Origin of the sequence: Acinetobacter sp. YH12063 (genome assembly GCF_013419715.1) — a bacterium.
In the GTDB taxonomy this organism is placed as follows: domain Bacteria; phylum Pseudomonadota; class Gammaproteobacteria; order Pseudomonadales; family Moraxellaceae; genus Acinetobacter; species Acinetobacter amyesii.
Map to the genome: position 1 here is coordinate 57672 of NZ_VOZO01000003.1, position 57671 is coordinate 115342.

49 protein-coding genes, 3 tRNA genes and 1 pseudogene (1 of these 53 only partly in view) are annotated in these 57671 nt (G+C 40.4%); 35 read left to right on the top strand and 18 right to left on the bottom strand.

Going from position 1 to position 57671, the window contains the following annotated elements:
- Window positions 1-523, bottom strand: partial view of a tryptophan--tRNA ligase gene (trpS, locus tag FTU12_RS04950; RefSeq protein WP_168379231.1) — the 5' portion only. 491 nt of this gene lie to the left of the window's left edge; the window shows 523 of its 1014 coding nt (coding positions 1-523); its start codon is at window positions 521-523; its stop codon lies off the left edge, out of view.
- A gap of 202 nt (window positions 524-725) precedes the next feature.
- Between trpS and FTU12_RS04955 the strand changes: the two genes are divergently transcribed.
- Both FTU12_RS04955 and FTU12_RS04960 read left to right on the top strand, forming a co-directional pair.
- Entirely contained in the window at window positions 726-1652 is a 927-nt protein-coding gene (locus FTU12_RS04955; protein ID WP_180111526.1) for a DUF808 domain-containing protein, read from the top strand.
- A gap of 46 nt (window positions 1653-1698) precedes the next feature.
- Window positions 1699-2604 carry a neutral zinc metallopeptidase gene (locus tag FTU12_RS04960; RefSeq protein ID WP_078193008.1) on the top strand — a complete coding sequence of 302 codons (906 nt, stop codon included), beginning with the start codon at window positions 1699-1701 and terminating at the stop codon, window positions 2602-2604.
- A 57-nt stretch (window positions 2605-2661) separates the two neighbouring features.
- Here FTU12_RS04960 and FTU12_RS04965 read toward each other — a convergent pair whose 3' ends face one another.
- On the bottom strand, window positions 2662-3219 hold the full coding sequence (locus FTU12_RS04965) for a hypothetical protein (protein WP_180113887.1): 558 nt from the start codon (window positions 3217-3219) through the stop codon (window positions 2662-2664).
- 219 nt (window positions 3220-3438) lie between these two features.
- Between FTU12_RS04965 and FTU12_RS04970 the strand changes: the two genes are divergently transcribed.
- From FTU12_RS04970 to FTU12_RS04980, 3 genes and pseudogenes are all read left to right on the top strand, one after another.
- Window positions 3439-4938 (top strand): sodium:proton antiporter, encoded by a 1500-nt coding sequence (locus FTU12_RS04970; RefSeq protein WP_078189922.1) that lies wholly within the window; start codon window positions 3439-3441, stop codon window positions 4936-4938.
- A gap of 122 nt (window positions 4939-5060) precedes the next feature.
- A pseudogene (locus FTU12_RS16420) lies at window positions 5061-5493 on the top strand (transposase); the annotation flags it as partial.
- 312 nt (window positions 5494-5805) lie between these two features.
- On the top strand, window positions 5806-6144 hold the full coding sequence (locus FTU12_RS04980; protein WP_180113888.1) for an MGMT family protein: 339 nt from the start codon (window positions 5806-5808) through the stop codon (window positions 6142-6144).
- A gap of 92 nt (window positions 6145-6236) precedes the next feature.
- On the opposite strand, the gene FTU12_RS04985 is transcribed toward FTU12_RS04980, so the two are convergent.
- Both FTU12_RS04985 and FTU12_RS04990 read right to left on the bottom strand, forming a co-directional pair.
- A complete protein-coding gene (locus FTU12_RS04985) occupies window positions 6237-6677 on the bottom strand; it encodes a universal stress protein (RefSeq protein WP_180111213.1) in 441 nt (146 codons plus the stop codon).
- A gap of 293 nt (window positions 6678-6970) precedes the next feature.
- Window positions 6971-7387: a hypothetical protein gene (locus tag FTU12_RS04990; RefSeq protein WP_180113889.1), complete on the bottom strand. Its 417-nt coding sequence runs from the start codon at window positions 7385-7387 to the stop codon at window positions 6971-6973.
- A 167-nt stretch (window positions 7388-7554) separates the two neighbouring features.
- Between FTU12_RS04990 and FTU12_RS04995 the strand changes: the two genes are divergently transcribed.
- Window positions 7555-7631 (top strand) — tRNA-Met (locus FTU12_RS04995).
- Window positions 7632-7898: 267 nt separating this feature from the next.
- On the opposite strand, the gene FTU12_RS05000 is transcribed toward FTU12_RS04995, so the two are convergent.
- Window positions 7899-9524 (bottom strand): NAD+ synthase, encoded by a 1626-nt coding sequence (locus FTU12_RS05000; protein WP_180113890.1) that lies wholly within the window; start codon window positions 9522-9524, stop codon window positions 7899-7901.
- A 376-nt stretch (window positions 9525-9900) separates the two neighbouring features.
- Complete coding sequence (locus FTU12_RS05005; RefSeq protein WP_180113913.1) at window positions 9901-10416, bottom strand: hypothetical protein; 516 nt, start codon at window positions 10414-10416, stop codon at window positions 9901-9903.
- Between the two features lie 162 nt (window positions 10417-10578).
- On the opposite strand from FTU12_RS05005, the gene FTU12_RS05010 reads away from it, so the two are divergent.
- The 5 genes from FTU12_RS05010 to FTU12_RS05030 all read left to right on the top strand — a co-directional run bounded on the left by FTU12_RS05010 (window position 10579) and on the right by FTU12_RS05030 (window position 17218).
- Window positions 10579-12081, top strand: coding sequence for an AAA family ATPase (locus FTU12_RS05010; RefSeq protein WP_180113891.1), 1503 nt, complete (start codon window positions 10579-10581; stop codon window positions 12079-12081).
- Window positions 12069-13505, top strand: a complete 1437-nt coding sequence (locus tag FTU12_RS05015) for a VWA domain-containing protein (RefSeq protein WP_180113892.1) — start codon at window positions 12069-12071, stop codon at window positions 13503-13505. Before FTU12_RS05010 ends, FTU12_RS05015 begins: the two co-directional genes overlap by 13 nt.
- A gap of 240 nt (window positions 13506-13745) precedes the next feature.
- Entirely contained in the window at window positions 13746-14702 is a 957-nt protein-coding gene (locus tag FTU12_RS05020) for a metal-dependent hydrolase (protein WP_180113893.1), read from the top strand.
- A 12-nt stretch (window positions 14703-14714) separates the two neighbouring features.
- Entirely contained in the window at window positions 14715-15581 is an 867-nt protein-coding gene (locus FTU12_RS05025; RefSeq protein ID WP_180065232.1) for an SDR family NAD(P)-dependent oxidoreductase, read from the top strand.
- 2 nt (window positions 15582-15583) lie between these two features.
- Window positions 15584-17218, top strand: a complete 1635-nt coding sequence (locus tag FTU12_RS05030) for an NAD(P)/FAD-dependent oxidoreductase (RefSeq protein WP_180113914.1) — start codon at window positions 15584-15586, stop codon at window positions 17216-17218.
- Window positions 17219-17550: 332 nt separating this feature from the next.
- Here the strand turns inward: FTU12_RS05030 and gltA are convergent, their stop codons facing one another.
- Window positions 17551-18828, bottom strand: coding sequence for a citrate synthase (gene gltA / locus FTU12_RS05035; RefSeq protein ID WP_078189909.1), 1278 nt, complete (start codon window positions 18826-18828; stop codon window positions 17551-17553).
- A gap of 1027 nt (window positions 18829-19855) precedes the next feature.
- Here gltA and sdhC point away from each other — a divergent pair.
- From sdhC to sucD, 9 genes are all read left to right on the top strand, one after another.
- Window positions 19856-20254, top strand: a complete 399-nt coding sequence (gene sdhC, locus FTU12_RS05040) for a succinate dehydrogenase, cytochrome b556 subunit (protein WP_078192993.1) — start codon at window positions 19856-19858, stop codon at window positions 20252-20254.
- Window positions 20254-20619, top strand: a complete 366-nt coding sequence (gene sdhD, locus FTU12_RS05045) for a succinate dehydrogenase, hydrophobic membrane anchor protein (protein WP_078189907.1) — start codon at window positions 20254-20256, stop codon at window positions 20617-20619. The genes sdhC and sdhD overlap by 1 nt, the downstream gene beginning before the upstream one ends.
- Before the next feature lie 12 nt (window positions 20620-20631).
- Window positions 20632-22530 carry a succinate dehydrogenase flavoprotein subunit gene (gene sdhA, locus FTU12_RS05050; protein ID WP_180011021.1) on the top strand — a complete coding sequence of 633 codons (1899 nt, stop codon included), beginning with the start codon at window positions 20632-20634 and terminating at the stop codon, window positions 22528-22530.
- A gap of 14 nt (window positions 22531-22544) precedes the next feature.
- A complete protein-coding gene (locus tag FTU12_RS05055; protein WP_078189905.1) occupies window positions 22545-23252 on the top strand; it encodes a succinate dehydrogenase iron-sulfur subunit in 708 nt (235 codons plus the stop codon).
- A 796-nt stretch (window positions 23253-24048) separates the two neighbouring features.
- A complete protein-coding gene (locus tag FTU12_RS05060) occupies window positions 24049-26871 on the top strand; it encodes a 2-oxoglutarate dehydrogenase E1 component (protein ID WP_111884450.1) in 2823 nt (940 codons plus the stop codon).
- Window positions 26872-26887: 16 nt separating this feature from the next.
- Window positions 26888-28105 (top strand): 2-oxoglutarate dehydrogenase complex dihydrolipoyllysine-residue succinyltransferase, encoded by a 1218-nt coding sequence (gene odhB / locus FTU12_RS05065; RefSeq protein WP_078192990.1) that lies wholly within the window; start codon window positions 26888-26890, stop codon window positions 28103-28105.
- A 60-nt stretch (window positions 28106-28165) separates the two neighbouring features.
- Window positions 28166-29596: a dihydrolipoyl dehydrogenase gene (gene lpdA / locus FTU12_RS05070; protein WP_180113894.1), complete on the top strand. Its 1431-nt coding sequence runs from the start codon at window positions 28166-28168 to the stop codon at window positions 29594-29596.
- Between the two features lie 180 nt (window positions 29597-29776).
- Window positions 29777-30943, top strand: coding sequence for an ADP-forming succinate--CoA ligase subunit beta (gene sucC, locus FTU12_RS05075; protein WP_168379216.1), 1167 nt, complete (start codon window positions 29777-29779; stop codon window positions 30941-30943).
- Between the two features lie 13 nt (window positions 30944-30956).
- Window positions 30957-31847 carry a succinate--CoA ligase subunit alpha gene (gene sucD, locus FTU12_RS05080; protein WP_168379215.1) on the top strand — a complete coding sequence of 297 codons (891 nt, stop codon included), beginning with the start codon at window positions 30957-30959 and terminating at the stop codon, window positions 31845-31847.
- A 1014-nt stretch (window positions 31848-32861) separates the two neighbouring features.
- Here sucD and FTU12_RS05085 read toward each other — a convergent pair.
- The 3 genes from FTU12_RS05085 to FTU12_RS05095 all read right to left on the bottom strand — a co-directional run bounded on the left by FTU12_RS05085 (window position 32862) and on the right by FTU12_RS05095 (window position 36396).
- Window positions 32862-34574 carry a flotillin family protein gene (locus FTU12_RS05085; RefSeq protein ID WP_168379214.1) on the bottom strand — a complete coding sequence of 571 codons (1713 nt, stop codon included), beginning with the start codon at window positions 34572-34574 and terminating at the stop codon, window positions 32862-32864.
- Between the two features lie 176 nt (window positions 34575-34750).
- Window positions 34751-35389, bottom strand: a complete 639-nt coding sequence (locus tag FTU12_RS05090; protein WP_180007473.1) for a YqiJ family protein — start codon at window positions 35387-35389, stop codon at window positions 34751-34753.
- 464 nt (window positions 35390-35853) lie between these two features.
- A complete protein-coding gene (locus tag FTU12_RS05095; RefSeq protein WP_180085130.1) occupies window positions 35854-36396 on the bottom strand; it encodes a hypothetical protein in 543 nt (180 codons plus the stop codon).
- Between the two features lie 321 nt (window positions 36397-36717).
- On the opposite strand from FTU12_RS05095, the gene cysD reads away from it, so the two are divergent.
- The 7 genes from cysD (at window position 36718) to FTU12_RS05130 (ending at window position 42436) form a co-directional block, all read left to right on the top strand.
- Complete coding sequence (cysD, locus tag FTU12_RS05100) at window positions 36718-37632, top strand: sulfate adenylyltransferase subunit CysD (protein ID WP_034170514.1); 915 nt, start codon at window positions 36718-36720, stop codon at window positions 37630-37632.
- 169 nt (window positions 37633-37801) lie between these two features.
- Complete coding sequence (cysN, locus tag FTU12_RS05105; RefSeq protein WP_180113895.1) at window positions 37802-39415, top strand: sulfate adenylyltransferase subunit CysN; 1614 nt, start codon at window positions 37802-37804, stop codon at window positions 39413-39415.
- A 137-nt stretch (window positions 39416-39552) separates the two neighbouring features.
- The gene (locus FTU12_RS05110) at window positions 39553-40188 is read left to right on the top strand and encodes a DUF4433 domain-containing protein (protein WP_180113896.1); all 636 of its coding nucleotides are present in this window, start codon (window positions 39553-39555) and stop codon (window positions 40186-40188) included.
- Window positions 40189-40197: 9 nt separating this feature from the next.
- The gene (locus FTU12_RS05115) at window positions 40198-41235 is read left to right on the top strand and encodes a macro domain-containing protein (protein ID WP_180113897.1); all 1038 of its coding nucleotides are present in this window, start codon (window positions 40198-40200) and stop codon (window positions 41233-41235) included.
- An 85-nt stretch (window positions 41236-41320) separates the two neighbouring features.
- Window positions 41321-41836 (top strand): PadR family transcriptional regulator, encoded by a 516-nt coding sequence (locus FTU12_RS05120; RefSeq protein ID WP_179992107.1) that lies wholly within the window; start codon window positions 41321-41323, stop codon window positions 41834-41836.
- Between the two features lie 9 nt (window positions 41837-41845).
- Window positions 41846-42157, top strand: a complete 312-nt coding sequence (locus FTU12_RS05125; RefSeq protein WP_180113898.1) for a DUF3861 domain-containing protein — start codon at window positions 41846-41848, stop codon at window positions 42155-42157.
- Window positions 42158-42175: 18 nt separating this feature from the next.
- Window positions 42176-42436, top strand: a complete 261-nt coding sequence (locus FTU12_RS05130; RefSeq protein ID WP_180113899.1) for a DUF2798 domain-containing protein — start codon at window positions 42176-42178, stop codon at window positions 42434-42436.
- A gap of 18 nt (window positions 42437-42454) precedes the next feature.
- Here FTU12_RS05130 and FTU12_RS05135 read toward each other — a convergent pair whose 3' ends face one another.
- Window positions 42455-42805: a co-chaperone YbbN gene (locus FTU12_RS05135; RefSeq protein WP_180113900.1), complete on the bottom strand. Its 351-nt coding sequence runs from the start codon at window positions 42803-42805 to the stop codon at window positions 42455-42457.
- Between the two features lie 36 nt (window positions 42806-42841).
- Window positions 42842-43270: an N-acetyltransferase gene (locus FTU12_RS05140; RefSeq protein ID WP_180113901.1), complete on the bottom strand. Its 429-nt coding sequence runs from the start codon at window positions 43268-43270 to the stop codon at window positions 42842-42844.
- A gap of 129 nt (window positions 43271-43399) precedes the next feature.
- Here FTU12_RS05140 and FTU12_RS05145 point away from each other — a divergent pair, with 129 nt between their 5' ends.
- From FTU12_RS05145 to FTU12_RS05155, 3 genes are all read left to right on the top strand, one after another.
- Window positions 43400-44392 carry an NAD(P)H-quinone oxidoreductase gene (locus FTU12_RS05145; RefSeq protein ID WP_180113902.1) on the top strand — a complete coding sequence of 331 codons (993 nt, stop codon included), beginning with the start codon at window positions 43400-43402 and terminating at the stop codon, window positions 44390-44392.
- Between the two features lie 237 nt (window positions 44393-44629).
- Window positions 44630-44830: a hypothetical protein gene (locus tag FTU12_RS05150; RefSeq protein WP_180113903.1), complete on the top strand. Its 201-nt coding sequence runs from the start codon at window positions 44630-44632 to the stop codon at window positions 44828-44830.
- Window positions 44831-44969: 139 nt separating this feature from the next.
- Complete coding sequence (locus tag FTU12_RS05155; protein ID WP_179992100.1) at window positions 44970-45875, top strand: YafY family protein; 906 nt, start codon at window positions 44970-44972, stop codon at window positions 45873-45875.
- Window positions 45876-46006: 131 nt separating this feature from the next.
- Here FTU12_RS05155 and FTU12_RS05160 read toward each other — a convergent pair.
- Window positions 46007-46092: transfer RNA gene (locus tag FTU12_RS05160), tRNA-Leu, on the bottom strand.
- 11 nt (window positions 46093-46103) lie between these two features.
- Window positions 46104-46177: transfer RNA gene (locus FTU12_RS05165), tRNA-Cys, on the bottom strand.
- Between the two features lie 153 nt (window positions 46178-46330).
- Between FTU12_RS05165 and folD the strand changes: the two genes are divergently transcribed.
- Window positions 46331-47179 carry a bifunctional methylenetetrahydrofolate dehydrogenase/methenyltetrahydrofolate cyclohydrolase FolD gene (folD, locus tag FTU12_RS05170; RefSeq protein ID WP_034704935.1) on the top strand — a complete coding sequence of 283 codons (849 nt, stop codon included), beginning with the start codon at window positions 46331-46333 and terminating at the stop codon, window positions 47177-47179.
- Window positions 47180-47442: 263 nt separating this feature from the next.
- The gene (locus tag FTU12_RS05175; RefSeq protein WP_180113904.1) at window positions 47443-48111 is read left to right on the top strand and encodes a methyltransferase; all 669 of its coding nucleotides are present in this window, start codon (window positions 47443-47445) and stop codon (window positions 48109-48111) included.
- A 67-nt stretch (window positions 48112-48178) separates the two neighbouring features.
- Here FTU12_RS05175 and FTU12_RS05180 read toward each other — a convergent pair whose 3' ends face one another.
- From FTU12_RS05180 to FTU12_RS05190, 3 genes are all read right to left on the bottom strand, one after another.
- A complete protein-coding gene (locus FTU12_RS05180; RefSeq protein ID WP_078193296.1) occupies window positions 48179-48607 on the bottom strand; it encodes a hypothetical protein in 429 nt (142 codons plus the stop codon).
- A gap of 198 nt (window positions 48608-48805) precedes the next feature.
- On the bottom strand, window positions 48806-50125 hold the full coding sequence (locus FTU12_RS05185) for an MFS transporter (RefSeq protein ID WP_078190125.1): 1320 nt from the start codon (window positions 50123-50125) through the stop codon (window positions 48806-48808).
- Between the two features lie 287 nt (window positions 50126-50412).
- Window positions 50413-51732 (bottom strand): MFS transporter, encoded by a 1320-nt coding sequence (locus FTU12_RS05190; protein WP_078192971.1) that lies wholly within the window; start codon window positions 51730-51732, stop codon window positions 50413-50415.
- A 342-nt stretch (window positions 51733-52074) separates the two neighbouring features.
- On the opposite strand from FTU12_RS05190, the gene glpD reads away from it, so the two are divergent.
- Complete coding sequence (gene glpD / locus FTU12_RS05195; protein WP_180113905.1) at window positions 52075-53592, top strand: glycerol-3-phosphate dehydrogenase; 1518 nt, start codon at window positions 52075-52077, stop codon at window positions 53590-53592.
- 80 nt (window positions 53593-53672) lie between these two features.
- On the opposite strand, the gene FTU12_RS05200 is transcribed toward glpD, so the two are convergent.
- Complete coding sequence (locus FTU12_RS05200; RefSeq protein WP_180007483.1) at window positions 53673-55505, bottom strand: phosphoenolpyruvate carboxykinase (GTP); 1833 nt, start codon at window positions 55503-55505, stop codon at window positions 53673-53675.
- A 413-nt stretch (window positions 55506-55918) separates the two neighbouring features.
- Here FTU12_RS05200 and FTU12_RS05205 point away from each other — a divergent pair, with 413 nt between their 5' ends.
- Both FTU12_RS05205 and FTU12_RS05210 read left to right on the top strand, forming a co-directional pair.
- Window positions 55919-56857: a diacylglycerol kinase family protein gene (locus tag FTU12_RS05205; protein WP_180113906.1), complete on the top strand. Its 939-nt coding sequence runs from the start codon at window positions 55919-55921 to the stop codon at window positions 56855-56857.
- On the top strand, window positions 56838-57623 hold the full coding sequence (locus FTU12_RS05210; protein WP_180113907.1) for a metallophosphoesterase: 786 nt from the start codon (window positions 56838-56840) through the stop codon (window positions 57621-57623). Before FTU12_RS05205 ends, FTU12_RS05210 begins: the two co-directional genes overlap by 20 nt.
- The last annotated feature ends 48 nt before the right edge of the window (window positions 57624-57671 follow it).

Consider the following 57671-nt stretch of genomic DNA (forward strand, 5'->3'; position numbering starts at 1 on the left):
TTTGACGGTTTAAACGACGAACAATTTCGTTGGTTTGTTCAATCATTGGAATTTGGTCTTCGCCCACTGGAACGACAGATGCTTTAAACGCTGTAATATCGGCAGCTTGAGCTACTGGATAGCATAAGAAACCTGCAGGAATATCACGCTCAAATCCACGCATTTGAATCTCAGATTTGATGGTTGGATTACGCTCTAAGCGAGAAACCGTCACAAAGTTCAAATACAACATGGTCAATTCATTCAATGCTGGTAAGCATGATTGAACGCAAATCGTGGTTTTGGTTGGGTCAATTCCTACAGCAAGATAATCGGTTGCGACTTCAATAATATTGCGACGAACTTTTTCGAAGTTATCGGCATTATCAGTTAAGGCTTGAGCATCAGCTAAAAGAAGATGTTGATGATGCGAATCTTGTAAACCTACACGTGAACGTAAAGAACCTACAAAATGACCTAAATGTAATTGTCCAGTCGGACGGTCGCCAGTCAAAATCACTGGACGATTATCTTGAGTACTCATTATCTGTTCCAAAGTGGTAGTCAAAGCTACGGCTGATTTTCAAAGAATGTCCCCATTGTACGGCATTCTATTTTTGATTGTTACTGACACAGCACAATTGACTGAAAAATGGGTGAATATTTTGTTAATTATTAAAAAACTAAATACAATTTTAGCGTTAAATAGAATTAGAATATTAAAAAATGCCTAAAGGATAAAAATAATGGCGAGTAGCTTATTAATCTTACTTGATGATATTGCAACTGTGTTGGATGACGTTGCTGTGATGAGTAAGATGGCAGCCAAAAAAACAGCGGGTGTCCTTGGAGATGATTTAGCACTGAATGCACAACAAGTCAGTGGTGTCCGTTCCGATCGTGAACTTCCTGTCGTTTGGTCTGTCGCCAAAGGATCTTTTGTTAATAAATTAATTTTGGTTCCGGCTGCTTTATTGATCAGTGTGGTTGCACCTTGGCTGATTACACCGCTTTTGATGATTGGTGGTTTGTTTTTGTGCTATGAGGGTGTGGAAAAAGTCCTGCATAGTTTGCATCATAAAAAAGCCAAAACAGAAGAAGTTGCTCGCGATGAGATGGCGCAAATTGAAACGGATTTGGTGACTTTTGAGAAAGAAAAAGTCAAAGGTGCAATCCGCACAGATTTTATTTTATCTGCTGAAATTGTCGTAATTTCATTGGGTACGGTGGCAACCGCGGCATTTGGGACTAAGGTCATGGTGCTTTCGGTGATTGCGATCTTAATGACTGTTGGTGTTTATGGTTTTGTCGCGATGATTGTCAAAATTGATGACTTAGGGCTTTATCTCACTCAACAAGCATCACAATTTAAAAAGACCGTTGGACAAGGTTTGTTAGCATTTGCACCTAAGTTGATGAAGACATTGACCATTGTCGGTACCATTGCCATGTTTTTAGTGGGTGGTGGCATCATTACCCATGGTGTGCCTTTACTACACCATTTTATTGAAGGCTCTGTAGATTATGCAGAACATATTCCTACAGTTGGCAGTATTGTGGGTGCATTAACACCGACTTTAATCAATTTAGTGACAGGTTTTATTGCAGGTTTAATCGTGCTGTGCGTCGTATCTTTAGTTCAAAAAGTATGGCCAAAGTCGCAAAAGGATTAATCTGTAAACGCACGGATATCAACTATTTTATATAAGGAAGATCACTATGCGCTGGAAAGGTCGAAGAGTTAGTTCAAACGTAGAAGACCGTCGCGGTGGTGGCGGTGCAAAAGCGGGTGGGATCAGTATTCTCGGTTTGGTTGTGGCATTTGTTGCGTGGAAATTTTTTGGTGTAGATCCGCAGCAAGCTTATCAGGCGACCAAACAAGTGACTTCACAGGGTCAAACGGCTGAAGTCAAAGGTTTGGATAATCCAACACCTGAACAACAAGAAGCGATGGATTTTGTTGGCACTGTTTTGGCCGATACGGAAGATACGTGGAATAAAGTCTTTCAAGAACAGTTAAATGCTCAGTATAAAGCGCCTAAATTGGTTATGTTTAATGGTGTGGTCAATTCAGGTTGTGGTACAGCACAAGCGGCAATGGGGCCGTTTTATTGCCCAGCAGATCAGAAGGTTTATATTGATACTGCATTCTTTAAAGATATGCGTACGCAAATGGGCATTACGGGTGAACAAAATCAAACTGAATTGAGTCGTCAAGATCAGGCGGGTGATTTTGCGCAAGCCTATGTGGTTGCCCATGAAGTTGGACACCATATCCAAACGATTTTAGGCATTTCTGAGCAAGTTCAGCAGGCGCGTGCGCAAGCGTCTAAAGCTGAAGGTAATCGTTATTCGGTCATGCAAGAACTACAAGCAGACTGCTTTGCGGGTATTTGGGCGCATCATAATCAACAACGTACCCAATTTTTAGAGCAGGGTGATGTAGAAGAAGCGATGGACGCTGCACATAAGATTGGTGATGACTATTTACAGAAAAGTGCAACTGGGCAAGTTGTCCCAGATAGCTTCACGCACGGCACCAGTGAACAACGTATGAAATGGTTCCAGACAGGGTTGAAATCAGGCAATATCAATAGCTGTGATACCTTTAACCAAGCCATTTAAAACAAAAAAAGGAGGATGCAAACATCCTCTTTTTTTTATTGAAAAATAGATTGAAGCTTATTTGTTGAGAAATGATTTGAAGTTTCGAACAATGCGATAGCTGACATACAATGCGGCAAATGCAAATAAAGCTACGCCAAAAACAGTATATTTAAGGCCTGAAATATCGTTTTGATAGAACTGTTTTAATTGGGCATCGCTATAGCGTAATTGTTGTTTTTGACCAGTGCGGCTATTGGTGAAACTCACATTTTGGATATATTGAAATTGTCCAATTTTGAGTAAATCGAGGTGTTGAATTTGTCGGGTATGTTGCTGATTAAATTCATCTAGACAAATATCTTGTGCATAGTTTTCACAGCTCAGCTTGGCAAGATAACCATTATTCGCCAGCATGATAAATATTGCATGATCAGGTGATTCATTATTGGAGACCAAAACCAATTGTTCTTTGGGCGTTGAATCGAGTGAGATGGTTTTTGCCTGACTAAAATAGTGCTTAGCACGTAAAATTTCCTGTGTCTTGCTATAGCAAGTGAGGATCAGGGCCGCAGTAATGATAAAGATCACCGCAGCAAAAAAAAGTCGAAAAACAGTTTTAATAGTCTGATGCATAGGAGAAATCATGTAGATGATGAAAATGCATAAAATCTATGCAGGTTTGCTATGTTAAATGATCTTGATAAAAGATGTGAAAAAAACTGAATTTATACACGGTATTTAGATAAAATTCGTTAAAATATTTTATTTTTAAATACCAAATAATTTAGTATTTATTTTTAAAATACCTATATCTCACTCTGTAGGCGACACAGCACCAAAATTGGGAACGAAATGGGAAATTATTTTTTTCTACAGGTTTTTACCGTTATTTTTGCACTTTCGATTGCAACCACCATTTTTAATAAACGTATCTTGGGTTTTCCACAAGCCATAGGTGTTCCCATTGTTTCTGCAATTTTTGTCTTTATTTTGCAATGGGGTGCGAGTTTACTCAATGGCAATCAATTTGTGACGATTAATTTGCACAATATTGAAGAGGCAGTTCGTCATATCGACTTTTATGACTTTTTAATTAATGGCGTGATTTGTTTTATTTTGACCTCTTCAGCCTTGAAATTTAAAGTTTCAGATTTACGTTTACATTGGAAGCCGATCAGTATTTTGGCCAGTATTGCCTTGGTGCTTTGTGCGGTGTTTTTTGGTGTTGCTTTATATGGTTATCAGTTCTTAATTGGTCATCATGTTGATTTATTGGTGTTGTTATTATTAGGCGCTGCTTTAGGTGCGACTGACCCAATTGGGGTTAAAGGTGTATTAAGTTCTGTACGTGCCCCACATCATTTGATGGTGAAATTAGAAGGCGAATCGCTCTTTAATGATGCCATGTGTATTGCTGTGTTTATGACTTTACTCAATGTTTTGCAAGGTGAACATTTTACCGTCATTGGTACGCTTGAAACACTGTTATATGAAATTGTTGTTGCAGTCATTATTGGTTGGGCATTTGGTTTAGGGATTTTACGTTTACTCCGCGGTAAACATGAAATGGAGTCCTTGATTTTAACCACAGCATTATTGGCAAGTGGTTCATATCTAGTCGCTTTATTCGCACATGCATCTGCACCAATTGCATGTGTTATTGGTGGTCTGATCGTTGGGAATAAATGGAAAGAAATCCTCCAAGACCGAGAAATCAGGGAAGTGAACCATTTCTGGCATACCGTGGAAGGAATCATCAATTCCTTCTTATTTACCCTGATCGGTCTCGAGTTATTTATCTTAGATTTAAGTATCAGCTTAATTTTAGGCGGTATGGTGGCGTTTATCATTTTGCATGCATCGCGCTTTGCAGCAAACTATTTATCTTTTGCATTCTTCCCAAGTTTCCGCAAAAAAAGTTACAACGGTAGCCTTGCCATCTTATCGTGGGGTGGGGTTCGTGGCGGTATTTCATTGGCCTTAATCCTTGCTGTTGCCAATATTCCTGAACTCAGTGAATACAGCAGTATTTTGATTGGATATACATTTATTGCAGTCTTAATGTCGGGCCTCGTGTGTGGCCTAGGTTTACCCGCTGTGATGAATGCTTTTTATTACAACCCGAATGAAGAAACCAAAGGTTTCAAAGGTTGGTATCAAAGAATGTGCCATAAAATGAATAAAAAGGGTTTCCAATATATCGTGGGCGAAGATATACATGGTAATGAAACCATCACGGTATATAACCCAGAAGCATTAATAGATACCAAAGCGGATGATGGTGTTGCTGCTGTACATAATCCAGAGAAAGTGCAAGAAGTTCGTCGATTAGAAAATCCCGAAAACTTCTAAATTGCTTTGTTCGATTTAAAAAAAGGAAATGCTTGAGCATTTCCTTTTTTTATTTCTAGCTGTGTTCCATCATGAAACAGCAAAATGTGGGAAATTATGACTGGTCATTCAGCAGGAGATAAAAACATATTGATATTGCGATTAGCTATCAAAAAAGTTCTGATGGACTACATCTACTTGTTGACTCTATAGGTTTGAAGTTATTAGCTGAAGGTGAATCGAAACCTAATAAACATCAGTCTGAAGGTCGACGACAATGGCGTAAACTTCGTATTGGTATAGATGCTGAAAACATTGCAAACATGGACAATTCAGCTCATGACAACAATGTCAGCAGTTCATAAGTACTAGAAAACTTACTTGCATAAATTTCACCTAGTGAGCCAATGAATTCTAGCTATACCGATGGCGCATATGACACAAAATGCTGTAGGCATATCATTTCAGATTTATAAGCACTCTAGTCATTCCTCAAAGAAAAAATGCGAAACCATGAAAAGACAAAAAACTGTGGCTTTGGGAAGAAATGAATTCTTAAAGACAGTCCGACGTGTAAGGTGTGCCGTCATGAAGCTTTTAGTCACATCATGATAAAGTTTATTTGAAGTTCTGCTTTAAATGACGCTGTCTTTTTGCATAAGAAATACGATATCTCGCCATGTTTTTAATTGCATAAATGCGCTCTCTACCAAGGGGCGATATTTATACAAATGGTTGTCATAGCCCAAATGTGTCGATAAAGTTGAATTACTCACTTTGAAAAATACCGATGTGACTTTACAAGATCTAATCGATCACAACCAATTACTGTACTAATCTGTAAAAATTAAGTATTAATCAAAGAGAACCTTAGGGTTCTCTTTTTTGATGCGACTCAAAGGAGCTCATGTGAAGCAGAGTGATGAATTGGCAACGCAGATTTTGTCGGTTATTCAATTGATACCGCAAGCGAAGATTGCCACTTATGGACAAATTGCCAAATTAGCGGGTTTACCGAAGCATGCACGGCTAGTTGGCTATGTGCTTAAGCATCTAGATGCAACATCAACGATCCCATGGCATCGGGTGGTCAATGCGCAGGGAAAAATCAGCACGCAGCGCTGTAATGAAAAAGGCGAAAATATTCAGCAATTGAAATTGGCAGCTGAAAATATCTTTGTGGTGAATGGGCGCATTTCATTGAAACAATATCAATGGTTGCCCTAAGTAGACTCTTTTATTTATCTGTTCATGGCTAAGGTAAAAAAAAGCCCTCTAGGGTTAGAAGGCTCTTTATTTCACGCTATAAATCTAGTGGTTTATTTGCGCACAACCAAAACTGGAATGTCAGAAGCACCCAGTACGCTTTGAGCTACGCTACCCAAGAAGAATTTTTTGATCCCTGTACGGCCATGTGAACCAATGATAATTAAGTCTGCATGTGCCTCTTCTGCAGCTTTAACCAGTTCAGTATGTACCACTTGACCTTCAAGTAGGCGAGTTTCAACCGTGACACCTTCAGTTGAAAATTTAGCTTTTGCTTCTTCAAGTGTATTTAAAATCGATGCACGAGCACGTTCAATTAAATCATTGGTTTGCGCTGCTGAAATATACTCAGCAGCAATATATGGATCGAGTGTCAGTACTTGAACCACAGTAATTTTACTGCCAAAAGTTTTTGCAAACTCGACAGCTTTAGCCACCGCAGCATAAGAAGTTTCTGAACCGTCCACTGGAACTAAAATATTATTTAAAGCCATCTTATTTCTCCTTATCTGATCAATTGAATTTGGATGGAAAAACCTGAAAAAAAGCGCTATTTACATTGATCATAGTTTCATCATACGCTTTTTTATTTAGGAATAAAACCAAGTAAATTCATAGGGATATTGCGAAATTAGCAATAAAAATATTGCAAAAATATAGACTTGTTTTCACCATGCTTAGCGATAGCAAAAATGCTCAATAATGTAAGCAGCTATGTCTAGATTGTAAGACAATTTGGTGCTGAAAAAATTGAGCCTAGATAATTCATCCATCAGTGGACATGGTTTCAATCACACCGTTTCTCTTGATCTGTCAGGGTAATATGCAACGCTTGTTGCTCAAGCAAGCTTAATTTATACAACGCATCTTCAGGGAAGATCTGTTTTTGCAGGCGTTGAATCTGTCGTGCTGATAAATGCTGATTGGCACAATACATCGCAGCTTCATTGGCGCGCGCAACACTGACTAACTTCTCCTGATCATTGAAGTCGAGTCGAATGATAGGCTGCTGTGCTCGGCTAAGTTGAGCCATGCTACGCTTTTGTTGCATGCTTAATAAGGGCTGTTTATTAATCCAAGTCGCCACATCACGTCGCACACCATAGTAGTCAACAAAAATAGGCGAAACGATTTGGCAGCCCGTTAAGGTCATGACGGCAAGGCTGAGGGTCAGACAGGTTTTTTTTATCGGATTAAATTGCATGATAAAACTCTAATTTTTAATCAAAAAATATAGTAATTAGGGCTAAAAATAGCATGATTTGCTTAAATAGTAACATCTTGAACTTTGCTTGTTTAAACTCTGAACAATTGCAAACAAAAATGCTTGACGATAATGTGTGAAATCTAGATAATGCCACCACAGTTTACGGCTATGTAGCTCAGTTGGTTAGAGCACCGCACTCATAATGCGGGGGTCACAAGTTCAAGTCTCGTCATAGCCACCATTTTTATAGACCAAGCTCTCAGCTTGGTCTCTTTTTTTGTGCCTAGAAAAAGTCAAATAGATTGAAATAATTACTGCACTAATAAAATGATCTGTTCACGATGTTAATGTAGAAATAAAAGAGAACTCAAATCTTTGATGTTATGAATTGATGTCCTAACTTTTGAAATACACATCTCAATTACTTTTTATATTTACTGCTGTGTTTTTTGCGCCTATAAAAAAAAGCCCAGTGATAGAACTGGGCTTTTTGATTTGAATCGAGTAATTAGATACCCGGTTTCCAACCATTCACGATCGGGTAGCGACGTTCACGGCTAAATGCACGTGAGCTGATACGTGGACCGATCGCGCCTTGGCGACGTTTGTATTCGTTTAGATCAACCAAACGGATCACTTTTTTCACAACTTCAGCATCAAAACCTTTGGTAATGATGTCATCTTGGCTCATGTCTTCTTCGATATACGCATACAAGATGGCATCCAATACTTCGTATTCAGGTAATGAGTCTTGGTCTTTCTGATCTGGACGAAGTTCCGCAGAAGGTGGGCGAGTAATTACACGTTCAGGAATCACTGGTGTTTCTGAAATGCTGTTACGGTATTTTGCTAGTTCAAATACAATCGTTTTATAGACGTCTTTAAGAACCGCAAAGCCACCGACCATGTCACCGTACAATGTGCAGTAGCCAACAGATAATTCAGACTTGTTACCTGTAGAAAGGACTAAATTGCCGAACTTGTTCGATAAGGCCATTAACAATGTACCGCGAGAACGCGCTTGTAAGTTTTCTTCAGTCGCATCGGTCGGTGCATCACCAAAGAATGGGAACAAGGTTTGCATAAAACCATTCACAATTGGATTGATTTCGGCAATACCAAAAGTCACGCCCATATTCTTGGCTTGTTCAGCCGCATCTTCAACACTGATTTGCGCAGTATAAGTATATGGCATCATGACCGCTTGAACTTTATCGGCACCAATTGCATCGGCAGCAATCGCTAAAGTTAATGCTGAGTCAATACCACCAGATAGACCTAAAATCACACCTGGGAAGCCTGAACGTTGTACGTAGTCACGTGTTGCGATCACAAGGCTTTGATAGATTTCAGCCATGGTATTTAATACAGGGGTGATTGCACCTGTTTTAAAGGCTTTTTGTTCGGCATCGTATTCTGCGATATATAGATCTTCAACAAAACTCGGTGCTTGCAATGCAACTTCACCTAAATTGTTCATCACAAAGCTTGTGCCATCAAAGACAAGGTCATCTTGACCGCCCACTTGGTTACAGTAAACCAAATTGATGTTCAATTGTTTGGTCAATGCAGCCATGGTTTCAATGCGATGCTGTGGTTTACCAACTTCATAAGGTGAAGCATTTAAAACCAAAGCGGTTTCAACATTTAACTGAGCAAGCTGTTGAACAGTTGGTAATGCCCAAACATCTTCGCAAATCAACACACCAAACTTATGACCTAAATATTCAAAGACAAGGTGTTGATGACCCTCACTGAAATAACGTTTTTCATCAAAAACGCTATAGTTTGGAAGATTTTGTTTATTGTAAATCCCGAGAACTTGACCATTTTTCATGACAGCAGCAGAGTTATAGCGCTGACCATCTTCAGTTTGATTCACAAAACCAAAGACTAAAACGATGTCCTTAACGCTCGCCAATTGTTCAAAAGCTTGCTGTGTACGTTTATTTAAACTTGGACGTAATAATAAATCTTCAGCAGGATAACCAACTGTAGAAAGTTCCGGAAAAACAATAATATCTGCATTCTGTTCTTTTGCAGCATTGGCTTGTTGAAGCATTTTTGCTGCGTTTGATTCTAGGTTACCAATATGCGGAGAGAACTGAGCAAGTGCAATTTTAAAACTATTCATTCCAACTAAATCCTATTCCTATAGGTGAATACACTTAACACACTGATTTGTATTATTGTGATTATTCAGCGAGTGTATTTAGATACGAAAAATACTGCCGAAAGGCGAAAACAAAACACCATCATCGTATGATAATTCACTTGTTTTGATGCAAAGCAAAAAAATAAGGTGAGCCTATTTTATCTGAATTTAAGCGAGATACTAGAGGTATTCATAGCTTTTAAAAGCCTAGCTGAGCTTATGTGCCATAAAGTAAATATTAATGCTGTTTTTTTGTACTTAAAAATAGCGTCAATGGGCGAGCAATAGTGTGTAATAGAATGATCAGGCGATATTCAGTTTTATCTAAAAATATTCGACTAATAGTATGGAAGCTTTACAGCTCAATGTGATGAACAAGTTCTGGATATAAAATAATATTTTTAATTCGCTTTAAATAGATGTCACGAGCAATGTCGCCTTGTTGCTCAATGTTGTAGTCAAAAAATGCTTTGTGTGCTTTGAGGGTATAGTGGTAAGGATTATATTTTTTAAAACTAAAGAAATACGCCATCTGTAAAACAGCACCCCGACCCAAAACATTGATCTGCTGCTGGTATTGATAAACATGGGCCATCTCATGAATAAACAGGGCGCGATATCCTAAGGACGCTTTGGCATAGTCCGCTTTAAACAGTAAATTTCGTGCATGGATATACCCCTGAGGCGCCATGACCACATGCGCCGATTGCCAAGGCAAAAAAGGGTGATTCATCACTTTCACTTGTTCATATTGAATCAAATCCCCAAATACACTCTGACACATGGATATTTCACCTGCCGTGAGGGATCGATATTTAAAACCTTCAAGTTTTAACAGTCGGATGAGTGTAGGAAAGAAGGGCAACATGATGAAAAGTTTCTAGAGTTCCAAAGGGATGTGTAGTTTTACTATAACCTGAAAATACAATATCACGCTGTTGCGCTGTATTTAAAAAGCGATATTTTTGCATCTGCTACAGCGAAACATCGGTTAGGGCGTTACAATTTAGTTTTCGGTCAAACAGATAATCAGATGCAAGCACGGATCAATACTTTAATTTCTGAAATCAGTAAAAATATGTATGAACGCGAGCAGATTATTGCTTTGAGTTTGCTGGCTGGTGTTGCGGGCATGAATACCTTTTTATATGGTTTGCCCGGCACAGCAAAAAGTTTGATTTCGCGTCGAATTGCTTCTGCTTTTGAAGTCCATGACTATTTTGAATATTTGATGAATCGTTTCAGTACGCCTGAAGAAATTTTTGGCCCAGTATCAATTAAAGCCTTAAAAGAAGATCAATACATTCGTAAAACAGAACATTATTTACCACGGGCAGATTTTGCTTTTTTAGATGAAATTTGGAAAGCCAGTCCAGCGATTTTAAATACTTTACTGACCTTGGTGAATGAGCGGAGTTTTAAAAATGGTGACATTGTCCAAAAAGTTCCATTGAATGTTTTGGTTAGTGCATCGAATGAAATTCCCGAATCAAATCAAGGTCTAGATGCATTGTATGATCGTTTTATTTTGCGTTTAGAAGTGCCGCCGATTGCTGTTGCAGAAAACTTTCATGCACTATTACAGGCCAAGCCGAGTCAAGTCAGTGTTGAAGTCGATGCAACTTTAAAAATAACAAAAGCCGAGTTGCAAGATTGGCGGGAACAGATATATCAGGTGGAATTACCCGCTTCGATTTTAAATCTGTTTGATCAACTTAAAACTCGACTCAACCATAACTTTGAAGATCACGTGGTCTATGTCTCTGACCGTCGTTGGCAACGTGTGGCTTATTTAGTCAAAGCCTGTGCATTTTTAAATGATCGTCCATCAGTGATTTTGAGTGATCTATTAATTTTAAAACATTGCTTATGGAATCAGCCTGAAGACATTGCTTTTGTTTCGCAGCAGATAGATGAAGTATTGGCTGAAAATGGCTTAAATTACGGTTTGCAATTCGAACAACATGTGGCAGAGAAGGATGCACTTGAACAGCGGGTGCTCAATCATTTTTATTATACCGATGATGTGTATGAGAGTTATTTAATTCATGGCACTGATTACTTGCGTGCAGTGACCAATCTAGATCGACACTATAAAGATAAACTGTTGTATCTCGAACTGGATAAAATGGATACGAAAAAGGACTTCTTTGCCTTAGATGATACCGGTGAAGAAGTGCGTGGCATCGTATGTAATTTTAATGGTTCAAGAGTGTGTACGTTAAAAGGTGGCTATTACGGCTTAGAAGAAGTGGTGACGCCGTATATAAAACATACCAAAGGTAGTCCACGCAGCTCTCTTTCAGCACAAAGCCAATATGAGCTGTTACACGAAGTTCAACAGCTCAAAGCACAGTTTCAAACAGAATTGGAACTGTTAACGGAACGATTTAACAGTCAAAAACATCAGTTTAAATCGGTCTTTGTCACTGAACAGGATATTGAACATTTGATTCAATCTATTGAGCAGCAATTGGCGAGATATCAGTTGCAGTTACAAGATTGTGAGCGCTTGGAACAGTTATGTCGCAATTAAAACTGACACGACATCAAACTCAATCGGCACTCGATGAATTAAGTTCACAACTATATGATGAATTAAAACAATCCAGTTTAAAACATTGGTTGGAAGATCATAAAGTTGCAAAAAAGCTCGATCAAAAAATTCAGGAATGGGCCTTTCAGGCAAAATCGAGTTTAGATCAGCAGCATCCCTATGCAGTGGCGCAGCAGCAATTGGAATATTGGCTTGCGTTAAAGCATTGGGAGCAGGGTGATTTTGTTCAATTCCACACTGAATATGCCGCCTTCATGCAAACCTTAGGGATTCCAGAATTCACTGAAATGTGGCAACAGAGCCAACAGCCATTGCTGACCAAGCAGCAGCGTCAATTACAAATAGAGCTATTTAAAGGCAAATGGCAGCGTAAATTGACCGAAGCCATTGCGCATTGGGAGTTTGAGCAGCTCAGGTTACAACGAGATGCCTTTTTAGATGAAATCAAAGATTTTCTTGCGACATTGTCGAAAATGGTCAAGCACCATGACAGTGTCGGGTTTGAAACTGGGATTTTTCTAGACTATTCCAAAGGGCAATTAACTGAGCATGATGTACAGAACTTTGAGCAATGGGCGAATTATCTCGAGCAAGATCGGGCGCTTAAACGTTTATGTCAAATGATCGGAAGCGCACAGCCGAATATGCCACGTAAGCGGATTTCTGCGCAGTTAGAACAAGAACCACTGCAGCTTATTCACACCCCGATGGCGCAAGAGGAAATTACTGGAATTAAATTGGCACAAGAACTCAGTATGGCTTTACCTAGCGAGTTGGCGCTATTAGCCGATCCAGACTTGCAAGTTTTATTTGATTTGAAATATTTAGAATCTAATTTGATGAGTTTTAATCGACAAGGTCAGCAACAGGGACGGGTGATTGAAGACCAACGCCATACGCAGCATCGAGTCGGACAAAAAGGCCCGATGATTGTCTGCTTAGATACCAGTGGCTCAATGAATGGGCAACCTGAACTGATTTCCAAAGCGATTTGTTTGTATTTATCTATTCGAGCGCTAAAAGAAAAGCGAGCGATGTATTTGGTGAATTTCTCGACCAATTTAACCGCGCTGAATTTACAGCGTAACAGCGCTTTGGATGATGTCATTCACTTTTTAGGGCAGTCATTTCATGGGGGAACCGATATTATCCCTGCGATGAATCATGCCGTGGACATGTTGAAACAACCGAATTTTGTACATGCCGATGTGGTGGTAATTTCCGACTTTATAATGGGTCAACTGACTGAAGAACTCATGCAAGAGATCACACATTTTAAGCAGCAGGGCAATGGATTCTATGCTGTGGCTATCGGTAATTTTAAACTAGATCATTTAGATGACAGCCTGTTTGATCATCAATGGGTCTATCAATCTGTGACTGGCGAAGTGCAAAAAATCTAATAATCGTCCCTCACAAAAAATACGCCATGACCTTTAATGACAAGCTTTTGAGCCATACAGCATTGATGTTTTAAAGATTGTCTGACAAAGAAAATATTTGAGCATTTTTGCAAATCTAGAGGTCGGTTTTGCTAATGGCCTAGTGATCTATCTCACTTAATTTGATCCTCAATCTATGTGTTTTTACTTTAATCGACATGAAGTCAATGAACGGTAAACACCCAAATTGAGAGCAAAATCATGAGCGCTTTTCAACCGATAAAAAAAACGTTAGCACGCGTATTTGCAGGCCCTGTCTTTGACCCAACAAAACAGTCTGCCGTTGTTCCTATTCGTCATATGAAATTTGATTTCGAGCCAGAAAAAATTGATCCAAAATTTTATATGAATGCAGAATTGGCCAGTGCCTATTTTGCATCTTTATCTATTTTCTTAACCCGTGGCGAAGATTTAGTGATTGATACTGCTCGATATCATCGCGACTTTATTCAAGATCCTGTATTAAGACAACGTGTCACGTCGTTGATTGGGCAAGAGGCCATTCATTCACGTATGCATGAAGAAATGAATGAAGCATATCGCGCAAGAAATCTGCCTGTGCAATTTTTTAGAAAGTTAGAACACTACGTCTTTGCCTATGGTTTTGAACGTATGCCACAGCCAATAAAGTTATCCTTAATGGCAGCAATTGAGCATTTCACCGCAGTGCTTGCGGAATACATGATGAATCATGAAGAAATCTTTTTTAATTCAATAGATGAAAAGCAGCGCGCTATTTGGATGTGGCATATGTTGGAAGAGTCTGAACACAAAGACATTGCCTATGATGTTTATCAAGAATTATCAGGTAATTATGCTTTACGTATTGCAGGCTTTTTCCCTGCATTAATTACCATTTTGGGTTTGATTTCAATTGGTGCATCGATTGTCCCTTTCTACAGAAAGCCATCAAATTTGATTAGCCTAAGCTACTGGAAAGATGTTCCGCGCAGTTTCCAACTGATTTTTGGTCTAAGAGATGGTGTTTATGGCAGCAGCCTCGGGCATATTTTTGATTATTTACGACCAAGTTTTCACCCAAATGATCATGACACTTCTGCATTTCTTGAATATTACAAAAAGCGTTTGCTGAACCCTGTTGATGGTGTGTTAACACCTTATTTTGTCAAAGAATTTACCCCAGCATTAAAACGATAAAAGGACAAAACCATGGGTCTATTTGGAAAAAAGAATAAGCCAAGTGAAAACGCCTACGCGGTGGTTACCGGTGCAGGCAGTGGTATTGGGCGAAGTTTCGCTTTGGAGTTGGCACGTCGTGGTGGGACAGTGGTCTGTGCCGATATTCATCTAGAAGCAGCGCAAGAAACGGTGGATCAAATTCAATCCATGACATCATCAAATGCTTATGCGGTGCAGTGTGATGTAGGTAAAGCTGAAGAAGTAAAAGCATTGTCAGAGCAAGCTGAGCAGTTGATGGGACATGCTGTGACCTTGGTGATCAACAATGCAGGCGTCGGGCTGGGTGGTAAATTTGATGAACTGAGTTTAGATGACTGGCAGTGGTGTATGCATGTCAATTTGTGGGGTGTGGTGCATGGCTGCCATTATTTTGTACCCAAGTTGAAACAAAATAAGCAGGGCGGCGCGATTATTAATGTTGCTTCTGCTGCGGCATATACTGCTGCACCAGAAATGACAGCATATAACGTGACGAAGTCGAGTGTGTTGGCATTGTCTGAAACTTTATCGGCAGAGCTCCGATCGGCAAATATCCGTGTGAATGTACTGTGCCCAACCTTGGTGCCGACCAATATCATGAAGAATGGACGCTTGCCCAATCGATATTCAAGCTTAGCTGATCAACTGCTGATGAATCATGCATTTACGACGAGCCACGATGTAGTCAATTTGACATTGAATAATTTAGATGCAGGGAAGTTGTACACCATTCCGCAACCTGATGCCAAATTATTTTGGTGGTTAAAGCGTTTATCCCCGCAAACCTATACCCGTTTATTGGGGGTGGGTTATCCCATATTTAACAACTATATTAAAAAGTCGGGAGCAAAAGCATGAACATGCCGACACAATTACATGACGAAGATGTAAAAGCCTTAGATCAAGAGAAAACTCAAACTAAAAAGCCCACAGCACATACTAATGCACGTCGTCCTGCATCGTCTTCTGCTAAAGCTAAAAAAGCAGCACAAGACCAAGCAGAGCCAGAACCTAGCCTACAAAAACCAAGCGTAGAAAATCAAGTGCGTGTCTACGATACCATTGTGATTGGTGCGGGGATATCCGGTTTAGCTGCCGCTCATCAAATGAATGAACGAGGTTATACCGATTATGTGGTTTTGGAAAAAGCCAATCGCGTAGGAGGAACATGGCGCGACAACACCTATCCAGGTTGTGGACGTGATGTCCCTTCGGCTTTATATTCTTTTTCATTTGCACCGAGTCATAAATGGAGTCATTTATTTGCCAAGCAACCTGAGATTCTGAACTATTTAGAAGGTGTTGCGGAGCAGCATGCGCTGTATCGCAACATTCAGTTCAATTGTGAATTAATTGCAGCGGAATGGAATGAGCAATTAAAGCAATGGCAATTGGAGACCAGTAAAGGTAAGTATGCGGCAAGAACAGTGATCTTTTCCACTGGGCCGATTACTGAACCGCAAATTCCAAAAATTAAAGGTATTGAAAGCTTTGAAGGTGAAATGTTCCATTCTGCGCGATGGAACCATGCCTATGACTTAAAAGATAAACGTATTGCAGTGATTGGTACGGGGGCATCTGCGATTCAGTTTATTCCTCAGATTCAACCTATTGCCAAAAATGTGGTGGTGTTTCAACGGACTGCGCCATGGGTATTACCAAAAGCAGATTTACCACTGAATGACCGTGCGAAAGGCATCATTACCCGTTTTCCGACTGTTCAAGAAACTTGGCGCAAAAGTGTGGCCGGTATATTAAATGGTATTAATTTAGGACTGCGTAATCCTTCACTACTAGAGCCTGTGAATTATTTAGGTCGTCAGTTGTTGAAAACACAAATTCAAGATACTGAATTACTTGAAAAAGTAACACCAAACTTTTCTATTGGTTGTAAGCGTCTTTTATTTGCCAATAACTATTATCCTGCTTTGCAGCAAGCCAATGTTGAACTTGTGCCACATGGTTTAGTGGAAATAGAAGGTAATACTGTCATCGCTGCAAATGGTGAACGTCATGAAGTCGATGTCATTATTTGGGGCACAGGTTTTGAAGTTTCTCATCCGCCGATTGGGCAACGTGTAAAAAATGCCAAAGGGGAGTTATTGTCAGAACTTTGGAAAAACAGTTCTCCTGAAGCGTTTTTGGGTACCAGTATCGCGCAAGTACCTAATGCCTTCTTGGTGCTTGGGCCAAATATTTTGGTTTATGACTCATTCATTGGGATTGCAGAAGCACAGGTTGGGTATATCGTTGATGCTTTGGTAAAAATGAAACAAGAGAAGATACAACGGCTTGAAATTAAGCCAAATGTATTGGCCTATCACAATGCAAAAGTACAGACACATTTACAGACTACAGTCTTTAATAGTGGCGGCTGTAAGAGCTATTACTTAGATGCCAATGGACGCAATTTTGTAGCTTGGCCGTGGTCACTGAAACAGTTAAAGCAGCGTCTTAAACAGGTGGACTTGACAGACTATGAGTCGGTTGCTTAGAGAAGGTTGCTTAATAAAAGTTACTTAACTTAATAAGCTAAAATAAAGCATCATCAATATTTAAACCTTTTGTTTACAGCCTAATTTCTACGTGGAATTAGGCTTTTTTATGACGATATCTGATGAAGCAGTGTGAGATTTTCTAGAAAATGGCGATTTAAAATACACTCAGCAATAAACAGCATACTTTATAACTTGTGAGACATCGTTTTATCTAATGATTGAGTTGAAAAATCAGTCAGATGGGGCTGTTTTAAAGTGCAAAATAAATCTAGCTGCATAAAAAAACCGCCCCAAAGGGACGGTTTTTAGATTCGCACAATTCTTTCGAATTAACGACCTTGGATATCGCGTTGAGTTTCGCCAGTGTAAAGCTGACGAGGACGACCGATTTTGTAAGGTGCGCTGTGCATTTCTAACCAGTGGCTGATCCAACCAACAGTACGTGCAAGAGCGAAGATTACTGTAAACATTTCTGTTGGGATACCAATCGCTTTAAGGATGATACCTGAGTAGAAGTCTACGTTAGGGTATAGGTTACGTTTGATGAAGTATTCGTCAGAAAGCGCAATACGTTCAAGTTCCATAGCCAAAGCAAGTTGTGGATCGTTGATACCAAGTGCAGTTAACACTTCGTCACAAGTCTCTTTCATTACTTTCGCACGTGGATCGAAGTTTTTGTAAACTCGGTGACCGAAGCCCATAAGTTTAACTTCTTTAGTTTTCACTTTTTCCATGAACGGAGCAACGTTTTCTACAGTGCCGATTTCATCAAGCATCTTAAGAACAGCTTCGTTCGCGCCGCCATGAGCAGGTCCCCATAGAGCCGCGATACCCGCAGCGATACATGCGTATGGGTTAGCGCCAGTAGAACCAGCAAGACGTACTGTAGAAGTAGACGCGTTTTGTTCGTGGTCAGCATGAAGCGTGAAGATACGGTCCATTGCTTTAGCAAGAATAGGGTCAACTTTGTAATCACGGTCTGCAGGAGTAGCAAACATCATGTACAAGAAGTTTTCTGCGTAGCTTAAGTCGTTACGTGGGTAAACGAATGGTTGGCCTACTGTGTATTTGTAAGTCCAAGCAGCTAAAGTAGGAACTTTAGCGATTAAGCGAATAGCAGTGATTTCGCGGTGGTCAATGTTTTCAACATCGAAACCGTTGTGATAGAACGCAGAAAGCGCACCAACAACACCACACATGATCGCCATAGGGTGAGCGTCACGACGGAAACCATTGAAGAAACGGCCAACTTGATCGTGAACCATAGTGTGGTTACGAACTTTAGCATCGAATTCTTGTTTTTGTTCAGCAGTAGGAAGCTCGCCGTTCAAAAGAAGGTAGCAAGTTTCTAAGTAGTCTGCTTTAGTAGCAAGCTGGTCGATTGGGTAGCCACGGTGTAGAAGAACACCTTTACCGCCGTCAATGAAAGTGATTTTAGATTCACAAGCAGCCGTTGAGACAAAACCAGGATCAAAAGTAAAGTGACCTGCGGCCAACACATCTTTAACGTCAATTACATCTGGGCCTAGAGTGCCACTGTAAATTGGTAAGTCAATTTCTTTGCCATCAAGCTGTAAAACGGCTTTTTTGCCAGTTGCTTCAGACATTCAATAGATCTCCTGTCCTGGTGAATGTTTTATCTGACTCAGTACTAATCTTTTAATGCGAGAATCAGACAGATCAAAAATTTGCTCTAAGATTAGAGGGAACTGAAATTTTGTCAATTATACTTATGGATATAAATTGAGGATCATTCCTTGGAATGAAGCACAATTCATCCGCTTAAAAAATGAGTAAAATCACAGTGCCGACGCAGTATAATAAGTCAAATTGCAGGGGAGGTGCAGATTAAAAAAAGCCTATTGCCTTAATTGTAAGCAATTTTTAATTCTTAAAAACTCTGAAACAAATATGAATTACAAGACCGCTATTTCATTAAATTATTATAATTTTCGTAACTTACACACATCTGTGGCTCTAAATTGCTGTTTTCTTATTCATAATTAAAACGACTTAATCGCCCTTAAAAAAAAGTTCGTTTGGTTAAAAAATAGTTAATTAAACGCCTTAAAAAGCTTAATAAATGATCATTTTTGTCATTGGAAAGGTAAATAATGGCGTTTTATTGAACAGATTTGCTGTTACTGAGATTTTTATGCACAGACTAAGTACTTATTTCGTTTCATGATCTTTAAGTTTTATCATTTGAGAAAATGATGCACATTTATTTTTATGATTATGGCTTGGCGAATGTGTTGGAAGATTTTAAAATGTAGTGGGAAAAGAAAGATTTAGATTTGTTCATCTTTAGTCTAAAAGTTTAAATCGCTATATACACACAAAAACAATAAGTTAAATTTACATTTAACTGATTAAAACCAACAACATAGTATGATTTTCTTAGATAAATAAGGTATTTTTTTTTAGAAAAGTTATTGTTAATGATTCTTATTTAAGGATATTTTGCAAAATTCCTAATTGTCTTCGTTTGTGTTTTGAAAGTTCACGTTTTATAATTCCCTGTCGTTTATAAGATCAGACAGCTGCAGAGTTTATTATATTGTAATGTCTGACTATGCTAGCTTTCCTACGAATTAATTCCAACAAACTCCGGATGGAGTTTTTACTTACAGGATGCCCGCTGTGAAAAGCAACAGACCTGTCAATTTGTCCATGGGTCAAGTTTTAGACGTAAACTTAAAATCCCCTGTGGCTATTGCATCAATTTTACACCGTCTATCAGGTGTTATCGTATTTTTACTCGTACCGGTCCTTCTTTGGATTTTAGACAAATCTTTATCTTCACCTGAAGGTTTTGCGCAAGTTCAAGCTGTGTTTGATAGCTTTATTGTGCGTTTTGTCGTATGGGTATTTGTAGCCGGCTTAATTTATCACCTTATCGGTGGTATCAAGCATCTATTTGCAGATCTTGGCGTTGCTGAAGAACTTCAAAGTGGTCGTATCGCAGCTACTATTTCATTGATCTTGTCTGCAATCGGTATTGTTGCAGCATTTGTATGGATTGTTCTCTAATGAAAAGTGCTACAGGTTTAACAGGATCAGGTTCGCGCGATTGGTTTATCCAACGTGTAAGTGCCGTTGTATTGGCTGTTTATACTATTGTTGTGCTGGGCTGGATCCTTTGCAATAGCGGATTCACTTTTGAGCAATGGTATGGCTTTATGATGACAACACCAATGAAGATTTTATCTTTATTGTCTGTCTTATCTCTTGTTGCGCATGCTTGGATTGGTATGTGGCAAGTATTCACTGACTATGTGACTACTCGTCAAATGGGTCCTTCAGCAAACGGTCTGCGTTTAGTGCTGACTTCTGCAGTGATTGTTGCAGTATTTGCATACGCGATCTGGGCGATCCAGATTTTTTGGGCAAATTGATAGGAAAATATCATGGGCGCTATAACCCCTAAAGAAGATTACACAAATATTCCACACCTAACTTTCGATGCGGTCATCGTTGGTGGTGGTGGTTCAGGTATGCGTGCTTCTTACCAACTTGCTCAAGCTGGTTTGAAAGTTGCTGTACTGACTAAAGTATTCCCAACTCGTTCACACACTGTTGCAGCGCAGGGTGGTATTGGTGCATCTCTTGGTAACATGCAAGAAGATAACTGGCACTACCACTTCTACGATACAGTTAAAGGTTCTGACTGGTTAGGTGACCAAGACGCAATTGAGTTTATGACTCGTGAAGCACCTCAAGTTGTATATGAGCTTGAACACCTAGGTATGCCATTTGACCGTAACGCTGACGGTACAATTTACCAACGTCCGTTTGGTGGTCATGCTGCGAACTATGGTGAAAAACCAGTTCCACGTGCATGTGCTGCTGCCGACCGTACAGGTCACGCTCTTCTTCATACGCTTTATCAAAGCAACGTGAAAATGGGTACTCAATTCTTCGTTGAATGGATCGCACTTGATTTGATCCGTAATGAAGAGGGTGATGTGCTTGGTGTGACAGCAATTGACCAAGAAACGGGTAAAATTGCAGTATTCCAAGGTAAAGCAACATTGTTCGCTACTGGTGGTGCTGGTCGAGTTTACCGTGCATCTACTAACGCTTATATCAACACTGGTGACGGTCTTGGTATGGCAGCTCGTGCAGGTATTCCATTACAAGATATGGAATTCTGGCAATTCCACCCAACAGGTGTTGCGGGCGCAGGCGTATTGTTGACAGAAGGTTGTCGTGGTGAAGGTGCGATCCTTCGTAACGATGCTGGTGAGCCGTTCATGGAACGTTATGCTCCGACACTTAAAGACTTGGCACCTCGTGACTTCGTATCACGCTCTATGGACCAAGAAATTAAAGAAGGTCGTGGCTGTGGTCCTAAGAAAGACTACATCTTGCTTGATATGACGCATCTTGGTGCTGAAACAATCATGAAACGTCTTCCATCTGTATTTGAGATTGGTAAGAAATTCGCGAACGTTGACATCACTAAAGAGCCAATTCCTGTAGTACCTACAATCCATTACCAAATGGGTGGTATTCCTACAAATATTCATGGTCAAGTGGTTGTTCCTGTATCTCGTGAAACTGAAGCTTTGGTTGCGAACTACAATAAAGAAACTGGTGTGTACTCACACAATGCGGGTGACCGTGATTTCACTAAACCAGTGAAAGGTTTCTATGCAATCGGTGAATGTTCATGTGTATCTGTACACGGTGCAAACCGTCTAGGTACAAACTCATTGCTTGACTTGGTTGTATTTGGTAAAGCTGCTGGTGAACATATTGTTGACTACGTAACTAAACACCACGGTGATGAATACGCTCCATTACCTACAACTGTTCTTGAAAACACTTTGAATCGTGTTCGTCATCTTGATGAATCTACTTCTGGTGAAAATGCTCAAGAAGTTGCAGATGCAATCCGTGACATCGTTCAAGACCACGCTGGTGTATTCCGTACATCTGCACTTCTTGAAGAAGGCGTGAAACAGATTCTTGCGATCGAACCACGTGTACGCAACATTCACTTGAAAGACAAATCTAAAGTATTTAACACAGCACGTGTTGAAGCTCTAGAAGTTGAAAACTTGTATGAAGTTGCAAAAGCGACACTGATTTCTGCAGCTGCACGTAAAGAATGTCGTGGTGCACATACAGTGGTAGATTTCGAATTACCACCTGATCATGCTGACTACCCATACGGCCGTCGTGATGATGAGTGGATGAAACACACTTTATGGTTCTCTGTAGATAACCGTCTTGAGTACAAACCAGTACGTTACAAGCCTTTATCTGTAGATGCTATTCCACCTAAACCACGTACATTCTAATTGGGAGAAGTAAGATGAGTAGAGGTACTCGTACATTTAATATCTACCGCTACGATCCTGATAAGGATGCAGCTCCGTACATGCAAACTTTTAAACTAGAGTTGACTGACAAGCACCGTATGTTGCTTGATGCGCTTCTAGCATTAAAAGTACAAGACGAATCATTAACATTCCGTCGTTCATGTCGTGAAGGTATTTGTGGTTCTGATGGTGTAAACATCAATGGTAAAAATGGTTTAGCGTGTCTTTGGAACCTAAACGACTTACCAGAAGTGATTACAATTCGTCCACTTCCAGGTCTTCCAGTAATTAAAGACTTGGTTGTAGATATGAATCAGTTCTACGATCAGTACAATAAAATCCATCCGTTCCTAATCAACAATCAGCCTGCGCCTCCTAAAGAGCGTTTGCAGTCTCCTGAAGAGCGTGAACACTTAGATGGTTTGTACGAATGTATTCTTTGTGCATGTTGTTCAACTTCATGCCCATCATTCTGGTGGAACCCAGACAAGTTCTTGGGTCCATCAGCATTGTTGAACGCATATCGCTTCATCATTGACTCTCGTGATACAGCAACTCAAGAGCGTTTGGCTCGTCTTGACGACCCATTCTCATTGTTCCGTTGTAAAGGTATCATGAACTGTGTATCTGTATGTCCTAAGGGTCTTAACCCAACTAAAGCAATCGGTCACATCCGTAATATGCTTTTAGATCTAGGTTAATAGATTTAGCAGTAAAAAGAAGCGCACCATTGGGTGCGCTTTTTTTTGTCATATATAAAAGTGATGATAGTGAAAGTTATTCACTGTCATTGCTGACTGCTTTAAATGGATTTAATAGAAACGTAGTGAATTAAAGGTATAAAGCGATAGATAAATGGTTATTTATTGATGAAACGCTCGTACAAGTCTGTCAAAAGGATTAGAAGATGTTATTATGTAACGTAGTAAAAAGAGAGAGGATAGGAATGTCAGCTCTCTTTTGTTTTTGTATATGAGATGAGGGAAAAATCGAACGTAGACTTTTGTCTTAATTGAAAGATCATTTTATATGTAGCACCATATCATAGATGAAAATACAAACAGTGTATTTCGCTAATTTATGAGAGGTATGTGTCAAAAAAATCAATTGAAAATGCTCGAACGTGTTAGCATTTAAAGCATCACTATATGTAAAAAATGACTTTGAATTAGGTACATTTTTTCTACAATTTAAGCGCTGTAGACGGTATATAAATGTTAATAAAGTCGCTTTAGAAAAGATAATGGTGCAAATTTTATTTTTTCTAAGACGATTTGCAAAAATTGCCCGATTTATGTCGGGTATTTCTCAATGAGTAATGATGCCGCTGAGGGCGTTATTGTTCATTAATCACATTGGGTAATCCTAATGTAGTGATAACGCCTCAAGGCTTAAGCCTAATGGGGACTAATGTCATATTACCAATTTGACATTACTAATCATGGGTTCGCTTAAAAAGCATCCTGAAATGTTTTGCAATAGGAAATGGGTCCACAAATGCAAGAAGTTGCTGACGCACTGCGTCTTGACACTGAACTTAGCGCTGACAGTGCAGCGTATATTGAAGAACTTTATGAGCAGTATCTAACGGCTCCAGACTCAGTAGAGGCTGATTGGCGTGAATACTTCGATAAATTCCCGAAAGGTGATCAACCACACAGCAATGTACGTGAGCAATTCCTATTATTAGGCCGTAATTCAAGCCGTGTTCAGCCAGTAGTGCAAAGTGCAGTAAGTTCTGAGCATGAACGCCGTCAAATCGGTGTATTACAGTTGATCGCTGCATACCGTAACCGTGGTCATCAAAACGCAAAATTAGATCCACTAGGTCTTGCAAAACGTGAAATCGTGCCTGATCTAGATCTTGCTGCGCACGGTCTAACTCAGTCTGACTTAGACACTGTATTTAATACAGGTAACCTTGCAATCGGTAAATCTGAAGCAACACTTGGTGAAATGGTTCAAGCAATGGAAGCAACTTATACTGCTTCGATTGGTGTTGAATACATGCACATTGTTGATACAAAAGAAAAACGTTGGATTCAACAACGCCTTGAAGGTACTCGTGGTCAATTTGGCTACACTGCAGACCAGAAAAAACATATCCTTGAACGTCTAACTGCAGCTGAAGGCCTAGAAAAATACCTTGGTAACAAATTCGTTGGTGCGAAACGTTTCGGTGTTGAAGGTGGTGAATCTTTCATTCCTATGGTGAATGAACTTATTCAACGTGCGGGTTCGGTAGGTTGTAAAGAAGTGGTTATCGGTATGCCTCACCGTGGCCGTTTAAACCTTCTTGTAAACATCATGGGTAAAAACCCAGCTGATCTATTTGGTGAGTTCGAAGGCAAATCTCTGCATAAAAAAGGCTCTGGTGACGTTAAATACCACCAAGGTTTCTCTTCAAACGTCATGACTCCGGGTGGCGAAGTTCACTTGGCATTAGCGTTTAACCCATCACACTTAGAAATCGTTGGACCTGTAGTAGAAGGTTCTGTACGCGCACGTCAAGTACGTCGTAAAGATATCGGTGGTGATGATGTATTACCAATCATCGTTCACGGTGATGCTGCATTTGCAGGTCAAGGTGTAAACCAAGAAACCTTCCAAATGTCACAAACTCGCGGTTATACCGTGGGTGGTACAGTTCATATCGTCGTGAACAACCAAGTTGGTTTCACAACGTCTGACCCACGTGATGCGCGTTCTACAGAATACTGTACTGACATCGCGAAAATGATCCAAGCACCGATCTTCCATGTGAACGGTGATGATCCTGAATCTGTATTATTTGTTTCTCAATTGGCACACGATTTCCGTCATACATTCCGTAAAGACGTTGTAATCGATATGTTCTGCTACCGTCGTCGTGGTCATAACGAAGCCGACGAGCCAGCTGCAACTCAGCCAATGATGTATCAAATCATCAATAAAAAAGCGACTACTCGTACGCTTTATGCTGACAAACTTGTACAAGAAGGCGTTCTTGATCGTGCTTCTGCTGATGCAATGGTTGAACAGTATCGTTCTGACCTTGAAGCAGGAAAACACGTTGCAAATGCGTTGGTACTTGAGCCAAATACAAAAATGTTTGTGGACTGGAAACCTTACCTAGGCCACGAATACACAGACAAATGGGATACGACTTTCCCAATCGAACGTCTAAAAGAGCTTGGTGCGAAAATGCGCGAGCTTCCTGAAGGCTTCGTGATGCAACGTCAGGTTGCTAAAGTGATTGATGACCGTCTGAAAATGCAGACTGGTGAAATGCCATTGAACTGGGGTGCTGCTGAAACATTAGCTTACGCGTCTCTTCTAGATGAAGGTTTCCTTGTTCGTTTAACAGGTGAAGACGTTGGTCGTGGTACATTCTCACACCGTCATGCAAAACTTCATAACCAAGTAGATGGTTCAACTTACATTCCATTATGTAACTTGAAAGAAAACCAACCGCGTACTGCAATTTATGACTCTTTATTGTCAGAAATGGCGGTTCTTGCATTCGAATACGGTTATGCAACAACTCTTCCAAAGAGCCTTGTCATTTGGGAAGCGCAATTTGGTGACTTCGCAAACTGTGCACAGGTTGTAATCGATCAGTTCATCGCGTCTGGCGAAACGAAGTGGGAACGTGTATGCGGTCTGACTATGCTTCTTCCACACGGCTTTGAAGGTCAAGGTCCTGAGCATTCATCAGCTCGTTTAGAGCGTTTCTTACAGCTATGTGCTGAAGAAAACATGCAAGTGATCACACCGACTACACCAGCGCAGATTTACCATGCGATGCGTCGTCAAGCACTTCGTCCAATCCGTAAACCAATGATCGTGACTTCACCGAAGTCTCTTCTTCGTCACAAACTTGCAACGTCTACTTTAGAAGAACTTGCAAATGGTTCATTCCAAACTGTGATCGACGAAATCGACAACATCAACAAGTCTGACGTAACTCGTCTAGTGCTTTGTGGTGGTAAGGTTTACTACGACTTACTTGAAAAACGTCGTGAAAAAGAATTGAACAACACAGCAATCGTTCGTATTGAACAATTGTATCCGTACCCAGAAGCACGTCTTGCTGAAGTTCTTGCACAATATCCAAACGTTAAAGAATTGGTTTGGGCTCAAGAAGAACCGAAGAACCAAGGTGCATGGTTATTCATCGCTCCGCGTCTATATGACGACGTGATGAAAGCGGGCAAACAAGTTCGTATTAGTTATGCAGGTCGTGAAGCTTCTGCTGCACCGGCTTGTGGTTCACCATATTTGCACGCAAAACAACAAGCTCAGCTCGTAAATGATGCTTTAGCTATCGTAGCTGAATAACAGGAGATTCTTAATAATGGCAACCGAAATTAAAGCACCGGTATTCCCAGAGTCAGTTGCTGACGGTACAGTTGCAACTTGGCACAAACAACCAGGTGAAGCAGTATCACGTGACGAAGTGATTTGTGATATTGAAACAGATAAAGTTGTTTTAGAAGTTGTAGCTCCTGCTGACGGTACGATTTCTGCAATCGTTAAAAACGAAGGCGATACAGTTTTATCGAACGAAGTGATTGCGACTTTTGAAGAAGGTGCTGCTTCTGGTGCTGCTCAAACTCAAGCTGTTCAATCAGAAGAGAAAGTAGAACAAGCTGCTGCGCAAACTCAAGCGGGTGCTGCTCCTGTTGTTGAACGTGCTCAACCTGTTGCTGATCAAGCTCCTGCAGTGCGTAAAGCATTGACTGAGTCTGGTATTGCTGCTGCTGACGTTGCTGGCACTGGCCGTGGCGGTCGCATCACTAAAGAAGATGTTGCAAACCACCAAGCTAAACCAGCTGCTCCTGCTGCTGCGCCATTAAGCGTTGCTGTTGGTGAACGTATCGAAAAACGTGTTCCTATGACTCGTCTTCGTAAGCGTGTTGCTGAACGTCTACTTGCTGCAACTCAAGAAACTGCAATGTTGACTACGTTCAACGAAGTAAACATGAAACCAATCATGGAAATGCGTGCGCAATACAAAGATGCTTTTGAAAAGCGTCATGGTGCACGTCTTGGCTTCATGTCATTCTTCGTTAAAGCGGCAACTGAAGCACTTAAACGCTACCCAGCTGTAAACGCTTCGATTGATGGCAATGACATCGTTTACCACGGTTTCTACGACATCGGTGTTGCTGTATCAAGCGACCGTGGTCTAGTGGTTCCAGTTCTTCGTGATACTGACCGCATGAACTATGCTGAAGTTGAAAACGGTATCCGTGCATACGCTGGTAAAGCGCGTGATGGTAAATTGGGTATCGAAGATATGACTGGCGGTACATTCACTATTACTAATGGTGGTACTTTCGGTTCATTGCTTTCTACACCGATCTTAAATACGCCACAAACTGCGATTTTGGGTATGCATAAAATCCAAGAACGTCCTATGGCTGTAAATGGTCAAGTCGAAATCTTGCCAATGATGTACTTAGCGCTTTCTTATGACCACCGTCTAATCGATGGTAAAGAAGCAGTAGGCTTCCTTGTAACAATCAAAGAATTGTTAGAAGAACCAGCTAAGCTAATCCTTGATCTTTAATACTTCAGAATAATGCAATGGGCTTTGAGCGATCCTCTAAGCCCATTTTTGGAGATACACATGTCTCAATTTGATTTAGTTGTTATTGGTGGCGGTCCTGGTGGTTATGAAGCTGCTATCCGCGCTGCTCAATTAGGCTTTAAAGTAGCTTGTATTGAAAAACGTATTCATAAAGGTAAACCATCTTTAGGTGGTACTTGCTTAAACGTGGGTTGTATCCCATCTAAAGCATTACTTGATTCATCTCACCGTTATGAAGATACCGTTCATCACTTAGATGACCACGGTATTACAACAGGTGAAGTGAAATTTGATCTTGCAAAATTACTTGATCGTAAAGACAAAATTGTTAACCAATTAACAATGGGTATTGATGGCCTACTTAAAGGCAATGGTATCGAATGGTTAAAAGGTACAGGTAAATTACTTGCAGGTAAGAAAGTTGAGTTTGTATCTCACGAAGGTGAAACTCAAATTTTAGAACCTAAATATGTAATTCTTGCATCGGGTTCTGTGCCAGTAAATATTCCAGTTGCTCCTGTAGATCAAGACATTATTGTTGACTCTACTGGCGCGCTTGAGTTCCCAGAAGTGCCTAAACGTCTTGGCGTAATCGGCGCGGGTGTCATTGGTCTTGAACTTGGTTCAGTATGGCGTCGTCTTGGTTCTGAAGTTGTTGTATTTGAAGCAATGGATGCATTCTTGCCAATGGCTGATAAAGCTTTGGCAAAAGACTACCAAAAAGTATTGACTAAACAAGGCCTTGATATCCGTGTTGGCGCTAAAGTTGCTGGTACAGAAGTCAATGGCCGTGAAGTTACTGTTAAGTACACGCAAGGTGGCGAAGACAAAACTCAAACTTTCGATAAATTGATCGTTTGTGTGGGCCGTAAAGCATATGCAGAAGGTTTATTGGCTGAAGATTCAGGCATTAAACTTACTGAACGCGGTCTAGTTGAAGTAAACGATTGGTGTGCAACTTCGGTTGAAGGCGTATACGCAATTGGTGACTTGGTACGTGGTCCAATGCTTGCACATAAAGCAATGGAAGAAGGCGTAATGGCTGTTGAACGTATGCACGGTCACGCAGCTCAAGTGAACTACGACACAATCATCTCTGTCATCTACACACACCCAGAAGCGGCGTGGGTTGGTTTAACAGAAGAGCAAGCGAAAGAAAAAGGCCATGAAGTGAAGACTGGTCAATTTGGCTTTGCTGCGAATGGTCGTGCAATGGCTGCTGGTGAAAACGCAGGCTTTGTTAAGTTTGTTGCTGATGCAAAAACGGATCGTCTACTTGGTATGCATGTCATTGGACCTGCAGCGTCTGATATCGTACACCAAGGTATGATTGCACTTGAGTTTGTATCAAGTGTTGAAGACCTTCAGTTAATGACTTTCGGTCACCCGACATTCTCTGAAGTCGTTCACGAAGCTGCACTTGCAGTCGATGGACGTGCAATTCACGCGATTCAGCGTAAACGTAAATAAGATGTAAAAAGAGCGGCTTAGGCCGCTCTTTTTTGTTTCAGATGGTTGTTTTAATTTGAATAATCATCTAAAAATAAAGATAAGAAGTATTTTAAGATTTAAAAAGGTTAAAGCTGCTTTGACGGATGTCTGGGCTTTAATGGGTCATAACAAAGCGAAAAAAGAGTAAAAGGTTGTTCAATGAATCTACACGAATATCAAGCTAAAGCGTTATTAAAAAAATATGGTATGCCAGTCCAAGAAGGCGTATTTGTAACTACCGCAGAAGAAGCAGTCAAAGCTTTTGAGCAACTGGGTGGTAAGTTTGCGGTACTCAAAGCCCAAGTGCATGCAGGTGGTCGTGGTAAAGCAGGCGGCGTTAAAGTCGTAAAATCTGCGCAAGAAGCCACTGATTATGTGAATCAAATGGTCGGTTCACGCTTAGTCACTTATCAAACAGATGCATTAGGGCAGCCTGTCAGCGGTATTTTGGTATCTGAAGATGTCTATCCTGTAGAGCGTGAATTGTACCTAGGCGCTGTAGTTGACCGTTCTAGCCGCCGTGTGACCTTTATGGCTTCGACTGAAGGCGGTGTGGAAATTGAGAAAGTTGCAGAAGAAACCCCTGAAAAAATTATTAAAGTTGAAGTAGATCCTTTAGTCGGGTTATTGCCATTCCAAGCGCGTGAAGTGGCATTTGCTTTAAACCTAAAAGATGGTCAAGTGAATCAATTTGTCAAAATCATGTCTGCGGCTTATCAAGCATTCATTGAAAATGACTTTGCCTTATTTGAAATTAACCCGTTATCCGTACGTGAAAATGGCGAGATTTTATGTGTGGATGCAAAAATTGGCATCGACTCAAATGCCTTATACCGTTTACCTGAAATCGCAGCGTTACGTGATAAATCGCAAGAAAATGAGCGTGAGCTGAAAGCCTCTGAGTTTGATCTGAACTATGTTGCCTTAGAAGGCAATATTGGCTGTATGGTGAATGGCGCAGGCCTTGCCATGGCAACCATGGACATCATTAAGCTGTATGGCGGTCAGCCTGCAAACTTCCTGGATGTCGGCGGCGGCGCGACCAAAGAACGCGTAATTGAAGCCTTTAAAATCATTTTGGCCGATAGCTCTGTACAAGGGGTTTTAATCAACATTTTTGGCGGGATTGTACGGTGTGACATGATTGCTGAAGCAATTATTGCAGCGGTTCAAGAAGTAAATGTGACTGTACCTGTGGTTGTCCGTTTAGAAGGGAACAATGCAGAGTTGGGCGCAAAATTACTTGATGAATCAGGTTTGAAATTGATTTCTGCAAATGGCTTGGCTGATGCTGCAGAAAAAATTGTTGCTGCGGTAAAAGGCTAAGGGAGTAGAGATCATGAGCGTATTAGTTAATAAAGACACTAAAGTATTGGTACAAGGTTTTACCGGTAAAAACGGCACATTTCATTCAGAACAATCTATTGCTTACGGCACAAAAGTGGTCGGTGGTGTGACGCCGGGTAAAGGCGGCACACAACATTTGAATCTGCCCGTATTTAATACCATGAAAGAAGCAGTGCGTGAAACGGGTGCAACGGCAACCTCGATTTATGTACCTGCACCATTTGTCCTAGATTCAATTATTGAATCGATTGATTCAGGTGTTGAGCTGATCGTTGTGATTACGGAAGGTGTACCGACACTTGATATGCTAAAAGCGAAACGTTACCTAGAAACCTATGGTAACAATGCACGTCTAATTGGTCCGAACTGTCCAGGGATTATTACCCCAGGTGAATGTAAGATCGGTATTATGCCGGGGCATATTCATCAACCAGGTAAAATCGGCATTATCTCGCGTTCAGGGACATTAACCTATGAAGCTGTAGCGCAAACTACGAAGTTGGGTCTAGGTCAGTCGACTTGTATCGGTATTGGGGGAGATCCAATTCCGGGCATGAACCAAATTGATTGCTTAAAGCTGTTCCAAGATGACCCTCAAACTGAAGCGATCATCATGATTGGTGAGATTGGTGGTACAGCGGAAGAAGAAGCAGCTGAATATATTCAGTCGAATGTAACAAAGCCTGTTGTCGGTTATATCGCGGGTGTGACTGCACCTAAAGGCAAACGTATGGGACATGCAGGGGCAATCATTTCGGGCGGTAAAGGCACAGCAGAAGAGAAATTCGCTGCCTTTGAAAAAGCTGGTATGGCTTATACCCGTAGTCCTGCTGAATTAGGTTCGACCATGTACGAAGTGCTGAAAGGCAAAGGTTTGGTTTAATCGCCATACTTAAACATCAAAAGAGAATCTTCGGATTCTCTTTTTTTTTACGCAAAAAAAAAGCGTATTTCAGCCGCTATGCAAAAGCCATAAGGGCATGGCTATGTGTTCTGCTTTGGGGTGCAGTGACGCTGCATAAACGGATGGAATATTGGTTGTTCAATAACTATGAAATGTAAAGAACACATAATAATCCGAATATGTGATGATTGCGGGGATGGTCATAGGTTTATGATTTTTAAAAATAATTTCGTATAGCGTGCAGTATATTGATTTTAGGGAAAATAACTAATTTAATTGAGATTTTTAATGGATCTTTATCATCAAAGAGCTGTTTTACTTGGATGAAGCCTAACATTTTTAATAGAAATTATTTTATATGTATTTTTCTCAAGCCTTATACAAAGGATGGTAGATCAGGAATATGAGAATGGGAGCTTTAAAATTGGTGAAATTTGCTATCTCAGTGATGAAATCTTTTTAAGAATATCTACAGGAGCATATACATCTATAGCCAGCTATTATTTTTTAGTTGGTGGTTTGAAGTGCAAAAACCTTGTTAGGCTCTATTTCCCATTTAATAAGCAATTTCCAAGTTTTATAAAAACAATAGATAGAACAAAATGTTATCGAGCTGAATATATAGAAGCAAATATCTTATTCTGTAAGATGAGAAGGATATATCAATTAATTGATTTTAAATATTTTGTTTCATAATTTTATGCTGTTTGCTCTATAGCTTCTAAATGGGTATTTCTATGAAATACGCCATTTGTTTATTGATTTAACATCAGGCTGTGATGCGAAATATAAATGTTAGAAACCATTAAAAGCGCTCTGATAAGACAGAAAATGTTGTTCATTTCTTTGGGAGATTGTATGCCCATAAGTACAAGTATCTAAGCCATAAAAAAAGCAGTGCGGACACTGCTTTTTTAATTCATTTAGAATGTGTTGCTCAAGCAATCACTTCTGAATAAAGAGATTTGATGGAGCCCTATCTCAATCAAAAACTTAGTTTTTGCTGGTTTTTAAGCTCTGAGTTAAACCGTTAATATCGCCACCTTGGATACCAAGCTCACTCATCAAGCTATCAATCAGTGGGGCCTGGCTGCGGTAGCGTAAGGCACTATTCACCACTTGGTCTGATAAGGCAACATTGCCGCTGCCTTCGTGGTGAGCATCACCTTGGCAAGAACCTGCATGACCACCATTTAGGCCATTCACTTGCAAAATCTTAATGTCATCAATGTTTTCCATTGGTTTCACACTTTCGCGAATGATTTCAGGTAAGTATTTCAGCATCGCTAAACGAATTTGCATTTCAACCTGTTCAGATGACAATACGTTGTTTGCTTCGTTCACTGCACGTGTACCTTCAGCATCAACTTGGTATTGTTTTTCCATCGCCTGAGCCAAGAGAACTTTTGCGTCAGCTTCACCTTTGGCTTTTAAGCGAACTTTTTCAGCTTCGGCTTCAGCTGCAATACGGATAGCTTCTGCATCATCTGCTGCTGCTTGTTTACCTGCTTCTGCCGCGACAGTAATGGCAATCGCATCTTTCTCCGCTTTTTCTTTCGCAGAGACCAATTCAACAGCTTTTTGACGTTCAGCTTGTTGGATTTGACGAACGGTAATGACTTCTTCTTCGGCTTTTACCGCTTGAGCACGGGCTTGATCGGCATGCGCTTTAGCTTCAGATTCAGCACGAGATTTTTCTGCAATAGCAATGGCACGGTCTTGCTCAGCCAATTCAATGGTTTTCTTTTGTTCCACTTGGGCTTGCTGAATAATTTGTGACTTTTGAATATTTTGATTTTCAACGTCACGTGCAGCAGTAATACGCTTTAAGTCAACTTCACGTTCAGCAGCAATACGCGCTTCTTCGGCTTCACGTTTTTTAGCAGCTTCTTGTGATGCAATTTCTGCAAGCTGTTCTGCACGACGGATTGAAATTTCACGTTCTTGTTGCAGTTTTGCATATTCTTCTTCACGCAAAATTTGTAGACGTGCTTGTTCTGCTTCTAAGTTCTTGGTCTTAATCGCAAGATCTGCATCTTGTTCAATCGCATTACGTTTACGACGACGGTCTTCAATGGTTTCCGTCAGTTTAGTTAAACCTTCAGCATCGAACGCATTTTGTGGGTTGAAGTATTTAAAGCCAGTTTGGTCTAAGCCAGTTAATGAAACGGTTTCAAGTTCCAAACCGTTTTTATGTAAATCTTCAGACACCACTTGCTGAACTTTTTGAACGAAGTCGACACGTTTTTCATGCAACTCTTCCATCGCCATTTCTGCGGCAACTGCACGTAGAGAGTCAACAAATTTACCTTCAACCAAATTTTTAAGCTCATTTGGTGACATGGTCTTTTGACCTAGCGTTTGTGCTGCAGTAGCAATCGAATCTGCGGTTGGTTTAACACGGACATAGAACTCAGCCATCACATCGACACGCATACGGTCACGTGTAATCAGCGCTTGGTCATCTGCACGGCGTACTTCAAGACGTAGGGTGTTCATATTGACAGGGATAATTTCATGCAGCACAGGAAGCACAATAGCACCGCCACCTAAAATCACTTTTTCACCGCCGAAGCCTGTACGCACAAATGAAATTTCTTTACTTGAGCGACGATAAAGTCGAGCAATAATAAAACCAATAAAAATAAGTGCGGCAAAAATTATCCCGACTGAAACAAGGATACCGCTTGGAATAATGTCTAACATGGACGTTTATCTCTTTTGTTGTAGTTCAAGTTAACCCTCTAAAGTGCTAACAAGTTTGGTTTAAAAATCAGTATTTTGTTGACTCATCATGACTTCGAGATTTGCTGAACGTATGACGCGTTAAATGTATTTATATGTTGTTTGAAGAACTGATCGAGCATCAATTCATTCAAAATTTAGAGCATGGTGGCTTGAAAGCCTACATTTGTTTTTTGGGTTAAAACCACTGATTGACCTTGGCTGAAAATTTCATCTTGTTCAGGTTCAACCAAAATATAATGGGTCAATCCGTGTTGATCTTTGACTTTGGCTTGAGCAGGAGACTGTGGTCGTGCATCACCCAAAATGATCGTGGCCGTTCTACCGATCAATTCATCACTATAAATGGCGGTTGTTTCATCTTGCGGTAAAATACGGGCAATGAGCATTGCGCTAAAACGTACGAAGGGCATGCACAGAAAAATACAGGCTGGTGCAATAATCCATGCACTGAACATCATACTGGTCATTTGGTTAACGATGGCTTGAATAGCAAAGCCCAACAAACTATAGACACATAAGAAAATGATGAGCCATACAAACAGCGGAATACGACCTAAATACAACCAATCGAGCACACGTGTCACGATACCTGCATCGGCATCTACACCTAGCTCTGCATTATGACCAACATCCTCAGGTAGGAATTGATCTAAGAAGCCTTGAGAACCACCCCCTAAAATTGTTAACACAATCTCAAAAAGTCCAAACAAGAACATTAAGCAGAGACTGATGCTAAACACGATATTAGACGGGTGAGTAAACAATTCCCACATTATATTTATCTCTATATTTATGCTTATAAAAAATCAAAAAAAATAATTCTGGCCGAATTTTTTTCAGTAAATAAAATAACATTATCTGTCGAAATTGTGTAAAAAAATTACAGATCAGATTAACAAAAAGTCGGCTTTTATGTGAGCTATTACTAAGTTTTTCTTTAAAAATAGGTGATCAATTAAGTCGGGATTATCTAAATCTAAAGTTAATAGTATTTCTGCTTTACCCATTTAAGATTTAAGTCATTGGGATCAATCAAATTTTCAGTCTAATTGCAGATATATAAGTGGTCGTGCTTAACGGAGAGAAATGGCTTGTTAAAAGGCACAGAAAACAATGTTAGGAAATGTAAATTTATAACCGTCACGGCAGTGCTGAGAGCTTTACCGTGACTTTCGATGTCATATGGAGATTTGAACTGGTGTTCAATAGAGCTATTTTTAGGTGGCTTTAACCGTTTTTATAACAATGAAGTTTGAATGCGTACTTTCATATCTAAAGCCGCTTGAACAATAAAAGTTTTCATCCACTTCACTTGTTCGCCCATCGGATTGGTTTTAATCGCAGTGTCTAAAAAGTCCATGCTTTCAAGTTGAAACAATTGCTTTTCGATCTCTTCTTCTAACTGGGTGCTATTGGCTGCGAGCGGGAAATGGATTAAGTGAAATGCTTTGGGAAAATTATAAAAAGCATAGAGCAGATTAAATGCACGTTGATCGGCCTTTAAATTGCCAGCGCCAATTTCGTAGCCGCGATCTTGGTTACTGTGAGTCACCCCAATCAAAAATTCGAGTTTATTGTCCAAAAGTCGTAGGCCGAACTGAAGACCAATTTGGTCAGCACTCAGCTCATGCTGAATAAAGTTATTCAATGGGCTGCCGTCATCATTCAAGGCTTCTTGGAGCACGAGCATGTGTGAAGAATGCTGATAAATATAGCCAGCAAGACCTGCGGCTTCAATCAGCGACTTTAAGGTTTCAAGCGTATAGTGACTATATGGCATATCAATAACTATTGGAGAGTGATATAGCTACTTTAGGTAATTTGAGCGAGTTTGAATACCGATTGTTTAGAGGATTTAGCGATTAGTTAATTGATAAAAAATTGCGTAAAATTACGGATCTCGGACTAGAATAATAATGAAATTGATAAGTCTATCGTATTAAATTAATTAAAATTGATAAGCAGTATCAGACAATTTGTATATGACGAATAAGAATATCAATATCACAAAACAAGCAATCGTTATGAAAGCTTAATCACTATAATGTATATATATCTTTAAAAGTGTAATAAGTACACATATTCTAAGCTGGTGTTGTCCATGTCATTAAATGAGGAAAGACTTACTCATCTTAAACAGCTTGAAGCTGAGAGTATTCACATCATTCGCGAAGTTGCTGCCGAGTTTGAAAATCCGGTTATGCTTTATTCAATCGGTAAAGATTCAGCAGTCATGCTGCATTTAGCACTGAAAGCGTTTTATCCTGCAAAACTTCCATTCCCGCTACTTCATGTAGATACCGGCTGGAAATTCAAAGACATGATCAAGTTCCGTGACAACATGGCCAAAGAACATGGCTTTGATCTGATCGTGCATCAGAACAAAGAAGGTCGTGATGCGGGCGTAAACCCATTCGACTATGGTAGCTCTAAATATACTGACATTATGAAAACCCAAGGCTTGAAACAGGCACTGGATAAATATCAGTTTGATGCTGCTTTCGGTGGTGCACGTCGTGACGAAGAAAAATCACGTGCCAAAGAACGTGTTTATTCATTCCGTGATTCTAAACACCGTTGGGATCCGAAAAACCAGCGTCCAGAACTTTGGAACCTTTACAATGGTAAAGTGAACAAAGGCGAAAGTATTCGTGTATTCCCGCTGTCTAACTGGACTGAGCTGGACATCTGGCAATATATCTACCTAGAAAATATCAAACTTGTTCCATTGTACTTAGCTGCTGAACGTCCAGTCGTTGAGCGTAATGGTACACTGATCATGGTTGATGATGAGCGTATGCGCCTGAATCCAGGCGAAGTGCCACAAATGAAATCGGTTCGTTTCCGTACTTTAGGTTGTTACCCATTAACGGGTGCGGTTGAATCAACTGCAACAACTTTACCGGAAATTATCCAGGAAATGCTTTTAGCGACCACATCTGAACGTCAAGGCCGTATGATCGATCATGACGAAGCAGGTTCGATGGAAAAGAAAAAGCAGGAAGGTTACTTCTAAGAATCTTAAGAAATCTCCTCCTAAGAATCTCCTTGCGCAGCAGTGCTGCTCACCCTCTTTACCAAAGAGGGGCTTAAAAAAGCGGAGGAAAGTCCTCCTTTAGTAAAGGAGGATTTAGGTGGATTTGAAGATTAGAAACGATTTCAACGTATTTGTGGAGCTATGAGCGATGTCTCACCAATCAGAACTTATTAGCCAAGATATTTTGGCTTATTTGAAACAGCACGAAAATAAAGACTTATTGCGTTTCCTGACTTGCGGTAATGTGGATGATGGTAAATCAACCCTGATCGGCCGTCTGCTTTATGATTCAAAACTGATTTATGAAGATCAGCTGCAAGCCGTGACTCGTGACTCTAAAAAAGTGGGTACTACTGGCGATGCACCTGACTTGGCGCTTCTTGTAGATGGTCTGCAAGCTGAACGTGAGCAAGGTATTACGATTGACGTGGCTTACCGTTATTTCTCTACTGAAAAACGTAAGTTCATCATTGCCGACACCCCAGGGCACGAACAGTACACTCGTAACATGGCAACTGGTGCGTCTACTGCGGATCTTGCAATTATCCTGATCGATGCGCGTTACGGTGTTCAGACTCAAACACGTCGTCACTCATTTATTGCGAGCCTTCTAGGTATTCGTAATATTGTGGTTGCAGTGAACAAAATGGACTTGGTTGAATTCTCTGAAGCACGCTTCAATGAAATTCAGGCTGAGTACAACAAGTTCGTGGATCAGCTGAGCGATCGTAAACCTGAAAATATTGTATTCACGCCAATTTCTGCATTGAACGGTGATAATGTTGTAAACAAATCACCAAATACGCCGTGGTACCAAGGTCAGACCTTAATGGAGACTTTGGAAACTGTAGAAATTACACGTAATACCAGCAAAGACGAATTCCGTTTCCCAGTTCAGTACGTTAACCGTCCTAACCTCGACTTCCGTGGTTTCTGCGGTACCATCGCACTGGGTGAAGTGAAAGTTGGCGATGAAATTGTTGCGCTGCCATCTGGCAAGAAATCAACAGTAAAAGAAATCGTGACTTTTGACGGTAATCTGGATCATGCTGTAGCTGGTCAAGCTGTTACTTTAACACTGAACGATGAAATTGATATTTCACGTGGTAACGTGTTGGTGAAAGCTGGCGAACAACCACTGATTTCACGTTCTGCACGTGCGTCTGTAGTGTGGATGAACGATCAGCCGCTAGTCGTTGGTAAACTTTATAACGTGAAGTTTGGTACGCAAACTATTCCTGCGAAAGTTGCGAAAATTAACTACCGTACCAATGTGAACACATTGGAAAAATTACAAGTAGAGCAGCTGGATCTGAATGCGATTGCTGATGTCACTATCGAATTTGATGCGCCAGTGGTATTCGACCGTTATCAAGACAGCCGTTACACAGGTTCATTCATCTTCATCGACCGTCTAAGCAACGTGACTGTTGGTGCGGGTATGGTTGAAGCTGCAGTGGAATGGACTGCACACAATGAACCTGTAACTGCTGAAGCACGTGCTGCACGTTTAGGTCAAAAACCTGCTGCGGTCACTGTAACTGCGAAAGCACTGGAAAATGCTCAAGCACTTGAAAGCCTGTTGATTCAGCAAGGTATAGTTGCAATTGCGAAAGCGGGTCTGACTGCTGAACAGGTTGCACTTGTTCGTGAAACTGGTGTGGTAGTGATTACTGACCTTGCAGAAGGTACAGATGTGACTTACACAGCCGATGCAGTTGAAGAACTGGCTGAGAAAATTGTGGAATTGGTTCGTCTATAAGACTGGACTGATTTTAAGAAAAACCCGCTGTAAGGCGGGTTTTCCTTTATAAAAAAGGATATAAATTGAATAATTTAAGTTGATTTTATTTTAAGAATCCCAATAAAAAGAAATAGAAAAAATTCATGGATGATTTGATGACAGTACCACTTAACCCAGATTTATATCATATTGCGCACATTGATAAACTTTCGTCGATAATATCACATGGATTATTGTCAGATAGTATTGTGTCTCAAAATCAGTTTGGTGGTACGGTAATTGGTCTAAGTCATATAAAGCAAAGGCGTTTAACAGAGCTAACTCTAAGTTGTTATCCTAATTTATATGTGGGGCAATGTGTTCCATTCTATTTTTGTCCCAGATCAGTAATGCTGTATATGATCAATCAGGGTAATTCAGATTTAACCTACGATGGAGGGCAGACTAATATCATTCATTTGCGTTTTGATATGCATGAATGTGTTCAATGGGCAATAGCTAATAGAAGGCGTTGGGTTTTTACCTCTACTAATGCTGGTTCTAGATTCTTTGAAGATTACAATAATTTAAGTGACCTAAGTTTATTGGATTGGAGTGCTATTTCTAGTCGATATTGGAGTAGCTGTAGAGATCAAAAACAAGCGGAATTTTTGATTGAGAATTCAATTCCATGGAATTTAGTTAGAGAAATAGGTGTTTATAATCAAGCTATGTTGAATCGCGTTAACGCTTTATTAGTTGGTCAAACTCATAAGCCACATGTTAGAATCCAACAAGATTGGTACTATTGAGATTTCGTTATGATTACATTTACTCATGGCGACATATTAAAAGCTGATGTGGAAGCTATTGTTAATACAGTTAATTGTGTTGGTGTAATGGGTAGAGGCATTGCTCTTCAATTTAAGAAAGCATGGCCAGATAACTTTAAACACTATGCAGTAGCTTGCAAACGAAATGAAGTAGTACCAGGAAAAATGTTCATTTATGAAACATTAGGGCTGACTAATCCTAAATATATTATTAATTTCCCGACAAAAAGACATTGGAAGGGTGCAAGTCGTATTGAAGATATTGAATCCGGCTTGCAGAGTTTAGTTTTAGAGATTAAAGATAAAAAAATAAGGTCTATAGCAATTCCTCCTTTAGGAGCAGGTTTGGGGGGATTGGATTGGAAAATTGTCAAAGAAAGAATTGTTCACTATTTAGATGGATTATCAGATATTGATATTTTGATATACGAGCCATTAAATTCAAATATAAAAATTGAGAAAGTAATCAATAAACAAGTGCCAAATATGACTCCAGGTCGTGCAATTTTAATTGAATTAATGCAAAGATATTTAAAAGGTCTACTGGATCCATTTGTTTCTTTGTTGGAAGTACAAAAACTTTTATATTTTATGCAGGAAGCAGGAGAACCCTTGCGCTTGAATTATAAAAAAGCTCTTTATGGACCTTATGCTGATAATTTAAGACATGTATTAAATGTAATGGAAGGGCATTATATTCAGGGATATGATGATGGTGGAGATGATCCATCTAAAGCTCTCAGTTTAGTTCCTGGTGCTGTTGAAGAAGCTCGAGAATATCTTAGGAATTATCCTGAAACATTACAGCGTTTTGAAAAAGTTACAGATATAGTTGATGGTTTTGAAAGTAGATTTGGTCTGGAGTTACTTGCCTCTGTGCATTGGGTAGCTAAATATGAAGGCTCCAAAGATAGAGAGGAATTAGTAAATAAAATTCATAATTGGAATATAAATAAAAAGAAATTTACTCCACGCCAGATAGATATTGCATATAAGAATTTACAGGATAATTTTGTATTTTCTTAATTTTAAGAACCACTGGAAAGTGGTTTTTTATTTTATAAAATTATTATAAGATATATCTTAATTAAATTTAAGATATATCTTTTGTATGTCTAGAACTTCTGATTCTGCATTAAAAGAAGAGCGAAAAAACTCTCCAAAACCTCGTAGACGGCTCTTTGAAGCAGGTGAAATGAAACTGCTCGTGCTGCATTTTATTGCTCAAGCGCCCAAGTTTAGCTATGACATTATTAAAGATGTAGCTGCGCTGGTTGGAGGTAACTATAAGCCGAGTACAGGTACGATCTGCCCAACAATTAACTATCTTGAAGAACAGCAATATACCCAAGTGATCATGAGTGTGGATGAACGTAAGCAATATCACATTACTGATAAAGGTCGTGAGCATCTGAAAGATAATCAGGAAACTCTACAAAGAGTTCTTAGCCGTTTTGAAACCCGTCGCCGCATTCAAGAAGATGAGCGCTATATCGATATCCATAATTCAATGGAAAGCCTGAAAGCTTCACTACGATTCAAACTGCAAAATGAACTTCGTCCAGAGCAGATCAGTGATATTGCTGCCCAGATTGAACAGGCTGCAATTAATATCCGTCAACTGTAGGAGCAGGACATGAAACAACATCTCTATGAAGTGACTCTTCAACATCTGGCTGATGCCCAAGGTAATCCATCAACCTATACTGAGGAGCTACAGTTTCAGGTGGGTAATCACGATGACATCTTTAAAATACTGGAAAAACTTCAAGCCAGTCAGTTGCTGGATGAGGAAAGCACCAAAGCATTTACTGTTGGTTTAAAACTGTTTAGTGAAGTTATGCTGGAAAATAAAGAGTTGCCACTCTTCAAGGAATTCCTGCCGCAATTTGCCCAGTTTATGAAATCCCTGAAACAGACAGTGAAAGCCCAAAGTGAAGAAAATTAAGTATTCTAAAGGTCATTTATGAAAAACAATCTCCCCAAATTTCACCCAAAACATCTGAACTGGTTAATGCCCTTAATCCTTTCTGGCATTATGAGTGGTGCAATTTCCTGCTTTAACATGCTGCTGAATAAAGGCTGGAGCGATGCGTTTATCTCGCTATGGTTACATGCTTGGGGACTGTCATGGCTGGTAGCATTTCCATTGATTCTGCTTGTCTTGCCACTGGTACGTAAATTCCTGATGCAGTTTGTGCAGATGCCAGATCAATCTGCTAAATAAAAGATTGATCCGCTTGAATCAGTCGGAATCGGATGACTTATTCAGAACTTGAGACAAAATAGATTTCATTTCAGACAAGCTTTTCACACCCGCAATACGATGAATAATCTGGCTATTTTTAAAGATTAGAGTGGAAGGCAAGCCATAGACATTATAGCGTAAGGTCAGAATCGGTGATTGATCGACATTGATTTTACCGAACTTAATTTCTGGATCATGCCCAGCATATTGTGTTGCCAGTTCCTCAAAAACTGAAAAATTCTGTACGCAGGGCTTGCACCAGTCAGCATAGAAACGGATCACAGCAAAGCCTTCAAACCATTCGAAGTCACTGTAATTATCTTCATTGTAGGGGATGACTGCTGACATGAATTTGCTCTCATCATTTCAAAATTAAGATTTAAACTAGCTCATAGTGAGTTCAGCCTGACCGGTATTTTCATCAACTCCCTGAGTGATCATCTTAAAACCCTGCTTTTGGTAAAAATGAACTGCTGATGTATTTGCAGCATAGACATTTAAATGTAGCTGATTACATTGCTGTTTTAAGAAATCAACCAAACGGCGGCCATAGCCAGCACCTTGCTGCTCAGGATCAATGAAAAGTGCAGCTAATATATTTTCCGATTTTAATAACGAAACAAAGCCAAGCACCGTATGATTTTCTTTAAGGACATAGTTTTCTGCTAAGGGCAAATATACTTCTCGCATTGGAAGCAGCTGATTTTCCCAATAACTAGCAGGAATAAAATCATGTGCCTTTAAAGAAGCCTGGAACCAGATTTCAAGAATAGCGTCGATATCCTCGGTTTTCGCTTTTGTAATTATTATCATTGGTGGTCTTATATCAATTTACTAAATAGGCAGCTGATTATACATAAGTCCATGCTGCTTCAAACCATAGCATTTCTATGTTCAAATAAGTTCGAAAAATATGAAACGTGAATATTAGGGAAAGAATCCATGACGCAACACAGCATGCAACAAGTCACCATTACAGAACCGGGTGGTGTAGAGAAACTCGCTTATGAAACCGTTGCCATCCCTGAACCTAAAGCAGACGAAGTGCTGGTCAAGGTGCATGCTTTCGGGATTAACCGTCCGGATATCTTGCAGCGTCAGGGCTTGTATCCAATGCCTAAGGGCGTGACTCCTGTACCGGGTCTGGAAGTTGCCGGTGAAGTTGTTGCAGTCGGGAGTGAAGTAAGCCAGTTTAAAGTAGGTGACAAAGTCTGTGGTCTGACCAATGGCGGTGGTTATGCAGAATATTGCGTCGTGCCTGAAAGCCAGACTTTAAACATTCCTGAAGGTGTGAGTTTTGTACAGGCTGCGGCGATTCCGGAAACCTTTTTCACTGTTTGGGCAAATGTGTTCCAGATGGGTAAGGCTAAGGCAGGAGAGACTGTACTGATTCATGGCGGAACTAGCGGAATCGGAACCACGGCCTTAATGCTGTGCAAATCATTAGGCATCAAAACCTTTGCGACAGCAGGTAGTGATGAAAAAATCCAGGCGATTTCACATCTGACCACAGGAATCAATTACAAGACCCAGGACTTTGAGCAGGTCATCAATGAAGCTACGGATAATGCCGGTGTAGATGTGATTCTGGATATGGTGGGTGCGCCGTACCTAGAGAAAAATCTGAATCTGCTGCGTCGTGATGGTCGTCTGGTGTATATCGCATTCTTGGGCGGTGCTAAGGCTAAGGAGGTAAAATTGGGTCAAATCATGATGAAACGTTTGACCATTACTGGTTCTACCATGCGTGCACGCAATACGGCTGAGAAAGCTGAAATTGCCCAGGGCCTGAAAGAGCATGTGGCACCACTCTGGGCAACAGGTGAATGTTTACCGATGATCTATAAAACCTTCAAGTTTGACCAGATTCAGGATGCGCATGCAGCGATGGATACAGGTGAACATATCGGTAAGATTGTGGTGGAAATCATCTAATTATTCTTGTGATAGAAATACTAAAAGCCAACTTTTGTTGGCTTTTATTTTGCATAAAAAACGATAAATAATTTAAATTAATTGCTTGAAATAGGAGTATAAATTTTAAAAAACGGTAAAAAGTGTCGATTGTTCGACACAACCTGTCAAAACTGAGGAGTAAATTAGCGCTTAAATATAATCTGACTAAATTGTTTGGTATTTGATGAAATGTCACGTATTAAAAGGAAGTATATTATGAAGATAGTGTCGGCCCCTTATACGCATGAACATGGCTTTCGTGCATTGAAGCGTTTGCATAAAGCGATTATCCGTAATCAGTTACTTCGTTCCGATTTACACAAGCTGTATCAAGCCATGTTGCATCTGGAACGCTATATGGAACGGCTGAGCCACTCAGCACCGAAACCTCACTACAAACGTCGTAAAAAAGCTTAAAAAACACCTTGCCTATTAGCCTTAAGTTGAAGTGAATAACTCTAATCTCGTTTTTATTTGGCTGTATAATTTTCCCATAATTTAAAAATTCTAAGCAGATGAATCATTGTGCTGCACAAGCGGCACGAAGAGGGTATTTATGAAGGGCAATGCGTCAACGCATGAGCGCCTCGCAGACCGTTTGGCAAATATTTTAACCAAACTTAATATAGGGCATCAGTTAAGTGTACAGGAGCTGGCACGAGAATTTCAGGTCAGCACCCGTACTATTGAACGTGATTTTGTTCGTCTGAATGCGTATTTACCGCTCATACAGGATCAAAATACCAAACGCTATTATCTTGAGCCTTCATATTTAGGGCGTTTCAAGTTGCAGGATATCCAGAATTTTGCACAGTTGTCCGGAATCAGTGAGCTGTATCCGGCACTGGATATGTCTTTTATTCGTGAATTGCTGGATGAGCGGGCAAATCAGGTATTTTCGGCAAAAGGTTATTATTTTGAAGATGCCAAACAGTTTGCCGAGCATTTCAAGCTGCTTGCAGGGGCGATCTATAAACGGCAGCAGATTGAGCTGCAATATTCCGAACAAACACGGATCATCCAGCCATACCGATTGATTCATCATCATGGCATCTGGTATCTGGCTGGTGTCACTGAAGCTGAACTCAAAACTTATCGTTTAAGTCAGTTGCAGGAAGTCAAACTGGTTTTTGAAAATGAAAGCTTTGAGCATGATCCTGAAGTTTTGAAAATGCTGGCAGATGAAGACAGCATCTGGTTTGGCCAGCAAAAACAGCAGGTTTTGATGAAGGTGCAACCTGAAGTCACGGTGTTTTTTAAAGAGCGCCGTTTATTTCCGGAACAGCAGATCGAACAGGAATCAGAGTCTGGAGAATTGTTAATTAGTTGTCAGATTCGTCATGAAATGCAGTTATTGCCACTGGTACGTTACTGGCTACCGTATGTAAAGATCATTGAGCCGATTCATTTTCAGGAAAAACTGGAACAGGATCTGGAAGGTTATTTACGCTCTGCTGGATAATATTTTGAAAGCAGAGCAGGTTGTCGAATGCTTATAGAATTCTATTGAGAATTAGATTTAGCAAATTACAGGCATAAAAAAACCAGCTTTCGCTGGGTTCTTTATTTGCACCATCTTCAGTAGTAGAAGAATGGTGCCCGAGGCCAGACTCGAACTGGCACGCTTTGTGGGCGGGGGATTTTAAATCCCCTGTGTCTACCGATTTCACCACTCGGGCTTTAACAAGATTGGAGGCGGAGGTCGGAATCGAACCGGCGTCCACGGAGTTGCAGTCCGCTGCATGACCACTCTGCCACCCCGCCGCGTCTTGTTGATGCGTATATTATCAAGCTCTGAAAAAAAAACAATAGGATATTCATTTGTATGCGCATAAAAACAGCATATAGCGGAAAATATTCAGAATTATCATGTAGAATGTGCAAAATTGATTCATATCAACACTTGGGAGAAGTGCCGTGGCATTAGTTTTAGACGGTCGTGCATTGGCGAAGCAAATTGAAGCTGACTTGTTAACTCGCGTAGAAGCGCTGAAAGCAAAATCAGGTCGTACTCCAATTCTTGCGACTATTTTAGTGGGTGACGATGGCGCATCTGCAACTTATGTTCGTATGAAAGGCAATGCTTGCCGCCGTGTTGGTATGGATTCACTAAAAGTTGAGCTTCCAAAAGAAACGACTACTGAAGAATTGCTTGCTGAAATTGAAAAACTGAATGCAAATCCGGATGTTCACGGCATTCTTTTACAACACCCAGTACCTGCGCAAATTGATGAACGTGCTTGTTTTGATGCTATCTCGCTTGAAAAAGACGTCGATGGTGTGACTTGTCTGGGCTATGGTCGTATGGCGATGGGTGAAGCAGCTTACGGTTCTGCTACTCCTGCAGGTATCATGACCATCCTGAAAGAAAACAATATTGAAATCGCAGGTAAACATGCGGTAGTGGTTGGTCGTTCTGCGATTTTGGGTAAACCAATGGCAGCAATGTTGCTTGAAGCGAATGCTACAGTGACGATTTGCCATTCACGTACTCAAAACCTGCCTGAATTTGTAAAACAGGCTGACATCATTGTGGGTGCGGTGGGTAAAGCTGAACTGATCCAGAAAGACTGGATCAAACCAGGAGCTGTTGTTGTTGATGCTGGCTTCCACCCACGTGATGGTGGTGGTGTGGGCGATATTCAATTGGTAGGTATCGAAGAAATCGCTTCTGCTTATACCCCAGTTCCGGGTGGTGTAGGTCCTATGACAATCACTACGCTGATTCGTCAAACTGTAGAAGCTGCTGAGAAGGCTTTGGGTTAATTGAAATTTTAATTAGTTACGGCGGAGTTGTATCGTTGTGACTATAGATGTAAGAAGCTCATTCGTTACTTTTGTTTCGGCAAAAGTAACCAAAACCATTTGTCATTCGCAGAACTCGTCATATTTCTTTTGCGTGGTTGATGTGTCGCAAAAACAGGACGAATTAGATTTCAGTCTGCCTCGAACAGCTGCGAATGACGTGGTCATGTATCCGATTAATGTATAAATTCCAATAAAGATATTTTCGCATCAAGGCTTTCTTCATGAGCTGTACTTTCCAATTTCCTAAAGCCCCTGAGCATTTACTTCAAGCCTTACACCAAGTTATTCCTAATTGTGAACTGATGGCACAGCAGCTACCAGAAACACCGATTTCACTCTGGCTGATTCCACCAGTCTTTCCGACAGACAAACTAGATAATGAAGTGATTCGTCGTATCTGGAATGAAACGCCGTATTGGATCTTTTGTTGGGCTTCAGGACTTGCTATGGCGCAGTGGTTATTGGCTGAGCCGCATCATGTCAAAGATAAAGTGGTATTGGACTTTGGTGCAGGTTCAGGTGTGGTGGCGATTGCAGCAAAAATGGCAGGGGCGAAACGCGTGATCTGCTGTGACATCGACCAAGTGAGCCTAGATGCATGCCGTGCCAATGCAGAGCTAAACAATGTTGAACTCGAATATTTAGATGATCTGTATAAAGCCGAACAAGTCGATATTTTATTGGCTGCCGATGTGCTGTATGACCAATGCAACCGTTTCTTTTTGGATGAATTTTTAAAGTTTGCTCCAGAAGTGTGGGTGGCAGACAGTCGTGTGAAAAACTTTAGTCATCCTAAATATGAAAAACTCGATGAACGAAGCGCAACGACATGGCCTGATTTGGATGAATCACCTGAGTTTCGAAATGTGAGTTTTTATAAAACCCTATAAATATTGAACCGATAAAAAATAAGACGCTTTAAGCGTCTTATTTTTGTCTTTTAAACTGCAAATTTGATTAAGAACAGGTATAGCGAACCACACGTAAGGTTGCAGGGCGAGCATCGAGTGCATCACGCGCGCCTAAGTTTTCAGAGTTACGTAGATCAGGAGTATTTGATAGACCGAAGTTCGCACGTGTATTACCAATTTGACGGCCGTACTGGGTATTTTCCAAAGCAGGATTTGCAATTTCGTTCACGCTTAAGATTTGTAATTTATAGGTCTTTTGCGTATTTAATACTTTTTGGCAAGCACGTTGTAATTTATTGGCATCCAGTTGTTGGTTTTGGCGACCCGCTAAAGTATATGCAAGTGTTGCGCTATCTGCAGATTTGGACTCTATTTGAAAGCCCGTTTGACCATTAAAAGCACGTGGAGTGCTTTGGCAAGCAGCCATCGACATTGCAACAATACCCAAACTTAAAACTTTGTAAATATTTTTCATCATTCATTCGCCGTGTGTATTTGTATGTTCAGTATGCCATAGTCCGTCTGTCGACTCGATGGCGAAAACAAAGAAAGCCAAAGAAGTTTGATTAAATCTTTGATGCAGCCGAAACGATGAGTAGATGGAAATGGAGATAAAAAAAGCTCATCAAAATAGGCTTTGATGAGCTTAAGTGGAATAGCAGGGCTGAGCGAATTAATCGTCAGTGATCATGCTATGTTTTTTAGTATCTTTCATGAAGACATAGGTAATTAAAGATAAACCAATCATGAATGTAATGTAGTAGAAGAAGTAGTTTTCATGGCCTGCATTTTTGAAGCTCAAAGCTACAAGTTCTGCGGTACCACCAAAGAGTGTATTTGCAATGGCATAAGGCAATGCAACACCTAGGGCACGGATGTGTGCAGGGAACAACTCTGCTTTTACTACGGCATTAATCGCAGTATAACCAGTGACAATCACCATACCGCTCATGCAAAGCATAAATGCTGTGGTTGGGCTGGTAGTTGAACCGATACCATTGAAAATAGGAATGGTAAACAGCACACCAAGCACACCAAAGGCGATCATAATTGGCTTACGACCAATTTTGTCTGAAAGCGCACCGACAGCAGGTTGTAAAAGCATGAAGATGAAAATTGCAGCAGTGGTAATTTCAGTTGCTGTGGTTTTTTCAAAGCCAGACGTGTTGACCAAATATTTTTGTAAATATGTGGTAAAAGTGTTGAACGCTAAAGTACCACCGGCAGTCAACATGATCACAGTGAAGGCTTGTTTAGGGTATTTGGTAAATAACGCTAAAGCACCTGATTTTGGACCACCATTTTTAGCTTGTTCTTGAGCTTCTTTAGAGGATTGAGTTTCAACTAAACCGCGACGAATCCAGAACACCACAATAGCGAGTAATGCACCGATGAAGAACGGAACACGCCAGCCCCATTCAGTTAAAGCTTGTTCTGAGAAATTGCGTTGTAAGATAATTAAAACGCAAAGTGCCAATAGCTGACCTGAAATCAGTGTGACATATTGGAAACTTGAGAAGAAACCACGATGGTTTTTACCTGCCATTTCAGTCAAATAGGTGGCACTAGAACCATATTCACCACCAACACTTAAGCCTTGGAGTAAACGCGCTAAAAGTAGAATAGCGGGTGCGAGCATCCCTACAGAATCGTAGGTTGGTGCACATGCGATCATCAGTGAGCCGACACACATCAACGATACAGACAGCGTTAAACCTGCTTTACGACCTTTACGGTCCGCATAAATACCCATGACCCATGCGCCGATTGGACGCATTAAGAAACCGAGTGCAAAGACTGCAGCCGCTTGTAAGAGTTTTACAGTATTGTCACCATCAGGGAAAAATTGCGGTGCAAAGTAAAGGGTAAAGGCAGCGTAGACATACCAGTCGTACCATTCAACGAGGTTGCCGGCAGATCCGCCGAGGATAGATTTGACACGAGTTTTTCTATCCAATTGTTCAGGAACAACTGGCTCAGATGAGTTTGACACATCATTCTCCAAGGAATGAATGCAAAACATATCCATTTAAACTCTTTGGGAAAAGTTTAAATCAATATATTTTGTCGAAATGGGAGATGGAACTATATTTATTTAATTTATACTCCTGTTGTCGCAGAAAATCATGCGACTTTAGTCTATAAAATGCGATATTTTTGACCAGATACATTTTTCACGACTAAATAAAAAAAACAAAGCCTCATAGACTGAGGCTTTGATGGGGAAAACATGCTGTTTTTGATCAGATTGATCAATAACTCATCTTCAAATAACCCTGATCAATGCTCCTGAATTTTGGAATGGTGTTTGGTGTCTTTCATAAAGACGTAGACCAATAACGAAATAAAAATCATGATGGTCACATAGATAAAGAACCATGACTCGTGACCAGCTTCTTTAAAACTCAGCGCGAAGAATTCTGCCGTACCACCAAAGATGGTATTTGCAAGAGCATAAGGCAGTGCAACACCCAATGCGCGAATATGCGCAGGGAACATTTCTGCTTTTACAACCGCATTGATCGAGGTGTATCCCGTGACAATCACTAGACCTGCGAGACAGAGCCAAAATGCAGTCCAATAATCTTGAGTTTGTCCTAATGCACTAAATAGAACATAGGTGAACAGCACCCCTAAGATCCCAAAAGCGATCATTAAAGGCTTACGACCAATTTTATCGGATAGACCACCTGCTAGTGGTTGTAAGCACATAAAAATAAACAGTGCTAAAGTGGTGATTTGCGTGGCCTCAGGTTTACTAAAGCCAGAGGTATTGACCAGATATTTTTGCAAATAGGTGGTGTAGGTATAAAAAGCCAATGTACCCCCAGCTGTTAAAAATAACACCGTGAATGCTTCTTTCGGATAATGCTTAAATAGAGAAAATAAGCCTGATTCAGGCTGGTCCTTTTGCTCTTGTGCATTTTTGAAGGACTGGGTTTCTAGCAGGCCACGTCGAATACGGAAAACCACTACCGCTAAGCACGCACCAATAAAGAACGGAATACGCCAGCCCCAATCATGCAATTGTTCTTCTGTCAGCAACCATTGCAAAATAAGTAGTACGCACAGTGCAGTCAACTGACCTGCAATCAGTGTCACATATTGAAAGCTTGAAAAAAAACCACGACGGTCGCGGTCAGCCATTTCACTGAGGTAGGTCGCACTAGCGCCATATTCACCGCCGACACTTAAGCCTTGAATCAGTCGAGCTACCACAAGAATAATCGGCGCCAAAATACCAATTTGGTCATGCGTTGGAGAAATTGCAATCATCAATGAGCCGATACACATGAGTGTGACGGAGAGGGTTAAACCTGACTTTCGACCTTTTTTGTCTGAATAGATCCCCATAATCCATGCACCAATGGGCCGCATGAGGAAGCCCACTGCAAAGATGGCTGCGGCTTGGAGAAGTTGTGCAGTCTGGCTGCCCTGAGGGAAAAAAGCATGGGCGAAATAGAGGGTGAATGCCGCATAGACATACCAATCGTACCATTCAACAAGATTACCTGCTGAACCTCCGAGAATGGATTTTACTCGGGTCTTTGTATCTAAATTTGATTGAGTAACAATTTCTTCCGTCATTTTAAAATCCATCTTTTTTATTGTGTGAAAATATCTTATGCGTATCGAAAAGCATGAAATGTAAACTAAAAAAGAGGTTTTGTTTAAAAAGTGTACAAATTAACAACTTGTCGTGAATTTTGCTTTGAATAATGGTTTGGGCCTTAAAATGATTGATTTCATACTTGAGCCAGCAGGCTTTTAAACGTACATTTAAAATATAACTTCTCATTTAATGAGGAATACAAAAACTCAGCGTAAGGATATCGTGACCAAAATAGGTATCTTGATCAAAAAATCATGATCAATGAGAAAAATAATAAAGCAAAGAAAACGATGCATTGTTGAATAAAAAAGACATAGTGGGAGGGAGCGATGAATACACAACAACAATCAATATATGACATGGTGGTCATTGGTGGTGGAATCAATGGTGTTGGTATTGCCTGTGATGCAGCGGGGCGGGGTTTAAGTGTTTTGCTCTGTGAAAAAGACGATCTCGCGAGCCACACTTCATCTGCAAGTAGCAAATTAATTCATGGTGGTCTGCGCTATTTGGAACATAAAGAATTTCGTTTGGTACGTGAAGCACTGGCAGAACGCGAAGTTCTCCTTAAAAAAGCCCCTCATATTATTCGACCGATGCGTTTTATCATGCCACATGAACCGCACTTACGTCCGGCTTGGCTGATTCGGACTGGATTATTCTTTTATGATTATTTGGGTAAGCGAGAACAGCTTTCAGGCTCAAATGGTATTGAATTTGATGTGGAAGCTAGTCCTTTAGCATCCAAATTTACCCGAGGGTTCGAATATTCCGATTGTGCAGTAGATGACGCACGCTTAGTTGTACTCAATGCAATACAAGCACGCGAATATGGTGCACAGATTCTGACTCGAACAGAATGTTTAAATGCATATAGTAAAGGTGGAATTTGGCAGGTATGTCTAAAAAATGCCAAGGGATTGCAAAATGTGCAGGCTAAAGTATTGGTGAATGCGGCAGGTCCTTGGGTTGCTGACTTTATAAAACAGGGGTTAAAGCAAGAGTCACCTTATGGTATACGGCTGATACAGGGTAGCCATATTATTGTGCCAAAGCTCTTTGACGGTGATAAAGCTTTTATTATGCAAAATGATGATCATCGCATTGTCTTTGCGATTCCTTATTTAGAACAATATACCCTGATCGGCACGACAGATCGTGAATATCAAGCAGACCCAAATCGAGTAAAGATAAGCCAAGAAGAAATCGATTACTTGCTTGATGTGTCAAATGATCACTTTAAAACTCAATTGACGCAAACGGACATTATTTCAACTTATTCAGGTGTGCGTCCGCTGTGTGATGATGAGTCAGATAATCCAGCCGCAGTCACGCGAGATTACACCTTGGCACTGACCGATGTAGAAGGGGCTGCATTACTTTCAATCTTTGGTGGCAAACTTACCACTTACCGAAAACTAGCAGAAGCGGCATTAGATCAGCTTAAAACGGTTTTTCATCATCGATCCAAACCTTGGACTGCTGATGCAACATTGCCTGGTGCGGAAAATTTAGAATCGGTATTGCAGTTGATGGTTGAAATCCAACAAAAAGTGCGAGGGGTTTCGATCAGTCTAGCCAGTCGTTGGGCGCATGCTTATGGAACCCGTGTCTGGATTTTGCTGAATCATTTAACTTCGATTGATGAATTGGGTCAAAACTTTGGACATGGATTGTATGCTCAAGAAGTGGATTATTTGGTCGAGCAGGAGTGGGCGAGAAGTTCTGAAGATATTTTGCAAAGACGAACAAAGTTCTATTTGCAATTCAGTGCATCTGAAGTTGATGTTTTGGACGAGTACTTAATGGCAATACGTATAAAGCAAAAAGCTCAAGATGTGGCTTAGTTGATATAAAAAAGACCGCGCAAGGCGGTCTTTTAAATCTTTCTTAATCCCTCTTTTAATGGAGGTAAATTAAAGGCGGATTAAGCAGATTTTTTTACAGCTTCTAAAAGTTCGTCTTGACGTACTTTAAGTGCTTTTGGTAAGCGATCACCAAGTTTGTTGAACAATTCAGTGTGGCTTTCAAGTTCTTTGATCCATTGATCTTTATCTTGAGAAGTTACAAGCTCAAATTGCTCTTTAGTGAAGTCTGAACCAGTCCAGTTCAATTGTTCGTATGTTGGAACAAGGCCGATAGGTGTTTCAACAGCGTCTGCACGACCTTCACAACGGTCAATGATCCACTCAAGAACACGCATGTTTTGACCGAAACCAGGCCATACAAAGTTACCTTCAGCATCACGACGGAACCAGTTCACGTTGTAGATACCAGGAAGTTTATTGCCAGCAGCTTTAGCTTTAGCAGCAACTTCTTCACCAAGTTCTAACCAGTGAGAGAAGTAGTCAGCCATGTTGTAACCCGCAAATGGAAGCATTGCGAATGGGTCACGACGAACGATACCTTGTTGACCAACAGCAGCAGCAGTTGTTTCAGAGCCCATAGTTGCAGCTTTGTAAACACCGTCAACCCAGTCAAATGCTTCTGAAATTAGAGGCACTGTGTCTGCACGACGACCACCGAAGATGAACGCAGAAATTGGAACACCTGCTGGATTTTCCCAGTCAGCATCAATAGAAGGACATTGACCAGCTGAAACAGTGAAACGAGCATTTGGATGAGCTGCTTTTTCTTCGCCGGTGTGTGGTTGACCTTTCCAGTTAGTCAAGTTAGCAGGCGCTTCTTTAGTAAGACCTTCCCACCATACTTCACCTTCGTCAGTTACAGCAACGTTAGTATAGATTACGTCTTTATGAAGAGTCGCCATACAGTTCGGGTTAGTCTTGGTATTTGTACCAGGTGCTACACCGAAGAAACCAGCTTCAGGGTTGATTGCATATAAACGACCATCTTCACCTGGTTTGATCCAAGCAATATCGTCACCTACAGTTTCAATTTTCCAACCTTCGTAACCCGCTGGTGGAATCAACATCGCGAAGTTTGTTTTACCACAAGCAGAAGGGAATGCAGCTGCGATGTAGTGTTTTTCGCCTTGTGGGTTAGTCACACCAAGGATGAGCATGTGTTCAGCTAACCAACCTTGTTGACGACCCATAGAAGATGCAATACGTAAAGCTAGGCATTTTTTACCCAACAATGCGTTACCGCCGTAACCAGAACCGTAAGACCAGATTTCACGAGTTTCTGGGTAATGAACGATGTATTTTTCAGGGTTGCAAGGCCAAGCAACGTCTTTTTGACCTTCTTCAAGCGGAGCACCAACAGTGTGTACGCAAGGAATGAAGTCACCGTCAGTACCAAGTACGTCATAAACAGCTTTACCCATACGAGCCATTTTAGACATGCTTACAGCAACGTAAGGAGAATCAGTAAGTTCGATACCGATGTGAGCAATATGAGAACCTAAAGGACCCATAGAGAAAGGAACTACGTATAAAGTACGGCCTTTCATTGAACCGTCAAATAAACCATTCAGACGAGCACGCATTTCAGCTGGAGCTTCCCAGTTGTTTGTTGCGCCTGCATCTTCTTGTTTTTCAGAACAGATGTAAGTACGACCTTCAACACGAGCAACGTCAGAAGGATCAGAATTAGCAAGGTAAGAACCAGGATGTTTTTCTTGGTTAAGTTCTTGCATAGTGCCGTTAGCGATCATCAAGTCGATATAACGTTGATATTCTTCTGCGCTACCGTCACACCATTCGATTTTTGCTGGTTTGGTTAATTTGGCAATTTCTTCCACCCAAGCAATGAGCTTAGGGTGACGAACGAATTCTGGTGCGTTCACTTGGGTCATGGTGAGGCCTATCTCAAAAATGTACTAACCGTACAAAGTATAATCTGCATCATGGGATACATCATGCAGATAAAAGATGAAAAAAAAGTGGCTGTATTAAAGCATAAAATCATAAAAAAAATAAGACTAAAGAAGTGGTAGATTTTTTTTGGTAGTTAATGCTATTTATATTAAATATAGATAAAATACAATAACTTAACATATAATGTTATAAATTTTAACTTTATTTATTAACGTGATGGACAATATTTTATATAGTTATTTTTAATAAAAACAAAAAGTTGCATGTAATTGATATTTGAGAATTATTATTGATTAAATAAATGGTGGTAATTCGATTTTTACATAAAGGCGCTATTATTTGCTGTTAAATTCGACAAAATACAATACTAAGCGGCTAAGATGTATAAAAAGTGATTAAACAAGCCAAGCCTTTATCTATTATCTATAATAAAAAATCAGGATTTCATGCTGCAAATAAGGATGAAGTCTACGAGGAACTTGTGCGGATATTATCCGATCATAATTTCGAAATACAGTCATTTGAGCTTGGGCAGGAAGCGAGTTTTGATACTTTAATGAGCAAGGTGTTTGCGCGCCATCAAGACCCTGATAATTTGGGTGTTGTCGTTGCCGCAGGTGGTGATGGAACCTTAAATGCTGTTGCACATCAGTTAATGCATACCGATATTCCTATGGGGATCTTACCTTTAGGCACATTTAACTATGTGGCGCGGGTACTCAATATTCCTCTCGATTTAATTCAAGCGGCACAGGTGATTGCGATAGGCAATAATCGACAGGTACATGTGGCGCAAATCAATGAACATATCTATTTAAACAATGCTAGTTTGGGCTTGTATCCTTTATTTATACAAAAAAGAGAGTTTTATAATCAAAAGTTTGGTCGTTTCCCATTACATGCTTATACCTCAGGTTTGGATGTGCTCATTCGAGATCGTAAAGAGCTGAAATTGGAAATCGAAGTGGATCATCATATTTATCCAGTCAAAACGCCCTTGATCTTTTTTGGCAATAATCAATTGCAATTGGCCGATTTAAACTTGCAAATCGCTAAAGATGCAGAGGCAGGTAAAGTTGCAGGTGTGGTTGTCGCAAAAAGTGATAAGAAAACGTTATTTAAAATTTTATGGCAATTGATCCGTGGCAATATCGACAATGCACCAGATGTGTATAGTTTTGCCGCTGATGAAGTCACGATACATACCCAACGAAAAAAAATGACCGTTGCTGTGGATGGTGAGATTGTAGAAATGAAACCACCGCTTAAAATTCGAGTGCAAAAACAAGCCTTAAATATACGGGTGCCACATGATACTGCATCTGTCTGATCTGCATTTCGGCACTGAAAAGCCAGAGTGTATGCGCGCTATTCAACAATTTTGTCACGAACAGGGTATCGAGGCCGTGGTTGCGAGTGGGGACTTAACCCAACGTGCGCGCTATCGTCAGTTTTATGCATGTAAGCAATTTTTAGAAAGCTTAAAGTTGCCATATATCGTTGTACCGGGGAATCACGATATTCCGCTGTATCATTTATGGAACCGTGTTTTTAGTCCTTTTGCACGTTATCAACTTTTTTTTGGTGCCATGGAAAATGTACTGGAAACCGAGCATTTTTATTTAATTGGGATCAATAGTATTCGCCGTCGTTACCATACGCGAGGGCATGTATCGCTGGAGCAAATACATCATGTCGATGAATTACTTAAACATGCGCCGCCCAATAAAGTAAAATTAATCATAGCGCATCAACCTTTTTATACGCCGCCCAATGACCCGCATGGTGTGAAAGATTGTCCTGTTCAAGGGCGTTTGGCACTCGAACAGTGGAGTCAACACGGTTTAAATGGTTTATTGCATGGACATTTACATGTTCCAGCCAGCTATGACCTCAATCAGATTTATGCTTTAGGTGCTGCGTATCCAGTTTGGGATATTCATGCTGGAACTGCAACGTCATATCGCCTACACGAGAACCTTGCCAACAGTTTTAATGTCATTGATGAGCAGATGAATGTGCAGCATTATTTTTATAATTCAAAGTTAAAAATATTCGAAGAAAATCTTAGTACTCATATTTTGGATGAGCTTTAATCCTTTAAATTTAAATTTTGAAGAAAAAAAATACAAAAAAATGAAAAA

What these genes read in the sequence shown, in the direction of transcription:
- odhB (WP_078192990.1), top strand. Translation starts at nt 26,888, where the DNA reads ATGGCAACCGAAATTAAAGCACCGGTATTCCCAGAGTCAGTTGCTGAC.
- FTU12_RS04965 (WP_180113887.1), bottom strand. Translation starts at nt 3,219, where the DNA reads ATGCATCAGACTATTAAAACTGTTTTTCGACTTTTTTTTGCTGCGGTG.
- FTU12_RS05020 (WP_180113893.1), top strand. Translation starts at nt 13,746, where the DNA reads ATGAGCGCTTTTCAACCGATAAAAAAAACGTTAGCACGCGTATTTGCA.
- sdhA (WP_180011021.1), top strand. Translation starts at nt 20,632, where the DNA reads ATGGGCGCTATAACCCCTAAAGAAGATTACACAAATATTCCACACCTA.
- lpdA (WP_180113894.1), top strand. Translation starts at nt 28,166, where the DNA reads ATGTCTCAATTTGATTTAGTTGTTATTGGTGGCGGTCCTGGTGGTTAT.
- FTU12_RS04970 (WP_078189922.1), top strand. Translation starts at nt 3,439, where the DNA reads ATGGGAAATTATTTTTTTCTACAGGTTTTTACCGTTATTTTTGCACTT.
- FTU12_RS05085 (WP_168379214.1), bottom strand. Translation starts at nt 34,574, where the DNA reads ATGTTAGACATTATTCCAAGCGGTATCCTTGTTTCAGTCGGGATAATT.
- FTU12_RS05200 (WP_180007483.1), bottom strand. Translation starts at nt 55,505, where the DNA reads ATGACCCAAGTGAACGCACCAGAATTCGTTCGTCACCCTAAGCTCATT.
- FTU12_RS05060 (WP_111884450.1), top strand. Translation starts at nt 24,049, where the DNA reads ATGCAAGAAGTTGCTGACGCACTGCGTCTTGACACTGAACTTAGCGCT.
- FTU12_RS05190 (WP_078192971.1), bottom strand. Translation starts at nt 51,732, where the DNA reads ATGGATTTTAAAATGACGGAAGAAATTGTTACTCAATCAAATTTAGAT.
- FTU12_RS05110 (WP_180113896.1), top strand. Translation starts at nt 39,553, where the DNA reads ATGACAGTACCACTTAACCCAGATTTATATCATATTGCGCACATTGAT.
- FTU12_RS04985 (WP_180111213.1), bottom strand. Translation starts at nt 6,677, where the DNA reads ATGGCTTTAAATAATATTTTAGTTCCAGTGGACGGTTCAGAAACTTCT.
- FTU12_RS05030 (WP_180113914.1), top strand. Translation starts at nt 15,584, where the DNA reads ATGCCGACACAATTACATGACGAAGATGTAAAAGCCTTAGATCAAGAG.
- FTU12_RS05155 (WP_179992100.1), top strand. Translation starts at nt 44,970, where the DNA reads ATGAAGGGCAATGCGTCAACGCATGAGCGCCTCGCAGACCGTTTGGCA.
- gltA (WP_078189909.1), bottom strand. Translation starts at nt 18,828, where the DNA reads ATGTCTGAAGCAACTGGCAAAAAAGCCGTTTTACAGCTTGATGGCAAA.
- FTU12_RS05010 (WP_180113891.1), top strand. Translation starts at nt 10,579, where the DNA reads ATGCAAGCACGGATCAATACTTTAATTTCTGAAATCAGTAAAAATATG.
- sucC (WP_168379216.1), top strand. Translation starts at nt 29,777, where the DNA reads ATGAATCTACACGAATATCAAGCTAAAGCGTTATTAAAAAAATATGGT.
- FTU12_RS04960 (WP_078193008.1), top strand. Translation starts at nt 1,699, where the DNA reads ATGCGCTGGAAAGGTCGAAGAGTTAGTTCAAACGTAGAAGACCGTCGC.
- FTU12_RS05130 (WP_180113899.1), top strand. Translation starts at nt 42,176, where the DNA reads ATGAAAAACAATCTCCCCAAATTTCACCCAAAACATCTGAACTGGTTA.
- FTU12_RS05015 (WP_180113892.1), top strand. Translation starts at nt 12,069, where the DNA reads ATGTCGCAATTAAAACTGACACGACATCAAACTCAATCGGCACTCGAT.
- FTU12_RS05095 (WP_180085130.1), bottom strand. Translation starts at nt 36,396, where the DNA reads ATGCCATATAGTCACTATACGCTTGAAACCTTAAAGTCGCTGATTGAA.
- sucD (WP_168379215.1), top strand. Translation starts at nt 30,957, where the DNA reads ATGAGCGTATTAGTTAATAAAGACACTAAAGTATTGGTACAAGGTTTT.
- FTU12_RS04990 (WP_180113889.1), bottom strand. Translation starts at nt 7,387, where the DNA reads ATGCAATTTAATCCGATAAAAAAAACCTGTCTGACCCTCAGCCTTGCC.
- FTU12_RS05125 (WP_180113898.1), top strand. Translation starts at nt 41,846, where the DNA reads ATGAAACAACATCTCTATGAAGTGACTCTTCAACATCTGGCTGATGCC.
- FTU12_RS05120 (WP_179992107.1), top strand. Translation starts at nt 41,321, where the DNA reads ATGTCTAGAACTTCTGATTCTGCATTAAAAGAAGAGCGAAAAAACTCT.
- FTU12_RS05000 (WP_180113890.1), bottom strand. Translation starts at nt 9,524, where the DNA reads ATGAATAGTTTTAAAATTGCACTTGCTCAGTTCTCTCCGCATATTGGT.
- FTU12_RS05210 (WP_180113907.1), top strand. Translation starts at nt 56,838, where the DNA reads ATGATACTGCATCTGTCTGATCTGCATTTCGGCACTGAAAAGCCAGAG.
- FTU12_RS05150 (WP_180113903.1), top strand. Translation starts at nt 44,630, where the DNA reads ATGAAGATAGTGTCGGCCCCTTATACGCATGAACATGGCTTTCGTGCA.
- FTU12_RS05175 (WP_180113904.1), top strand. Translation starts at nt 47,443, where the DNA reads ATGAGCTGTACTTTCCAATTTCCTAAAGCCCCTGAGCATTTACTTCAA.
- FTU12_RS05090 (WP_180007473.1), bottom strand. Translation starts at nt 35,389, where the DNA reads ATGTGGGAATTGTTTACTCACCCGTCTAATATCGTGTTTAGCATCAGT.
- FTU12_RS05145 (WP_180113902.1), top strand. Translation starts at nt 43,400, where the DNA reads ATGACGCAACACAGCATGCAACAAGTCACCATTACAGAACCGGGTGGT.
- FTU12_RS05115 (WP_180113897.1), top strand. Translation starts at nt 40,198, where the DNA reads ATGATTACATTTACTCATGGCGACATATTAAAAGCTGATGTGGAAGCT.
- sdhC (WP_078192993.1), top strand. Translation starts at nt 19,856, where the DNA reads ATGCCCGCTGTGAAAAGCAACAGACCTGTCAATTTGTCCATGGGTCAA.
- FTU12_RS04955 (WP_180111526.1), top strand. Translation starts at nt 726, where the DNA reads ATGGCGAGTAGCTTATTAATCTTACTTGATGATATTGCAACTGTGTTG.
- cysD (WP_034170514.1), top strand. Translation starts at nt 36,718, where the DNA reads ATGTCATTAAATGAGGAAAGACTTACTCATCTTAAACAGCTTGAAGCT.
- FTU12_RS05180 (WP_078193296.1), bottom strand. Translation starts at nt 48,607, where the DNA reads ATGAAAAATATTTACAAAGTTTTAAGTTTGGGTATTGTTGCAATGTCG.
- FTU12_RS05135 (WP_180113900.1), bottom strand. Translation starts at nt 42,805, where the DNA reads ATGTCAGCAGTCATCCCCTACAATGAAGATAATTACAGTGACTTCGAA.
- cysN (WP_180113895.1), top strand. Translation starts at nt 37,802, where the DNA reads ATGTCTCACCAATCAGAACTTATTAGCCAAGATATTTTGGCTTATTTG.
- FTU12_RS05055 (WP_078189905.1), top strand. Translation starts at nt 22,545, where the DNA reads ATGAGTAGAGGTACTCGTACATTTAATATCTACCGCTACGATCCTGAT.
- FTU12_RS05140 (WP_180113901.1), bottom strand. Translation starts at nt 43,270, where the DNA reads ATGATAATAATTACAAAAGCGAAAACCGAGGATATCGACGCTATTCTT.
- sdhD (WP_078189907.1), top strand. Translation starts at nt 20,254, where the DNA reads ATGAAAAGTGCTACAGGTTTAACAGGATCAGGTTCGCGCGATTGGTTT.
- FTU12_RS04980 (WP_180113888.1), top strand. Translation starts at nt 5,806, where the DNA reads ATGCGACTCAAAGGAGCTCATGTGAAGCAGAGTGATGAATTGGCAACG.
- glpD (WP_180113905.1), top strand. Translation starts at nt 52,075, where the DNA reads ATGAATACACAACAACAATCAATATATGACATGGTGGTCATTGGTGGT.
- FTU12_RS05025 (WP_180065232.1), top strand. Translation starts at nt 14,715, where the DNA reads ATGGGTCTATTTGGAAAAAAGAATAAGCCAAGTGAAAACGCCTACGCG.